The organism is Tardiphaga sp. GW821-FHT12E02 (assembly GCF_058807155.1).
Map to the genome: position 1 here is coordinate 1,651,175 of NZ_JBXAQK010000001.1, position 55,265 is coordinate 1,706,439.

Genomic DNA, 55,265 nt, shown 5'->3' on the forward strand with positions numbered 1-55,265 from the left:
CGGGTGAAGCCGGGCTTCAACCTCACCATCAATGAGAACGAAGTGGAGAGCGCCTTCGAGGTGCCGCTGTCCTTCCTGATGAACCCGACCAATCATCAGCTGCACAGCAAGGATTTCCGCGGCATCGAGCGGAGCTATTACGCGATGCCGTTCGCCGAGCGTTACATCTGGGGTGCCACAGCCGGCATCCTGCGCGTGCTGTATGAGCGGATCGTGCAGAAATGATCCGCCCCGTTCTCACCGAAGTCGGCATCTTCCTGATTCCGTTCGTCATCTATGCGCTGTTCCTGCTGGCGACATCGAAGGGCGTGACGGAATCGACATCATGGCCGGCGCGCGTGGTGCTCAAGCTGCTGATATCGGCCTTCCTGCTGGTGATCGTCTCCTTCATCCTGCTGTCCCATTTTTCCGGTGCCGCGCCGAGCGCGACCTATACGCCGGCGCATATGGAGAACGGCAGGCTCGTGCCGGGGCAGAATAAATGAACTCCCGGCGGGTCATCGACGCGCCGTGGCTGACCTCGGGGCCGGCGGGGCGTGTGCTGGCACTGCTCAATGGCGATGGCGAAGAAGCCCGTGCCGTCGGCGGCGCCGTGCGCAATGCGTTGATGGGCCTCGACGTCGGCGAGATCGATATCGCCACCACAGCTGTGCCCGATGAAGTCGTCCGTCGTGCCAGGGTCGCCGGCATCAAGAGTGTGCCGACGGGCATCGAGCACGGCACGGTGACGCTGGTGGTCGAAGGCACGCCTGTCGAAGTCACCACCTTGCGCGAGGATGTCGAAACGTTTGGCCGCAAGGCCAAAGTCATGTTCGGTCGCGACTGGCAGCGCGATGCCGAGCGGCGCGATTTCACGATGAACGGCCTGTCGGCCTCCATCGATGGCGTGGTGCATGATCATGTCGGCGGCATCGCCGATGTCGATGCGAAGCGCGTGCGTTTCATCGGCGATCCCGACCGGCGTATCGCCGAGGACTATCTGCGCATCCTGCGCTTCTTCCGCATTCATGCCGCCTATGGTGCCGGCGCACCGGACCGTGAGGGATATCTCGCATCGATCCGCGGTCGCGACGGCATGGCCGGTCTCTCCGCCGAACGTATCCGGATGGAGTTGCTGAAACTGCTGGTCGCGCCCGGCGCCGGAGCCGCGGCCGAAGCGATGATCGATGCCGGCCTGATGCTGCGCATTTGCGGCGGCGTCACTTATCTCGGGCCGTTCAGGAAGATGATCGGCATCGAGCAGGAGCTGGCGCTCGCCCCCGATGCCATGCTGCGCCTCGGCGCGCTCGCCGTTGCCGTGACGGAAGATGCAAAACGGCTGATGCAGCGCCTGCGCCTCACCAATGAGGAGAACAAGGCGCTGGATTCCATGGGCCATCGCTGGTGGCGGCTCAAGGGCATGAATGAGGCGCGCGCGAAACAACGTTTGTATCGCCTGGGCGCAGCGCGCTATCGCAATCGCATGCTGCTGGCCTGGGCGCGCGATGGCGGAAGCGGCGATGGCGCCGAATGGAAGCAGCTCATCGCATTGCCCGAGCGCTGGACACCGCCGGTGTTTCCGCTCAAGGCCGCGGATTTCATCGCCCGCGGCATCGCCAAGGGGCCGGGCCTCGGCCATGTGCTGGCGCTGGCAGAAGATGCGTGGATGGCCAATGACTTCCCGATGGAAGTCGATGTCATCACGGTGATCGCAGATCAAACGATCGCGCGGTTCAAGCACGATCATCGCTTGTGAAAGTGTAGGGCGGATGAGGCGAAGCCGTCATCCGCCGGCCGATGATGTGTGGCGAAGAACGGCGGATGACGCTTCGCTCATCCGCCCTACGATCGCGGCGAATCAGGCCGCTTTCTCTTCTTCGTCGTCTTCCTCGTCCTCATCATGCGGGATGACGAGCGCGATTTCGAGCACGGCGCGGGGCAGCGTCTCGCGGAACAGATCGCCTTCCTCGCCCAGCCACACGCATTCGATATCGTTGCCGTCGACATCGGCAACGGTGAGCGGCATGCCGCCCGACTTCAGCATCACGACGTCGCCTGCTTTGAATTCCATGACCTGCTCCTGAAATGAGTTGAACGCGCAAAGCCTAGGCGCGCGCCATGACAGTTCGAACGCGGGCGGATGACGGCTTGTTATTTTCGCTGGAGAAGTGTCGCGAGTTCCGCCGATAGGCCGGTGCTCTCCAGCGCCGGCGGTGGCTTAGTGCCATCGCGCCGTCGCTTGGCAGCGGCGATCACGGCATGCGTGCCGGTGGCGACCGAACAGAGCACGGGCACCGGCACGTCAGGCTGGATACGCTCGGCGAGCCCGGCCAGCGCCGCGCCGCCGAGGATCGCGACCTCGGCACCATCCTCCGTCGCACAAGCGGTGCAAGCTTTTGCCAGCGAAGCGAGCGCCGCATCCGGATCGGTTGCGATCTCGCCGCCGGTGGGGGCGATGGTGCGGACGCCGGTGAGCCTGTCGCCGAGGCCGATGCTGGCGACGAATTCCGTCAGCATCGGCCCCCACAATGCGCCGCCGGTGACGATGGCAAAGCGGCCTAGTTTGGCTGCCTCGCTACAGGATGCCTCGGCCATGCCGATCACGGGGACATCGGCCACTTCGCGCAGCGCCGTCAGGCCGGGATCGCCGAAACAGGCGAGATAGACGGCATCGCATCCGGCGCCATGCATCGCATAGGCATCGAGCGCTGCATGCGCCGCGATTGCCGCGGACGCGCGGGTCGAAATGTAACGGGCGCCAAATCGCCCAGTGACGGGGATGAAGGTCGCAGCGTCACCCGCGATTCCGCCGACATGCTGTGCGACCAGCGCGGTGACGCTGTCGGTGGTGTTGGGATTGATCAGCAGAATACGCATGATCGTATCCAATCATCCTGCGCGTCAGAATGCCAGCGCGCGCTATTGACCCCGCAACCGTGCAAGTTCGGGCAGCACGCGGTAGCGCGCGATCTCGTAAGGAAATTCACCGCGATTGGCGAGAACGACAATCCCCATCCGCTGCCGCGGCATCAGGCCGACATAGGCCGTCGCATTGTTCAGCCCGCCGGGCTTATCCACCACCTCGATGCCGCCCCGGTGCACATTCTCCCAGGCAGTGGCCTGGCCGAAATCGCCGCTCACGCGAAACACCTCGCGCTGGGTCATCTTCAGTGCCTCGCGCAATTGCCGATCAACGACATGGTCGTCGAGGCTGGCAGCAAGGAAGATACCGAGATCCTTCGGCGAGGAGAACATCTGCCCGGTGCCGGGGAAGTCGTAATAACCCTGCTGGGTGCCGGGACGACCGATGGTCGAGCCGTCGTCGTCATAGCCCTGGACTACGCGCGCCAGAACCGCCGGCGCCAGCAAGGCCTGATGGTCAGGCCCACGCTCGGGCAAAAATGTCTCCGTCATGCCGAGCGGCTTCAACACGCGCGCGGAGATCAGCTCGCCGATCGGACGGCCGTAGCGGCGTTCCAGCACCAGTTGCAGCAATACATAGCCGGCATGCGTATAGACGCGCTGCTTGCCAGGCTCTTCGCCGGCCTTCGGCGTCCAGCTGTTCAAGGTCTCGAAGAAGCGCGGCAGCGAATAGGTGTCCGTTGGCCAGGGTGGATGGTCGGTCGGCAGCAACAGCCCGGATGTATGGGTAGCAAGCTGGCCGATCGTGATGCGCCTCGCATAGTCGCCGGTCAGTTCGGGAATATATCTGCTCGCGGGATCGTCGAGGTTGAGCTCGCCACGGATCGCGCCGAGCGATATCAGCGTCGCCTCGAACAGTTTGCGCACTGACGCGAGATTGAACAGCGTGTCCGATGTGATCCGCCGCTGTGAGGCCTGGTCGGCAAAGCCATAGGTGAAGATCTGCGTGCCCCCGGCCGCATGGACGGCGACCGCGAGGCCACCGTGATCATGGACCTTAGATGCCAGCTCGGTGGTGACGATCCGTTCGATCTGTTTGTTGACCGCGCCATCAGCGGCGGCCGGTGATGGTCCGGTGGCGAATGCCAGATATGCCAGCATGCCGAGCAGGCGGAAAGGCCGGGACAATAATGCGTTCATTGTCACTCCATGATGCCCCCATGGTCACGACAACGCCGAACACTCGAATCCACATCTGCGACAAAGATGTGTCGAAAGGTCACGTTGGTGTGAGCCGTGCGACGCCGGTGCAAGGTTACACTTGGGGAAATGGCGGATCGGTCATGCTTCGGTTCCTTGCGTTAAGGCGCACGAGCCGATGCTGTGCTAAATGAGCGACTCGACATGCAATCCGCATCCTTGCCCCGGGCACCTCATGACCACACCAGCTGCAAAACCTCGTGCAACGCGCGCGCGAGTCAGCAACGTCGATCTGAAAAAACTCGATCCGTTCGATGATGCGCTGGCCCTGATGTATTTCGGATGGCGCGGCATGACGCGCGCGGCAGACGACTATCTCGCGACCATCGGCCTGTCGCGGGTGCATCACCGCATTCTCTTTACGGTGCTGCGGAGCGAGAATGTCACCATGTCGGATCTGCTGGCGATCCTGCAGATTTCGAAACAGGCGCTGCATCGGCCGATGAAGCAGCTGCAGGATATGGGCTACATGGCCGTCAAGCGCGATCCGGCGCGGCATCGTTTCAAGCTGCTCGAGCTCACGCCGGCCGGTCGCGCGATCGAGCGCACCGCCTCCGGCCTCGAACGCAAGATCATGGCGCGTGCCTTCAAGAAGGCGGGGGCTGGCAGCCAGGAGACCTGGTCCGCCGTGATGGCCGAAGCCGCGAGCGATTGAAGAATCTGTCAGGTCAATGATGTTGACTTGAATGGCTTGCTCTGCCATTTCCGTCTGACAAGGATGGTGAGGGATGGCGGAGACGAACATGACCAGTGCAACGGGTGACGCGGGCAGCGGCCTCAGGCTTGTGCAGCAGGCTTTCGCCGCCGGCGGTTTTGCGCGCGGCATCGGCCGCACGCTCGGCATCGCGGGCGAATCGGCCGAGCAGGGCAAAGTGGTGCTGGTCGCCTCGCCGAACGAGGATCACTACAATCCGCTCGGCACCGTCCATGGCGGATATGCCGCGACCATGCTGGACGGCGCGATCGCATTGGCCGTGCAGACGGCGCTGCCGGCCGGCACGCCCTATGCGACGGTGGATCTCAAGGTGACCTATATCCGCGCCATGACAGCGGCGTCAGGGCCGATCCGCGCGGAAGGACAGATCATTCACATCGGGCGCCGCATGGCTGCGACGGAAGCCACGCTCACCGACAAGGACGGCAAGCTCTGCGCGCATGCGACGGCGACATGCATCATCACGCCGAAGGAATAACAGCTTGGCTGCAGGGCGGATGAGCGTAGCGTCATCCGCTGGCCGAGCGTATGTGACGAAGAACGGCGGATGACGGCTTCGCCTCATCCGCCGTACGATTCCTCTGCTACGTCTTCGGCCCGAAATACACACAGCTCTCATTGCAGCTGTCGCGGAACACGCCGACACGGACCAGAGGTGCCTTGTCGGCAAGGCGGTCCCAGATGTAGCGCGACAGATTTTCCAGCGTCGGAATGCCGATCGCCTCGATCTTGTTCAGGAACTTGTGGTCCAGCGTCTTGCGGAGATCATCGAGGCCGCGGTCGAGCAGGCCGAAATCCACCACCATGCCGGTGACGGGATCGGGCTCGCCGCGGATCGTCACTTCCGCGCGGAAGGAATGGCCGTGGATTTCCAGGCTCGCTTCGCCGAGCGTCGTATAGTTCAGCGCATGCGCTGCCTCGAAGCGAAACGATTTCGTCAGTTCCCACATTATCGAATACCCAGTGTCTTATGCGTCTGCACGCTCAGCCGCCACTGCGGATGGCGCAAACAATAGTCCACCGCCTGCGCGGTATTGCTGATCGCATCCGGCCCGTCCATCGGCTGCAGCGAGAATCGCTCGAAGGCGAGTTGCTCGAACCTGTCCGGCATGGCGGTGGCCTGCGGATAGACCAGCTTCAATTCGTGGCCGGCGCGAATGACGAGATCGGCGCCGGCTTTCGGCGAGACGCAGATCCAGTCGATGCCCGCTGGCGGCGCCACGGTGCCGTTGGTTTCGACGCCGATCTCGAAGCCACGCTCATGCAAGGCGGCGACCAGCGCGTCGTTGACCTGCAGCAAAGGCTCGCCGCCGGTCAGCACCACATAGCGGTTGTCGTTCGGCCCCACCCATTGCGCCGCGATCGTATCGGCCAGTGCGGCGGCGGTGGCGTAACGGCCGCCCAGCGTGCCGTCCATGCCGACAAAATCGGTGTCGCAGAACTGGCAGGTGGCAGTGGCGCGGTCCTGTTCGCGCCCGGTCCAGAGATTGCAGCCGGTGAAGCGGCAGAACACGGAGGCGCGGCCCGCATGGGCGCCTTCGCCCTGCAGCGTCAGGAAAATCTCTTTGACCGCGTAACTCAATGATTTCGCTCTGCAAACGTCCCACAAGCCAAAGCGGCCGGGGATCGGTCTCGGTTCCATATGGGGTGAGCGCCGGCTCTTAGCACGCGCAGCGGTGGATGTCCCGGTCGATCACCAAGTTGTCAATTGCAGCACTGATGTGCGACCGACATTGCTCGATGAGATCACGTCAAAATGTCGCATCCGGATACCTATGCAGGCTTCGCTCGTCACGCCAGACACTGCTGCCACCACCCGCGCCTGCGGAACCTGCACCATGTGCTGCAAGGTCTACCGCATCGACGAGGTGCCGAAAGTGGCCGGCAAGTGGTGCCAGCACTGCGCCATCGGCTCCGGCTGCAAGATCTACGACACCCGCCCGCAGCAATGCCGCGCCTTCGATTGCGTCTGGGTGCAGGATCATGAGATGGCCGAGGCCTGGAAGCCCGAGCATTCCAAGATCGTGTTCTCGGTCTATCCGACCACCGGCTTCATCTATGGCCAGGTCGATCCCGGCGCGCCCTCGGCCTGGCAGAAGCAGCCGATGCTGAACGGCCTGATCGCCTGGTCGGCCAGGCTGCTGGAGGAGCGGCGGCATCTCCTGATCTTCGTCGGTAGCAATGCCACGCTGATCATGCCGACAGGCCCGGTCCCGATCGGGCCGATGTCGCCGGCGGATGGTTTCATCATCCGTGAGACCTTTACGGCCAAGGGGAAAGATTACATCGCGACGCGGGTGGCGAGCGGGAAATCGTAGGATGGGTTGAGCGCAGGCGCGAAGCGCCGGAGCGAAAACCCATCGGCGGAGTTTGCCGCGACGACGGAACGATGGGTTTTCGCTGCGCTCAACCCATCCTACGTCTGCGCTTGACCGCTCGACCTCCATCCCCACAATGCCCTCCAACCACAAGGAGGAACATCCGTGACAAATCCATTCGACCTTACCGGCAAGGTGGCCGTCATCACCGGCTCCAGCCGCGGCATCGGTCGCGCCTCGGCGGAATTGCTGGCCCAGCTCGGCGCCAAGGTCGTCGTTTCCAGCCGCAAGGCCGATGCCTGCGAAGAGGTCGCCGAAGGCATCCGCAAGAATGGCGGCGATGCCCATGTCATCGCTTGCAATATCGCGCGCAAAAACGAGGTCGAGGCGCTGATCGACGGCACCGTCAAGCATTACGGCCCCATCGACATCCTGGTCTGCAATGCCGCGGTGAATCCCTATTACGGTCCGCTGCTCGATATCAGTGACGAAGCCTTCGACAAGATCATGGGCTCGAATGTGAAGAGCAATATCTGGCTCTGCGCCAAGGCGATCCCGGCCATGGCCGAACGCGGCAAGGGTTCGGTGGTGATCATCTCGTCGATCGGCGGCCTGCGCGGCTCCACGGTGATCGGCGCCTACGGCATTTCCAAAGCCGCGGATTTTGCGCTGTGTCGCAGCCTGGCCGGCGAATGGGGGCCGAAAGGCGTGCGCGTCAATTGCATCGCGCCGGGCCTGGTGAAGACCGATTTTGCCAAGGCATTGTGGGAAGACGAGGTCAATCTGAAGAAGCGCACCGCCAACACGCCGCTGCGCCGCATCGGCGAGCCGCATGAGATCGCAGGTGCCGTGGCCTATCTCAGCTCGGACGTCTCCACCTTCACCACCGGCCAGACCATCGTCATCGACGGCGGCGTGACCACGGCATCGGTGTAATCTCCGTCGTCATTGCGAGGAGCGAAGCGACGAAGCAATCCAGTTCTTTTTCGCTTGGTTTTCTGGATTGCTTCGCTGCGCTCGCAATGACGAAGGAGGAAATCTCCCGAAACCAAATTCCCGCGGTACCTCCTCACCACCCGCCGCAATCCTTTCCCGATTTTTAAGATTTCAGGTGCACGGATGTCGCAGGCGGAGAGGTCCCGTGCGGCAGACGGATATCGCGATCATTGGTGGGGGCCTGGCGGGCTCGACCGCGGCAGCGATGCTCGGCCGCGCCGGCGTGTCCGCGATTCTGATCGAGCCGCATCGCCTGCATCCGCCCGAACTGCGCTGCGAGAAGATCGGCGGCCAGCCGCAGATCGATCGTCTGTCGAAGACCGGCCTGCTTGATGCCGTGTTCAACGCCGCAACTCACGATCATGAAATCTGGCTCGCCCGCTTCGGCCGCGTCATCGACAAGCGGCCGAGCCAGCAGCACGGCTTCCTCTATGAGACGCTGGTCAACACCGTGCGCGGCGAGATCTCGTCTTCGGTGGAGACGATTTATGCAAAAGCCGTTTCGATCCGCACCTCCGATGATCGGCAGACCATCGGCCTGTCCACCGGCGAAGATATTTCCGCGCGTCTCGTGGTGCTGGCCAATGGCGCCAGCGTCGGCCTGCGCGATCAGTTGAAGATCGGCCGCCCGGTCATCTCGGCGTGCCACTCGATCTCGGTCGGCTTCGACATCGCGCCAAAAGATCGAGACACATTCGAATTCCCCGCGCTGACTTATTTCGCCGAAGCCACCCGCCATCGCACCGCCTATCTCACGCTGTTTCCCATTGGCGCGACCATGCGCGGCAATCTGTTCGTCTATCGCGAGGCGAATGATCCCTGGGTGCGCGCGATGCGCCGCACGCCGGAAGCGGCGCTGGATGAGTGCCTGCCGAAACTGCGTGCGCTGATCGGCGACTACACGATTTCGGGCGACGTCAAAATTCGTCCGATCGATCTCTATGAGAGCGACAATGTGGTGCAGCCCGGCATCGTTCTCGTCGGCGATGCCTTCGCCTCGCCATGCCCCGGCAGCGGCTGCGGCACCGACAAGGTGTTCACCGATGTCGTGCAGCTCTGCAATGTACATATTCCGAACTGGCTGGCGTCTCCGGGCATGGGTGCCGACAAGATCGCGCAATATTACAGCGACCCGCTGAAGCTTGACTGCGATGCCTGGGCGAAGAAAAAGGCGTTTACGTTGCGCGCGGTGACGCTGGAGAATTCGCTGTATTGGCGCATGCAGCGCTGGATCCGCTTCTTCGGCCGTCTCGGCGAAGGCATCGTCCGCCGCGCCCGCGAGACATTGCCGGGCGAACTGGCATTGGTGGGCTGTGCGCTGGTGGTGATGTCAGTGCCGGCGATGTGAATTCCGTTGTCGTCACCCGGCTTGACCGGGTGATCCAGTAAACACCGAGCGGTCCGAGTATACTGGATCGCCCGGTCAAGCCGGGCGACGACAGTTGGAAGCTCATAGCACCGGCTTGACCTTCTCCCCCCGATCCGGTTGCCTGCACGCATAAGCAACCACCCGGGAAGAAACCTCCATGTCATTCGTGATGGCCATCGATCAGGGCACCACATCGTCGCGCGCGATGATTTTTGCCGCGGACCTCTCGATCGCGGCCATCGCGCAGCAGGAATTCCCGCAGCATTTCCCGGCCTCCGGCTGGGTCGAGCACGAGCCCGAGGATATCTGGTCGTCGACGCTCTCGGTCTGCCGCGAGGCCATGGCAAAAGCCAAGGTCAGCGCCAGGGACATCGCCGCCATCGGCATCACCAATCAGCGCGAGACAGTGGTGGTCTGGGACCGCGTTACCGGCCATGCCGTGCATCGCGCCATCGTCTGGCAGGATCGCCGCACCGCGGAGATCTGCGCACAGATGAAGGCGGACGGACGGGAGCCCTTCATCACCGAGCGCACCGGCCTGATCATCGATCCGTATTTCTCCGGCACCAAAGTCGCATGGATTCTCGATCACGTCCCCGGCGCGCGCGCCCGCGCCGAACGCGGTGAGCTGATGTTCGGCACGGTGGATTGCTATCTGCTGTGGCGCCTCACCGGCGGCAAGGTTCACGCCACCGACGCCACCAACGCGTCGCGTACGCTGCTGTTCAACATCCATACCGGCGAATGGGATGACGAGCTCCTAAAGCTGCTCCGCGTGCCGCGTGCGATGCTGCCGAAGGTGCAGGACTCGTCATCCGATTTCGGCAGCACCGATCTGTTCGGTGGCAATATCATGATTGGCGGCATTGCCGGCGATCAGCAGGCGGCGACGATCGGGCAGGCCTGTTTTGCGCCGGGCATGATCAAGTCCACTTATGGCACCGGCTGTTTCGCGCTGCTCAACACCGGCACCACGCCGGTGGTGTCGAAGCACAAGCTGCTCACCACCGTGGCCTATCAGCTGGGGGGCGTCCGCACTTATGCGCTGGAAGGCTCGATCTTCGTCGCCGGCTCCGCGGTACAGTGGCTGCGCGATGGCCTCGGCATCATCAAGAGCGCCTCCGAAAGCGGCCCGCTCGCCGACAGGAATGACTCGTCGCAATCGGTCTATCTGGTGCCGGCCTTTGTCGGCCTGGGGGCACCCTACTGGAATCCCGATGTGCGCGGCGCGCTGTTCGGCCTCACGCGCAACACCGGCCCGGCAGAGCTCGCGCATGCTGCGCTCGAAAGCGTCTGCTATCAAACCCGCGATCTCTATGCGGCCATGCGCGCCGACTGGCCCGATGTCAGCACGGCCAATGTCGTGCTGCGCGTCGATGGCGGCATGACGGCCTCGGACTGGACCATGCAACGGCTCGCCGACTTGCTCGATGCGCCCGTGGATCGTCCGATGATCCAGGAGACGACCGCGCTGGGTGCTGCCTATCTCGCCGGGCTCAAGGCGGGCGTGTTCCCCGAGCCGGCCAAATTCGCCGACAACTGGCGCCTGGAGCGTCGCTTCAAGCCGGCCATGAGCGAAGCGACAAGGACGCGAAAGCTAAAGGGGTGGGCGCAAGCGGTGAGAGGCGTGTTGGCCAGCGATCCCGGGCAGGGGTGACTTGGTTTCCCTCCCCCAAGCGGCGCAGCCGCGCAGCGGGGAGGGTGGCGCGTAGCGCCGGGTGGGGTCTCTCCCCGCGTGACGTCAGAGTTTGTGGAAGCACCCCACCCGTCTCGAAGCTCGCTGGACGCTCGCTTCGATCCACCCTCCCCGCTGCGCCGCTTCGCGGCTTGGGGGAGGGAAAGAAAGCGAGCTATCTCTCTGTCGTTCCTTTTTTGTTCTTGACAAAATTCCTCACCCCTTCATACTCCCGCTCGTCTTTTTCGTGAGGGGGCGCTTCATAAGGCGTCTTGGAGCGGAAGGAGATGCGGCGCCTGCGGGTGAAGGTGGACGTAACCTTCGCACTCGGGTGGTCGGGGGTAACCGTCCGACCCCACTACGGGGGTCTGCCGCTATAGCGCGGCTGGACGTGGTGCGGGCGAAGGCAGGGAAACCTGTCGGATGGCTTCAATGGAAGCGCCCAGTACCCGGAAGAACGGTCCTTCGGCCAATAGAACGTCGCGGTGGCGCGCCGTAAGGCGTTGCGCGGCTTGGGCTTGCTGGCGACCCAGCTTGCACGGGCAGCGATCAGTCCACCCTTCGCGCCTTACGGCGTGCCGCCTCCCCTCATGTTGCGAGGGGAGAAATGCTCACACCTCGGACGCCCCCAGGGCGCCGCGAGATCGCGTATTCGTGCGTCACCACAAGGGGACAGATGCCTCAGGCTCCCGCGCTTCTATTTCGTTCGCTCAGGCCCGCGGCTATCAAGGCCACATGACCGTGTCCTCGATTCGCGCACCCGTTCGCATCATCGGCATCGATCCCGGCCTGCGCCGCACCGGCTGGGGCGTCATCGAATCCGAAGGCAACCGGCTGGTCTATATCGCCTGCGGATCGGTCGAGCCGCCGGAGAGCGCGCCATTGGCCATCCGCCTGCTCGGCATCCATGAAGGCCTCACCAAGGTGCTGCACGAATTTCAGCCGACGGAAGCCGCCGTCGAGCAGACCTTCGTCAACAAGGACGGTGCGGCGACGCTGAAGCTCGGCCAGGCGCGCGGTATTGCCATGATGTCGCCGGCGATGTTCGGCATCGATGTCGCCGAATATATGCCGAACCTCGTCAAGAAAACGGTGGTCGGCGCCGGCCATGCCGACAAGAACCAGATCCAGGTGATGCTGAAAATCCTGCTGCCCAAGGCCGAATTCAAACGCGCGGACGCGGCCGATGCGCTGGCCATCGCCATCACGCATGCGCATCACCGCACCAGCGCGATGCTGCGCAAGGCGGTGGGCGCATGATCGGCAAGCTCAAGGGCCTCATCGATTCCTATGGCGAGGACTATGTGATCCTCGACGTGCAGGGCGTCGGCTATCAGGTGCATTGCTCCGCGCGCACGCTGCAGGCTTTGCCGCAGGCCGGCGAAGCCGCTGTGCTCTCGATCGAGACCTATGTCCGTGAAGATCAAATAAAACTGTTCGGCTTCCGCTCCGACATGGAGCGTGAATGGTTTCGCCTGCTGCAGACCGTGCAGGGCGTTGGCGCCCGTGTGGCACTTGCCGTGCTCTCGACACTGCCGCCGGCCGAACTCGCCAATGCCATCGCGCTGCGCGACAAGGCTGCGATCGCGCGCACGCCAGGCGTCGGCCCGAAAGTGGCCGAGCGCATCGTCTCGGAATTGAAGGACAAGGCACCAGCCTTCGCCTCCGTCGATCGTGTCGTCGCCCAGCTCGCAGGCGCCGTCGCCGATGACAACGCGCCACGCGCGGTCAGCGATGCGATTTCCGCGCTCGTCAATCTCGGTTATGGCCAGCCACAGGCGGCAGCTGCTGTTGCAAGCGCGTCGCGCAGTGCAGGTGAGGGCGCCGAAACGGCGATGCTCATTCGCCTCGGGTTGAAGGAGCTGGCGAAGTGACCACGCCTCCTGATCGCCTTATCAGTTCCGAGCGCCGCTCCGATGATGTCGGCGACACCGCGCTGCGTCCGCAGGCGCTGTCCGATTTTGTCGGTCAGGCGCAGGCGCGCGCCAATCTGCAGATCTTTATCGACGCCGCCCGCAAGCGCGGCGAGGCGCTGGATCATACATTGTTCGTCGGTCCGCCCGGCCTCGGCAAGACCACGCTGGCCCAGATCGTCGCGCGCGAACTCGGCGTCGGTTTTCGCGCGACGTCAGGACCGGTGATCGCGAAGGCCGGCGATCTTGCCGCGCTCCTCACCAATCTCGAAGAACGCGACGTGCTGTTCATCGACGAGATCCATCGCCTCAGCCCGAATGTCGAGGAGGTGCTCTATCCCGCGATGGAGGACTTTCAGCTCGACCTCATCATCGGTGAAGGCCCGGCGGCACGCTCGGTGAAGATCGAGCTGGCGAAATTCACGCTGGTCGGCGCCACCACGCGCGCGGGCCTGCTCACCAATCCGCTGCGCGATCGTTTCGGCATTCCGCTGCGGCTGAACTTCTACACCATCGACGAACTCGAAAAGATCGTCACCCGCGGCGCCCGTGTCTTGCAGATCGGCATGACGCCCGAAGGCGCCAACGAAATCGCCCGCCGCGCCCGCGGCACGCCGCGTATCGCTGGCCGCTTGCTCCGCCGCGTCCGCGATTTCGCTTCCGCTGCCGATGCGGCCGCCATCGATCGCAAGATCGCCGATCATGCGCTCAGCGCGCTCGAAGTCGACAGCGCCGGCCTCGACGCGATGGACCGCCGCTATCTCACCACCATCGCCATGAACTATGGCGGCGGCCCGGTCGGCGTCGAAACCATGGCGGCAGCCTTGTCCGAGCCGCGCGATGCCATTGAGGACATCATCGAGCCCTATCTGATCCAGTGCGGCTATCTCCAGCGCACCCCGCGCGGCAGATTGCTGACATCGCATGCGTTCAAGCATCTGGGACTGGCGGAGCCGAAACGGGACATGGGACAGGCGGGGCTGTTTGGCGGCGAGGACGAGTAAGTGATGTGGAAGCCACCTGCAATCTATGTTAGTCTCTGCTCGTCCAAGGGATGATGCAGATGAAAACGACAGTCGCGATCGATGACGAGTTGTTTGCGAAGGCCCGTGAATTCACTGGCTTGGAGGAAGAGGCTGCCGTTATCCAGGAAGCGCTGCGGTCCTATGTCCGGATAGAAGCTGGGCGGCGTCTCGCCAAGCTCGGTGGCACGATGCCCGACGCATGGGCCGCACCCCGCCGCCGTCCGCCTTATTGATGTCACATGCTCATTCTGGCGGATACATCGATTTGGGTCGATCATATCCGTAAGGAAGATCCCTGGTTCGGTGAATTGCTCGGGGACGGTAGCGTTGCTATTCATCCTTTTATAATTGGTGAGTTGGCGCTTGGGCATGTGTCCGATTTTGACAATCTCATGAGTGATCTGCGAGACCTGCCGCAGGCACCCGTCGCAAGTTCTGAAGAGGTCCTGCAATTGATAAAACACGGTAATCTGTCGGGCTCGGGCATAGGCTATGTTGATGCTCATCTGCTCGCGTCGGTCGCGAAGATGTCCGAAACCAGGCTTCTGACGCGCGACAGGCGTTTGCACGATGCTGCGATGCGGCTCTCAATTGCAGTTGAACGGTAAGCGATGTTGCCTCCCGTGACTCATCTCGACGGCGCCATCGCCGATGGCGTTCACCGCATGCAGGTGCGGGTCTATTACGAAGACACCGATTTCTCCGGCATTGTCTATCACGCCAATTATCTGCGCTTCATGGAGCGCGGGCGGACCAATTATCTGCGACTGCTCGGCGCCGACCAGCATGCGTTGTTCGCCGAAGCCGAGAGCGAAGCGCCGGGCTTTGCCTTCGTCGTCCGCGCAATGCAGCTCGATTTTCTCAAGCCATCCAAGATGGACGACCTGCTCGACGTGCTGACGCGTCCGCTCGATGTGAAGGGCGCCTCTATCACGCTGCATCAGGAAGTGCGCCGTGGCGAAGACCTGCTGCTCGAAGCCAAGGTGAAGGTCGCTTTCGTTTCCGGCGGTCGCGCGCGGCCGATCCCGAAGGCGCTGCGCATCGCCATGAAGGCTGATCAGGTTTAGTGATCGGCCGATAGACGAAACGCCATCGACTCTTCGTCATTCCGGACTACACTTCAGTAAAAAATCGAACCTGAGGTGCCCGATGTCTCGCCCGCCATTCCCGCCCTTCACCCGCGAAACCGCCGCCCAGAAGGCCCGCATGGCCGAGGATGGCTGGAATTCGCGTGACCCGGTGAAGGTCTCGCTGGCCTATACCGAGGACTCGGTCTGGCGCAACCGCGGCGAGTTCTTCCAGGGGCGCCCCGCGATCGTCGAATTCCTCACCCGCAAATGGGCGAAAGAACACGAATATCGCCTGATCAAGGATCTCTGGGCCTTCAGCGACAACCGTATCGCCGTGCGTTTCCAGTACGAATGGCACGACGACGCCGGCGCCTGGCATCGCTCTTACGGCAACGAGCAGTGGGAATTCGACGAAGCCGGCCTGATGCGCCGCCGCGAGGCGAGTATCAATGACACCGTGATTACCGAGAAGGATCGCCGCTTCCTGTGGCCGGCGCCGGGCCCGCGTCCCGCGGATGTCCCCGGCCTCGGCACCGATCCGTTCTGATCAAATCTCGCTGTCGATCACGAATTCGACACGTTCGGCCACGAAGCGCGAATGCGTGAAATGCAGCGGCGTGCCGTCGGCATCCACATCGAGGGAATCGACAACAAGGATCGGCCGCCCCAGCGCGACGCCGAGCCGCGTCGCATCGGTGGCGTCGATGATGCCTGCCGTGACGCGGGTCGAGGCGCGGCGATAGTCCTTGATATCGTAATGCGCCAGCGCCTTGGTCATCGATCGCACGCGCTCATAGACCTTGCCGAAATCGGGAAACCGCTCGGCCGAGAGCCAGTTGGTGCCGACGCAGATCGGCGTCTTGTCGGCGAGACGCAGCGCCTCGAGGCGGATCAGCGGTGCGCCGGTCTTGAGGCCAAGCTGCCGCGCCAGTTCGCGCGTCGCCACATCGTCCCAGGCGCCTATCAACTGGCCAGCCGGTTCGCGGCCGCCGGCGCGCGCGTTCTCCGAGAAGCGGGTGCGCGAGCGCAGGGGATAAGCGAGCTTCGGCGCCTCCACATACGTGCCGCTGCCACGCTCGGCGCGCACCATGCCGCGCTCGGCCAAGGTCGCCAGCGCGCGACGCACCGTGTGGCGATTGACGCGGTAGGTATCGGCCAGCTCGGTTTCGCCGGGCAGTTTTTCGCCGGCGGTAAAGCGTCCGTCGGCAATCCCGCGCTCGATCCCGTCGGCCACATGTCGCCATAGAGCCACGCCGGTCGGCTTGTCTTGAATGGTCACAAATCAGTCCCTGAATGTCCGTCGCAACAGGGATACCCAAAAATCATGTCACTGTCACGAAACGGTCATTGCCTCCTCCTATAAAGTTGTCTAGTAAATCATACAACTTGTCGAGCGGCGGTGACATGATGCAGGCCCCTTCAAACGATCTACAGGCGCGGCGCCAGGAAGCGATGGGCGTGCTCGGGCACTGCCCGACGGCCGACATCGCCCGGCATTTCGACGATATCGCCGTGCCCGATCACGAACAGTTGCGCGCGCCGGAAAATGGCCTCGTGATGCTGCGCGGCCGGATCGGTGGCGATGGCGCGCCGTTCAATCTGGGCGAGGCGACGGTGTCGCGTGCCGCGGTGCGGCTCAGCTCTGGCGAGGTCGGCTTCGGCTACACGCTCGGTCGCGACGGCGCCAAGGCGCAGCTGATCGCGCTGTGCGATGCGCTGATCCAGACATCGCAATTTTCCGAAACGATCGAAGCGAAAGTCCTGACGCCGCTGCGTGCGCGCGTTGCGGCGGAGCGCAAGCGCAAGGCTGCGGAAACGGCGGCCACCAAAGTCGATTTCTACACGCTCGTGCGCGGGGAGGGATGATCATGACGACGATTGCAGAAATGCCGGCCGGCTTTGCCGACAAGGTGATCGCGGCGCAATCCACGTTCCGTACCGTGATGGACGCGATGGCGCGTCCGGGCAGCGTGCAGCTCATTCGTGCCGTGTCCGGCGTGCCGGCGCCGATGATGCGCGGCGCTGCAGCCATCGCCCTGACGCTGTTCGATCAGGATACGCCGGTGTGGCTCGATGAGAAGCTCGCGGCATCGGAAGATGTCGCCAAATGGATCAAGTTTCACACCAGCGCGCCGGTGATCTCAGACGCGGCGGCGTCCAGTTTCGCTGTGATCGCTGATCCCATCAAGCTTCCTGAATTCGATCGCTTTGCGCTCGGCACGCCCGAATATCCCGATCGCTCCACAACGATCGTGCTGCAGATCGCAAGCCTCAGCGAGGGTCCGGCCTATGAGTTGAGCGGTCCTGGCATCGATGGCGTGACGATCCTGCGTGCAGCCATCGGCGTGCCGGATATCATCGATCGGTTGGCCGAGAATGCGCGGCGGTTTCCGCGCGGCATCGATCTGTTGCTGGTGTCCGGCGAATCCATCGTGGCATTGCCGCGTACCACGCGCCTTGTCGCGCGGGAGGGCTGAGCATGTATGTCGCCGTCAAGGGTGGCGAACGCGCCATCGAGAATGCCCATCGATTGCTGGCGCATGAGCGTCGCGGCGATCGCGCTGTGCCGGAAGTGTCATTGGACCAGATCTCCAACCAGCTCGGGCTCGCCGTCGATCGCGTGATGACCGAAGGGTCGCTCTATGATCGCGAGCTTGCGTCGCTCGCTATCAAGCAGGCGCGCGGCGATATGATCGAGGCGATCTTCCTGCTGCGCGCCTTCCGCGCCACGCTGCCGCGCTTCGGTTCGAGCGAGCCGATCGATACCGCGAAGATGCAGGTTCGTCGTCGCGTGTCCTCGACCTTCAAGGACATGCCAGGCGGTCAGGTGCTTGGGCCGACTTTTGATTACACGCATCGCTTGCTCGATCCATCCTTGATGGGTGAGGGATCGCCGGAGCAGCCGAATGTCGTCGCCGACGCCGAACCAGGTATCATGCCGCGCGTCATCGATATTCTCGGTCGCGACGGTCTGATCGAGCGCTCGCCAGCGGAAAATCCTGAACAGCCCGTCGGCGATCTCACGCGCGATGCGCTGAACTTCCCGGCGGACCGCGATCTGCGTCTGCAGAATCTCGCGCGCGGCGACGAAGGCTATCTGCTCGCACTAGGCTATTCGACCCAGCGCGGCTATGGCCGCAGCCATCCCTTCGCCGGCGAAATCCGTCTGGGCGAGGTCGAAGTCGAATTCGCCGCCGAGGATGTCGGTTTTGCCGTGCCGTTGGGCTCGATCACCCTGACGGAGTGTCAGATGGTCAACCAGTTCAAGGGGAGTGAGACCGAAGCGCCTTGCTTCACGCGTGGCTATGGCCTGGCGTTCGGGCAATCCGAGCGAAAGGTGATGTCGATGGCGCTGGTCGATCGGGCGCTGCGTGCGCGCGAGCTCGGTGAGGACATCAAGGCGCCGGCGCAGGACGAGGAATTCGTGCTGTCGCATTCCGACAATGTGCAGTCGACCGGTTTCGTCGAACATCTCAAGCTGCCGCATTACGTGGACTTCCAGTCCGAGCTCGGCCTGCTGCGAAAGCTGCGCAAGGAGTTCGCTGACGCCAATGACGTGCCGACGCCCATGCAGGAGGCCGCGGAATGAACGCGCCGACATACAATTTCGCCTATCTCGACGAGCAGACCAAGCGGATGATCCGCCGCGCCATTCTGAAAGCGATTGCGATCCCTGGGTATCAAGTGCCATTTGCGTCACGCGAAATGCCGATGCCTTATGGCTGGGGCACCGGCGGCGTGCAGGTGACGGCATCGATCCTCGGGCCCAATGACCAGCTCAAGGTGATCGACCAGGGCTCAGACGACACAACGAATGCGATCTCGATCCGCAAATTCTTCGAGAAGACAGCAGGCGTCGCTGTGACGACGAACACGCTGGACGCAACCGTGATCCAGACCCGTCATCGCATTCCCGAAGCCAAGCTCGGCGAACATCAGGTGCTGGTCTATCAGGTGCCAATCCCGGAGCCGCTGCGCTTCCTGGAGCCGCGCGAAACCGAGACGCGGCGCATGCATGCGCTGGCCGAATACGGCCTGATTCATGTGAAGCTCTACGAGGACATCGCGCGCTTCGGCCATATCGCCACGTCCTATGCCTATCCGGTGAAGGTCAACGCGCGCTATGTGATGGATCCATCGCCGACGCCGAAATTCGACAATCCGAAGATGGATAATTGCCCGGCGCTGCAGCTGTTTGGTGCCGGCCGCGAGAAGCGCATCTATGCGATCCCGCCTTACACCAAGGTGGTGTCGCTGGATTTCGAGGACCATCCGTTCGAGCCCTATAAGCACAAGGCCTGCTGTGCGCTGTGCAACGCGGAAGATTCGTATCTCGACGAGATCGTCACCGATGACAAGGGCAGCCGCATGTTCGTCTGCTCGGATACTGATTATTGCGAGACACGGCAGGCGCAGGGCCATCGTGGCAGCGAGAACGCCTCGCCTTTCGCGGAGAGCCGTCATGCTTGATCGCACCACGACACTGCAGGACGACATGCCGATCCTGATCGCCGAGGGACTCGGCAAGACCTATGGCAAGCTGCAAGCCTGCCGCGATGTCTCGTTCAAGCTCTATCCGGGCGAAGTGCTTGCCATTGTCGGCGAAAGCGGCTCGGGCAAATCGACATTGCTGCAGCTGCTGTCGGCGCAGCTCGCGCCGAACACGGGCCGCGTGTCCTATCGCATGCGCGACGGCATCACGCGCGATCTCGCCACCATGGGCGAGGCCGAGCGACGTCTGCTATTCCGCACCGATTGGGGCTTTGTGCATCAGGATCCCGCGATGGGTCTGCGCATGGCAGTGTCCGCCGGCGCCAATGTCGGCGAGCGGCTGATGGCCGTCGGCCACAATCACTATGGCAAGATCCGCGCAACCGCGACGACCTGGCTGGAGCGTGTCGAGATTTCGGCCGAGCGTATCGACGATGCGCCGCGCACTTACTCCGGCGGCATGCGCCAGCGCCTGCAGATCGCCCGCAATCTCGTCACCGAACCGCGCCTCGTCTTCATGGACGAACCGACCGGCGGTCTCGATGTCTCCGTACAGGCGCGCCTCCTCGACATGATGCGCTCATTGGTCGGCGAACTCGGTCTGTCGGCCATCGTGGTGACCCATGACCTCGCTGTGGCGCGCCTGCTGTCGCATCGGGTGATGGTGATGCAGGGCGGCCGTGTCATCGAGACGGGTCTCACCGACCAGGTGCTCGACGATCCCCGCGAGCCCTATACGCAATTGCTCGTTTCTTCGATCCTGCCGGCGTGAGGACACCATGACTGCGATGATCGAACTTCGGAATGCCGAAAAGACCTTTGTGATGCATCTGCAAGGCGGCATTCATCTGCCGGTGATGCATGGCGTCACCTTCGACGTGAATGCCGGCGAGTGCGTCGTGCTGTCCGGCCCGTCGGGGGCGGGCAAGTCGTCGATCCTGAAAATGATCTTTGGCAATTATCGCTGCGATGGCGGCACCATCATTGTGCGTCATCTCGGCACATCGGTGGATGTCGCCAGCGCCGAGCCACGCCAGATCCTCAGCGTTCGCCGCGACACGATCGGTTATGTCAGCCAGTTCCTGCGCGCAGTTCCGCGCGTGGCGGCGATCGACGTCGTGGCCGAGCCGCTGCTCAACGCCGGCGTCGGCCGCGAGGAAGCGCGCGTGCGCGCCGGAGCGCTGCTGAAGCGGCTGAATATCGGTGAACGCCTGTGGCGGTTGCCGCCCTCGACCTTCTCCGGCGGCGAGCAGCAACGCGTCAATATCGCGCGCGGCTTCATCTCGGATCTGCCGATCCTGCTGCTGGACGAGCCGACCGCCTCGCTGGATGCGGCCAATCGCGCCGTGGTGGTGGATCTCGTCGCCGAGAAAAAACGTGCGGGTGTGGCCATGGTGGCCATTGTCCATGACGACGAAGTGCGGCATCTGATCGCCGACCGGTTGATCGACGTCACGTCCTTTGCCGCCGCTGCCTGAGAGGGAGACCATGAGCGCTTCATCGACTGAAACCGTCATCGGCAACGCCAAGATCATTCTGGCCGACCGCGTCATCGACAAAGGCTGGATCGCCTTCGCGAATGGCCGCGTTGCCGAATTTGGCGAGGGCGATGCGCCACGCGGTGCGGAGGACGCGCGCGGCGATCTGGTGATGCCGGGTCTGGTCGAACTGCACACCGACCATCTCGAGGCGCATTTCATGCCGCGCCCGAAGGTGTTCTGGGATCCGATCTCGGCCGTGGTGTCCTATGATGGCCAGCTCGCCACATCGGGCATCACCACGGTGCTCGACTCCGTGCGCGTCGGCTGCGAGGACGCCAGCCAGGGCATCGACAGCTATGCCGAACTGCTGGTCGATTCCATCGCCAATGCCGGCAAGGCCGATCTCTTGCGCGTCGAGCACTTCCTGCATCTGCGTTGCGAAATTCCGATGCCATCGGTCGTGGACGAAGCCAAGGCACTCCTCGGCAAGACCGAAGTGCGGCTGATGTCCTTGATGGATCACACGCCCGGCCAGCGCCAGTTCCGCGACGAGGAGAAGCTGCGCACCTATTATCGCGGCAAGGGCGGCAAGAATGACGCCGAGCTCGATATCCTGTTCGCCAATCGCCTCGCCTGCCAGCAGCAATATGCCGCCGGCAATATGCGCGCGATCGTGGCATTGGCCCATGCCAACAACATCCCGCTAGCGAGCCACGACGACACCACCCATGACAACGTGACCGAAGCCGTCGGCGACAAGGTCTCGGTGGCCGAATTCCCCACCACGCTGGAAGCGGCTGAAGGCCTGCACAAGGCCGGCATCGGCATCCTGATGGGCGCGCCGAATGTGGTCCGCAACGGCTCGCATTCCGGCAATATCGCCGCCATCGATCTCGCCCGCGAAGGCATGCTCGACATCCTGTCGTCGGACTATGTGCCGTCGAGCCTCCTGATGGGCGCGCTGCAGCTGGCGACAAAAGTGCCGACGATCGATCTTGCCAGCGCCGTCCGCACGGTGACCAAGCGTCCGGCGGAAGCCGTCGGCCTGATGGATCGCGGTGAGATCGCCGTCGGCAAGCGCGCCGATGTGATCCGCGTCCATGTCGCCCATGATGTGCCGGTGGTGCGCAGCGTGTGGCGGGAAGGGCAGCGCGTGGCATGACCGACCTTGCAGCGATGTCCGAGACTGACGCCAGGATCGGGCCCGGCCGGCTCGTGCTGGTCGTCGGTCCATCGGGGGCCGGCAAGGATACGCTGCTAGGTCTGGCGCAGGCCGGATTGGCTGACGACGACGATGTCGTCTTTGTCCGCCGCGTGGTGACGCGCGAGGCGTCCGCCCACGAAAATAATGTCCAAGTCACGCCTGAGGCATTCCGCGCCGCCAGGGAAGATGGCGCCTTTGCCATCGACTGGGACGCGCATGGATTGAGCTATGCGCTGCCGCGGTCGATCGACGACGAGATCCGCGCCGGTCGCAACGTGGTTGCCAATATCTCGCGCACGGTCATTCCGGCCCTGCGAGCAGCCTATGCGGATGTGGTCGTGGTCTCGATTACAGCGCCGCCTGAGGTTCTCGCAGCACGCCTGGCCGCGCGTGGCCGCGCCAGTGATGGACCGCTCAGTGATCGGCTCAAGCGCAGCGTCGAGACATCGGGTGCGGACGTGACGATCAGCAATGTCGGTGCGGCGGATGCGCATGCGGCCGAATTGATAGAGACGATCAAGGGCCGTAGGGCGGATGAGCCAAAGGCGTAATCCGCCGGCCGAGCGTATGGGACAAAGAACGGCGGATGACGGTTGGCTCATCCGCCCTGCGAAGGGGAAAACGGCCATGGCGGTGATCGACAGCATCGAGCAACTGGAAGCCATCTATGGCCGTTTCGATGCCATTGGCGAAGCCTCCACGGCCAAGGTCGGCGATCGCGTCACGGCGCAGTATCGCCGGCTGATCGAGGTGTCGCCTTTCGCGGCACTGGCGACATCCGGCCCGGAAGGGCTCGATTGCTCGCCGCGGGGCGATCTGCCGGGCTTCGTCCGCATCCATGACGACAAGACCCTGATGATGCCGGATCGCCGCGGCAATAATCGCGTCGATAGCCTCCGCAATATCGTGCGCGATCCGCGTGTGGCGCTGCTGTTCCTGATTCCTGGCTCCGGCACGACATTGCGCATCAACGGCACGGCGCATCTGTCCGACGATCCCGCGTTGCTGGAGTCCTTTGCCGTCACCGAGAAGGCGCCGCGGACGGTGATCGTGATGGCGGTCGGAGAAATCTATTTCCAATGCGCCCGCGCCATCGTCCGCTCCGATCTGTGGAATCCGGACAAGCGCGTCGATCCGAAAACCCTGCCGACGCCCGGCGAGATCCTGGCGGAAATGAGCGAGAGCCGCGTCGGCGGCGTCGAATATGACCGCGCCTGGCCCGAGCGGGCGCGTCAGACCATGTGGTAACCGCGGCTTATGAGGGTATTCGCGATGACCGGACGTTCGCGAATCCCTCAGCCCCTTTATTCATAGGAAATGGGCTTGCGCGATCCCCGAATCCCTGCCGTATAAGTCGAATCGGGGCCTGTGCGCCAAAAAACATCATTTTTTAAGGGAAAAACGGCGGCCGAGCCGATTGGAAGCCTGTTTTTTTCGGCGATTCCGCTAGTGTCTGTTCACCGAATCACTCCTGCAAACGCAAAGGTGCAACATGGCAGAACAACTGACGAAGTCGCAGCTCATCGAGAAGATCGCTGAGACCACCGAACTCACCAAGAAGGACGTCAAGGGCGTTCTCGAGAACCTCGCCGTCATCGGCTACAAAGAGCTGAAGAAGAACGGCGTGTTCCTCGTTCCGGGCTTCGCCAAGTTCGTCGTCGTCAAGAAGCCGGCCACCAAGGCTCGCAAGGGCACCAACCCGTTCACCGGTGAAGCCATGACCTTCAAGGCCAAGCCGGCCCGCAAGATCGTTCGCGCGCGCCCGGTCAAGGCTGCGAAGGACGCGGTCTAAGAATTTTTGGGACGGCCGTTCGGTCGTCCCGCTCTGATTTGCGCTCGGCGCGGCATTGCTCAGGCAATGTCGCGCCGATTGCGTTTGAGGCTAAGGGCCGCGCTAGGCTCGAAAGATCGTGATGCCGAGCACCAGCAGCAGGATGCAGATCACGAGGAAGATATAGAACAGGATCTTGGCGACGTCGGCCGTTGCGGCGGAGATGCCGGTGAAGCCGAACACGCCGGCGACGATCGAGACCAGAAAGAAAATCAGCGCCCATTTCAGCAGGGTCATGGCATGGCTCCGGATTGAATCAAATCGGGAACGCCAGCCTCCGGCGGTTGGTTCCATCGCCCATGGTCGGCGGCGATCGGTATGATCGAACGCGATGCGAGCAATGCGGTTCGATACTCGCGTATAAGTGTACCAATTAGGGTCATAAACGCGGAACGGTTGTATTTTAAACGAGGCCTTAACCAAGACATCCCTAATGAAGAATGAGCGACCGTTGCTGCAGCTTCCGCATGCGGGCCGCTACATAAGGGCTTGGAATGCGTATGGTGGCCGTTCAGGATTGGACCTGTGAAGTGGGTGTCGCGAACCAGCCGCGCGCTCGATCGACGCCCAGCGACATCGTGTGACACGCCATGTTCATCCGACGCCCCGCAAACGCATCACCATCCACTGACCTCGCAGCGAATGAAAATCCGCTGCAGAAAGTCTGGCGCCATCGCCAGATTTTTGGCGCGGTATTTTGTGGCATCATGATCATCACGGTGATCGCGCTCCTGGTCGTGCCGGTGCGCTATTCCGCGTCGGGCTCTGTCATCGTTGCCGAGCAGGAGCCCAGCAACGCCAATGCCTCCGCGGCATGGGCTGCCAAGATCGGCGATCCCGCGGATGTCGAAAGCCAACTGCTGATCGTGAAGTCGCCGCGCCTGATGCGCATGGCGCTGGATGCGCCCGGCGTTCGTGAGGCAGCGATCCAGGATTGCTTTGCGCGCAGCAGCATCGGCTCCAGCTGCGAGAAGGCGAAAGAAGACACCGGCGTGCTGGTCGATTACATCGCCGGCAACTATTCCATTGGCGGCACAGGCCGCTCGCGCGTCATCAGCATTTCCTACAGCTCGCCCATCGCCGACGTCGCGCAGAAGATGGCCAATGCGCTCACCAATGCGTTTCTTGACGATCAGCGCGTGACCGGCGCCAACAGCAAGGAAATCGCAGCATCCTATCTGTGGAAGGAAGCCAAGCAACTCGATGCCGAATTGCGCGATGCCGATGCCAAGATCCAAGCCTTCCGCCGCAACAAGGGCCTCGCCCGCGGCCAGCAGGCGCCGATCTGGTCGGAGCGCCTGACCAGCATCAGCCAGCAGCTTGCCAATGCCGAGAATGCCCGTGCCGAAGCGGCAGCGCGCCTGCAGGAAATCAAGAGCAACCAGGCCCGTGCCATCGACTCGCCGGCGGTGCAGTCGAACCGGACTGTCTCCGATCTCAAGCAGCAGATGATGGTGGTCACGGCACAACTCGCGAGCCAGTCGAATTCGCTCGGCCCGCGTCATCCGTCGATCCGGGCGCTCGAGCAGGAGCAGGGCGCGATTCGTGACCGCCTCAATGCGGAAGTCGCAAGCATCGTTGCGAGTGCGCAGAAGACGCTCGACTCCAGCGATACGCTGGTGAAGTCGCTGACCAAGCAGATGGACGCCGCCAAGGCCGAAGTCGGTTCGGCCACGTCGGATGAAGCCACCATCGAAAGCCTGGCGCGCAATACCGAGATCAAGCGCACGCAATATGCGGACCTCTATCGCCGCGCCAGCGAGCTCGAAACCGAGCGCCGCGTGTTGATCGGCAGCACGCGCCTCGTCAGCCTGGCCGAGCTGCCGGCCAAACCGTTCTTCCCGAAGAAGATTCCGTTCATTGCCGCAGGTGCGACGCTCGCATTGCTGCTAGCGAGCTTCGCGGCCTTCTTCGGCGACAATATGCGCCTCGATGCCTTGTCGCGACCGGCACGTCCAGCACCGAGCAAGCCGCAGGACAAGCCGGTTGCTGCTGCTGCACCTGTTTCCGCTCCCCCTGTTGCTACGGCCGCTGTGCCTGTTGCTGCGCCGCCTGTCGTGCCGCCAATGCCAATCACTGAGCCGATAGCGCAGCCCGCGCCTGTTCTCGCCGGCTCGTCGTCCGAACTTTCCGTGGTCACCGGCGCGCCGATTCTCGCGCGGCTGCCGGCGGTGAAGCGCGAAGCGTCGGAATCGACGATCGGTGCGATCCTGTCCGCGCAATCGGGCGCGGCGCTGGCGCGCAGCCTGCCGATCGCGCGTGATGATCGTCACTATCAGGATGCGTTGCGCGATCTCTCTGCCAATCTGCTCGCGCCCGGCAATAGCAAGCCGCGCAAGACCATCCTCGTGGCATCGCCATCCACTGCCGAAGGCAAGACGTTCCTGACGCTCTCGCTCGCGCAGCATCTCGCAGCTGCCGGCCGCAATGTGCTGGTGATCGAATGCGATCTTGGCGCACCGAAGCTCGAGACGGCGCTGGGCCTGCGCAGCAGCCTCGGCCTGCAGGGCATCCTGCGTGGCGAGATCACGCCGCGCGAGAGCGTGGTCAGCACCGGCGTGCCGAACCTCGATGCAATTCCGGCGGGCCCGGTTCCGGCTTCGGCGGAGCTGCTGCGCAAGCCGCTCGCTGACGTGCTGCAATGGGCGCAGATCTATGACGTGGTCCTCGTCGATGCGCCGTCGCCAGGCATCCAGACCGATATCGGTTTGCTGGCCAAGCAGGTCGATGGCGTGCTGCTCTGCATGCGCTCCGGCCGTTCGTCGATCGGCCAGGCGGTCGCGACCTCCAGCGCCATTCGTGTTGCCGGTGGCGAGCTGATGGGGATTGCCATCACCATGGTTCCGGATGCCGGTGCGACACGCACAGCCTCCGCTTCGAGTGATGCCTATGCCGGAGCGACGTGATGTCTGCGTCGCCGCGCGTTCTGTTTGTCTGTCATACAGGTTCGATCTCCGGCGCCGAGCTGGTGCTGCTTGATCTGGTCAAGCCATGGCCCGGACAATCGGCTTTGCTGTTCGAGGATGGACCGCTGCATGGTGCGCTCGCAGCTTGCGGATTGAATGTCGCGATCTCGCGTTGGGGCAGCGGCCTCAATGATGTCCGGCGCGACAGTTCGTTCATCAAGGTGCTTCCCGTCATCGGCGCGATGTATGGCATCACCGCGGAACTCGCACGCTTCGCGCGCAGGCATGACGTGGTCTATGCCAATTCACAGAAAGCGTTCGTGCTCGCGGCGATTGCCGCAAAGCTCGTGCGCCGGCCGTTGATCTGGCATCTCCACGACATCATCTCGTCCGCGCATTTCGGCAAGATGCAGCGGCGCGTGCAGGTTCTGCTGGCCAATCATTGCACGACCAGGGTTGTCGTCCCGTCAAAAGCTGCGGCCGATGCATTCATCGCCGAGGGTGGCCGTCGGGATCTCGTTGCCATCGTGCCGAACGGGCTCGACATCGCGCCCGAGACGCAATCGCCTGCCCAGATCCGCCACGAATTGGGCCTGCCGCAAGGCCCGCTTGTTGGTGTCTTCAGCCGCCTCGCCGAATGGAAAGGGCAGCACGTTGTGCTGCAGGCACTAGCGAAGACACCGGGTGTCAGCTGCATCATCGCCGGCTCGGCGCTGTTCGGCGAGGAAGCCTATGAGCAGCGGTTGCAACAGATGGTGAGAGACCTGGGTCTCACGGATCGCGTCCATTTTCTCGGTCAGCGCAGCGACGTGCCGCGCTTGATGCGCGCTGTCGATGCGGTGATCCATCCATCCATCGATCCCGAGCCGTTCGGCCGCACACTGGTCGAAGCAATGCTTGCCGACGTGCCGGTGATTGCCACCGATGCGGGTGCAGCAGCGGATATTCTCGAAGGCGGCAAGGCTGGCACGCTTGTGCCGCCGGGCGACGCCGATGCGCTGGCGCAGGCAATGGCTACGATCATGGCCCGATCCCCTGAACTGCGTGCGCAGATCGACTATGCCGCGACGCGTGCGCGTACACATTATGGGGTTACGCAGATGCTCGATGCGACTGCGCGCCTGATCCATCAGGCGGCCGGAGACAGAGCGTGACGGGGCGCCGCGTGAGCGCGTGGTGCGCGTTGTGAATGCGCCGCGGCAATCCTCGGGGCGTTTCGTCGCCAATCTGATCACCGGTGCACTGGCCAGCAAACTGCTCGGCTTCGCCCGCGAAATCGTAATGGCGACTGTGCTCGGCGCCACGCTGGTGGCCGACGGGTTTCGCGGCGCGATCACGGCCGTCATGCTGCCGATTTCCTTTCTGCAGAACGAGACCGTGCCGGCCGTGATGATCCCGATGCATCGTGATGCCCTGAAGGGCGACGATGCACCGCGCAAGCTCGCCGCGCTCGCTGTTGCGGCCACCAGCATCGCAATGATTCTGATGTTGGGGCTGCAAGCCCTCGGCGAAGTCGCAGTGCGTGCGATCGTTGGCGGGTTTTCGGCGGACGGGCGCAGCCTGACGCTCGATTTCATGCGCATCATGGCGCTCGGCATGCCGGGATCGGTGCTGGTCAATGTATTGGCGTCGGGCGAAATTGCCTTGGGGCGTACGCGGCTGACGAATATTCGCGCCAGTACACTCAACATCGCCGTGTTGCTCGGGGTTGCCTTGATCGCCGTGACCGGAAATTTCCGCACGCTGGCCTGGTCGTTCACGCTGGCTTTCGATGGCCTTGCGATCTGGGGGCTGTTCTCACTCGGCCGCGATGGCGTGATCAGCTTTCGCGGATTGTCGCTTGGTGATGTGACAGCATCGGCGCGCGAGTTCTTCGTTCGTCTGCGTCCACTGCTCGCCATTCCGATGGCCGAACAGGCCAATATCTGGGTCGAACGGATTCTGGCATCCCGCGTCGGCACGGGCGCTGTGGCATCGCTCGATTATGCCCGCACCCTGACCGAAAGCGCGTTGCTGCTGATCAGCCAGCCTGTCGGCCTTGCGGTGCTGGCCAATGAGAAGCCGAAGGAACTCGGTGAGCAGATCGAGGGTATCGCGCGGCCGATCCTCGCACTGTCGGTTCCAGCATCGGCGTTCCTGTTCATGTTTGCGCCCGATATCGTGCGGCTCATCTTCTTCCGCGGCGCTTTCAATGAGCACGCTCTGATCCTGACGAGTCAGGCTCTGCAGGGCATTTCCTGCGGTCTTTGGGCGGCGACCCTCGGCTGGATCCTGATCCGCATCATCAACGGAGCCGGTCGGAACTTCGTCGCCGCGGTCATCATTGTCACCGCCTATCTGGTTAATGTCGGAGTTAACCTTCTCACCTCTTATCTGCCGCATGTGCTGGACTCCGGGACGTTGCTACTTGGACTAGGTGAGGCCGCTCGTGGTATCATCCTGCTTGCAGGCGTCATGATGGTTCTGAAGTCGCGCAAGAGACTCCTGTTCTGGCTGTTCCTCGCGAGCATTCCGGCAATCCTGATGCTGCTGGCAGGCTGGCAGATCCACGAATGGCTCTCGGGAACCTGGCAGCGGCTGTTCGCCGGAGGTGCTGCTTTTGTCGCCTGTATCGCGCTGTCCTTCGCGATGCTGCTGCCGGGTATCTATGTTGCGGCATTCGCGCGCTTGCGAAGCCGGTTCTGATTTGAGCATGTCGCGTTTCTGTGCCGGGGTGGCTGGGGAATTTCGATGAAGCGATTACTGTCCGGCGCCGCCAGACGGATGGCTCGGTCCGAAGCGCTGGTCCGTCCGATCAGCATGCTGGCGGATCTGTTCGCGAGCCAGCGCGGCTGCCTGATGACATTTCATCGTGGTGCGCCCGCCGCGCTGTGGGAGCGCCTTCCCAATCGCGATTTCTATCTCGATACGACCTTTCTCGATCAGTTCCTGAGCTATCTTAAAAAGAACGCCTGGGATGTCGTGACCATGGAAGAGGCGACGCGCCGCGCCAGGAATGGACACGGGCGCTTCGTGAATTTCTCCATCGATGACTGCTATCGTGACAGCTACGAGGAAATCGTCCCACTGTTCCGGCGCCACAATGTACCGGTGACGTTGTTTGTTACCACCGGCATCCCAGACGGAACGCTGTCTCTCTGGGCCGCAGGCCTTGAAGACGCACTGCTCAACAATGATAAGATCACCCTTGAAGATGGTGTCATCGCGGTGCCGGACTTCGCTGCCAAACGGGCGGCGTTCTATCGGATCGCCGATAGCTGGGACGGGCCGCAGGCGGCAGACCATTACACGACGTTCTGCCGGCTGAATGGGATCGATATGGAAGCGATGCACTGGAAGCAAGCGATCAACTGGGAGATGCTCGCGGAGTTGCGCGACGATCCGCTGGTCGAGATCGGCGGGCATACGGTCAATCACTCCCGCATATCGTCACTGTCCCCCGAACGCGCGGCGTTGGAATTGCGGGGCTGCCGTGATCGGCTGATCGAGCAGCTCGGCATTCCGGCCCGCCACTTTGCATTCCCTTACGGCCGTGCGGGTGACTGCGGTCCGCGTGATTTCGCGATCGCGCGCGATGCCGGCTATGCGAGCGCATCGACGACACGCAAAGGGCTGGTGTTGCACAAGCAGGATCCGTATTCGCTGCCACGCTGCACCATCAATGGTGCAGACCGCAGTGTGGCCACCATGGAACTGCATCTCTCCGGCATGACCGGAATCGCTGCGCGGATGACCGGACGTGTCTAGCCGCGCGCGCCTGAAGATTCTGTCGATCGCGCATCCTGCCGTCAGCCGGGATGCGGGACGGTTGCGCTACTATCCTCTCGGCCGTCGCGACGACCTCGATGTGCATCTCGTCGTTCCGGCGGTCTGGCATCAATTCGGTCGCGATATCGTTGCCGACCCCTCCGATGATCCTGGCATCACCGTGCATGTGATGCCAATCCGGCTGCCGAAGGCTGGACCGATGAGCTGGTATCTGCATTTCTATCCCGGCCTGCGAAAGCTCATTCGCGAGCTCGATCCGGATGTCATTCATCTGTGGGAAGAGCCGTGGAGCGTCGTTGCCATGCAGGCGCGCCTGTTGAAGGGACGCGCGGCCATGGTGATGGAAGTCGATCAGAACATCTTGAAGCGATTGCCGCCGCCGTTCGAATTCATTCGCAAGCAGGTGCTCGTCAACACCGATCATGTGCTGTCGCGCAGCCCGGATGCGACGGCGGTGGTGCGCGCACGCAGCTATGAGGGGCCGGTCTCGTCGATCGGCTATGGTGTCGATCTCGCCAATTTCCGGCCGGACGTCGCGCCATTGTTGCCGCCGGTCGAGCGGCCGGCATTCCGGATCGGCTATGTCGGACGCCTGGTTGTGGAAAAGGGGCTGGATGACGCGCTGGACGCCATGGCGCGCGCGAAGGCACCGGTCACGCTCGCACTGATGGGCGAAGGGCCACAGGAAGATGCGCTGCGCAAGCGCGTGGCCGAACTCGGCCTGACTGATCGCGTCAGCTTTCGCGGATGGGGCAAGCCGGCAGAGGTCGCAGGCTTTTTGCGCAGCCTCGATGCCTTGATCCTGCTGACGCGTACGACTGGAGCAGTGAAGGAACAATTCGGACGCGTCATCACCGAGGCGCAGGCCTGCGGTGTGCCGGTGATCGGATCGACCGGCGGTGCGATACCCGATGTGACCGGTGAAGGCGGCTGGATCGTGCCGGAAGGCGATCCGCCCGCACTTGCGGCGTTGATTGATCGCATCGCGGTCGATCCTGCCGAGCTACAGAAGCGCGGTGCGGCGGCGCTGACGAATGTCGTAGATCGCTTCACTTATGAAGCAGTCGCCAAGGATCTCGCAAATGCCTGTTTCGCTGCCGATGCGCGGCGACGCGGACGCTGATCCGTCTCAGGCGCCTGCCGGCACGACGTCCTGCGGCCAAACACCTTTTGACGCCTGCACCTGTTCGAGCAGTTCGATATAGCGCGAGCCGACATAGTCCCAGCCGTAGTTGAGAGCCGTCTCATGGGCGCCGTTGCGCAATGCCGCATGCAGGTCGGGATCGGCAAAAGCAGCCGCGATCTTGTTGGCGATGTCCTCGCCATTCATCGCGATCTGATAACCGTTCACGCCATCGACCAGATAATCCTCGATGCCGCCGACAGGCGTCGCGAAAACCGGAGTCGAGCAGGCCAAGGCTTCCATGCAGACCAGCGAGAACGTCTCATAGGCGGTCGGCAGCACGAAAGCATCGGCCGCGGAATAGAGCGCGGGCATGTCGCTGCGCGATCCGGCAAAGACCAAGCGGTTCGCGGATGTGGTTGCCAGTTTACGATAGGGAGCCGGATTGTCGGAGCCCACGGCCAGCATCCAGACATTCGGCCCGAGGCGTTCAAGCGCGTCGATGGCGTGCGCGAGGCCCTTGCGACGGAATTCGTGGCCGGCAAACACCAGCAATTTGGCATCCAGCGGAATGTTAAATTCGCGGCGGATTGCGATGCCAGCCTCGATGTCGCGCTTGAAGCGCGTGAGGTCGATGCCGTTCGGGATCACGCGGATACGCGACGCCGGCACCCTGTAGATCGTCTGCAACTCCGTCGCGACGCGCGGCGAGACGGCGACATACATGCGGTAACGCAGCCCGCCGATCATCCAGCGATCGCGCAAGCTCACCCACAGATGCATCGGATTGAGCAACCATTTCCAGTCGCCGGCACTGCGCTTTTCGGCGAGGCTTTGCGCATTGACCGCATGCACCACGAGGACGTCGCCGCCCAGGCTGTCGCCATGGCTGACGACAACGGCCTTGTCGTGATGCTGGGCCGCGCGCGTGGCCAGCATCGTGAAGATCGGCACCACGAGAAACCGGCCGGCATAGCGCAGTACGCCACGCGTCTTGACGCGTGATAGCCAGGCACCGACACGCTCGATATGCGTGCCCGTCGTGGCGCGTTCGCCGACGGCACTGGCGAGAACTGTATTTGCGATCTTGGCGCGGCTGAATGCACTGGCGAGTTCGCTCGCAACACTCTCGACGCCGCCGACCGAGCTCAATTCCTGGACGATTTGCACGATCTCGATGGTCATGGCGCAGCGCTCGTAGAGAGGTGAATGGATCAGTCTTGAAATGTGCAGGTGGATCGCAATCCCGATCCATCCTGTTACTGGCAGGCTTTCACCTGCGACACAATGTCCGATTCCAAAACTGTCCGTGATCACAAAGCCGGGAAACATCGCGACACATCATGCAGGTACGGCTGTGCGGATATGCTGGCGATATGTATCGAATTGAACGACGTGGTCTTAAAAGGACACACGCGAGACTCGCGTTGGCCAGTCGCGACAAGGCGTTACGGTATCAGAGCGTGACGGCCGTATAGGCCTTGCTGATGATGTCCGCCGTCCGTCGAACCTTCTCGCGCAGCTTGATCTGCCCGGCCTTGGGCGTCCGAAATGCCGGTGCGACGAACGAGACGGTCGCGACAACGCCGCTGCCGTCACGGATGCCGGCAGCGACGGCATAGACATGCGGTGTGATCTCCGCATGCGATTCCGACCAGCCTTCGTCGCGGATTGTCGCCAGCTCGCGCATCAGCGTCCTGCGATGCATGCCGAAGCCGGGATCGCGCGCAACGACGTCATCGAGCAATTGCTCGATCTCGGCTGCAGGTTGATGCGCCAGCAGGAGCTTGGGGCCCGCACCACGATGCATGGGAAGTGCAGTACCTACTTCGAATGTGAGGCGAATGCGCGAGAGCGACTCGGACCGCTCGATACAGATGGCGCGATCGCCTGAGCGGCGCAGAAGAATGACGGTTTCACCGGCGTCCTGCGCCAGCCTTTTCATATGCGGACGCGCGATCGATGCCAGATCCGTTCCCGCCCGCGCGGCCTGTGCGAGGCCGATGACGCGTGGCGCCAGCACGAACGAACCGCGGCCGTCTTCATCGATAAGCTCGGCTTCGCGAAGAATGCCGATATAGCGATAGGTGGACGAGAGCGGCACGCCGATCTGCTCGGACAGGCTTTCGGCAGAATGCCGCGGGCGGTCTGTCGAGAAGGCGAGCAGTGCGCGCAGGATCTTGCGTGAACTGCCATCTGCAGGCTGCGGGCGGTTCGCCTCGTCGCGCGGGGCGCGTCTCTTGATGGCCAATGCGCTCTCCATTCGCTACAGGTTGCCGATGGAAAAGGCAGCTCACGTTCATCATTTGCGCACTAACAAACCTTGCCGTGCCGTGTAGTTCTTATAACATAAGAGAGTGTTCTCATCAATTGAGAAGTAGCAAGCAGCGCCATGAAGCTTCCTTCGTTGGACTATACTTGCCCTGCTACACTGAGCGAAGCGATCGCAACGCTCGCTGCCCATGATGGCGCGGCGAAAGTGATCGCCGGCGGCCAAAGCCTGATGCCGATGCTGGCCTTTCGATTGGCCGCGCCGAAGCTGCTGGTCGATATCGGCAGATTGCCTGATCTCAACCGGATCGATATTTCCGACGACGGTATCGATCTTGGTGCGCTGGTGACCTGGCGCATGATCGAGCGTGATACGCGCCTCGCGCGGGCTCATCCGCTATTGGCTGCTGCCATCGCGCATGTCGCACATTATCAGATCCGCAATCGGGGTACGGTTGGTGGCAGCCTCGCGCACGCCGATCCCGCAGCGGAAATGCCGGGAATCGCAGTGACATGCGATGCGGAGCTGACGATTGTCGGGACGAACGGAACGCGCATCGTGCCGGCGTCGGCTTTCTTTCTCGGCAATCTGGAAACGGTGCTGGACCCGGATGAGCTGATCGTCAGCCTTCGCCTGCCGCCATGGCGGCGCGAGCGACGCTGGGGCTTTGCCGAGTTCGCCCGGCGCCGCGGCGATTTCGCCATGGCTGGCGTCGCCGCCTATTATGATGTCGATCCGCAAGGCAACATCTCCGATGCCCATGTCGGCGTCATCGGTGTCGCCGATCGTGCCGTCCGGCTGACCGATGTCGAGAAGGCGCTGAACGGCCAGCGATCCGGCGTCGAATTGATCCGACAGGTCGCAGAACTCGCGCGCGGCGCAGTCGATCCACCCGATGATATCCACGCGGAAGGCGCCTATCGCCGCGAACTCGTTGGCGTCCTGCTCGAGCGCGTGCTCGCAAGCGCGGCTGACATCGCCATGCCGGAGGCCGCATGACAGCGGTGCCGGTTCATCTTCGCGTCAATGGATCATCTGCGACGATCACGGTCGAGCCGCGCATGACGCTGGCCGATGCGCTTCGTGAGGAACTCCGTCTCACCGGCACCCATCTCGGTTGCGAGCATGGGGTCTGCGGTGCCTGCACGGTGATCGTGGATGGTTCGGCCGTGCGCGCTTGCCTGATGCTGGGCATGCAGGCGGAAGGGCGCGAGGTGATAACCGTGGAAGGGCTCGGCGATGTCGCGCATCTCGGCCCATTGCAGCGCGCATTCCGAAAGCACCATGCCCTGCAATGCGGCTTCTGCACCGCCGGCATTCTTACGACAGCGCATGCGCTGCTCATGGAAGAGCCGAATGCGAATGAAGACCGGATTCGCGAAGTGATCTCCGGCAATCTGTGTCGTTGCACCGGCTATCTGCCGATCATCGCCGCCATCATCGAGGCGCGGGAAGCCTATCGCGAGATGCAACGCGAGGCAGCCCAATGACGGAGCCTGTTAAACCCCTGATCGGCAGTGCGGTCGAGCGCATGGAAGACGCGCGCTTTCTTGCGGGCGCCGGCACTTTCGCGGACGATCTCCACCGCGACGGCATGCTGCATGCCGTGATCCTGCGCAGCCCGATCGCCCATGCACGCATCGTCGCGATCGACGCATCGGCGGCTCTGGGAATGAAGGGCGTCCATGCCGTGATCACGGCTGCCGATATCGGCGCAGATATCCCGCTGATCCCGCTCCGTCTGGCGCCATTGCCCGCGTTCGAGCCGTTTCGACAGCCGGTCATCGCCATGGATAAAGTGCGCTATGTCGGCGAACCCATCGCGGTGATCGTCGCCGAAAGCCGTGCTCTGGCGGAAGATGCGCTTGAGGTGATCGACGTGCAGTTTGCAGCATTGTCGGCCGTGACCGGATATGCGTCCGGCACAGAAGCCCTGTTCGCCGGTTCGGACGACAATATTGCCGCACGCTATGATGCAGGATTCGGAGACGTTGAGGCAGCTTTCGCTGCCGCCGATTATGTCCGCACCGAGCGCTTCAGCGTGCAGCGGCATACGGCCCTGCCGATGGAAACGCGGGGGCTGCTGGCGGAATGGGATCAGGTTTCGCATCGTCTGGTCGTTACAGGCGCGACCAAGGTCACCTTTTACAACCGGCGCACATTGGCCGGCATGCTCGGCATGCGCGTCGAGGACATCGACCTGATCGAGATCGATGTCGGCGGCGGGTTCGGGGTGCGTGGCGAGTTCTATCCCGAAGACTTCCTGATCGCTTTCGTCGCGCGCAAGCTTGGATGCCCGGTCAAATGGATCGAGGATCGCCGCGAGCATCTGATGGCGATCAATCATTCGCGCGATGTCGCCTGCGAACTGTCGATCGCCTGCGACAAGAACGGCATGTTTCTCGGCCTGCGCGGCAAGGTGTTCAGCGACATGGGCGCCTATATCCGCACCAATGGTGGTGTGGTGCCGGCCAAGGCCGCGCAGTTTCTGCCCGGGCCCTATCGCATTCCGCATGTCGGCGTTGCCGTCGAAGCCTTTCTCACCAACAAGACGCCGGTCGGGACGTATCGCGGCCCCGGGCGCTTCGAAGCCAATTTCTTCCGCGAACGGTTGATCGACATGATCGCCGCCGATCTGGGCATGGATCCCGCCGACATCCGTCGCAAGAATCTTATCACCGAAGAAGAGCTGCCATATCCCATCGACGGGCTCGTGCCCTATGAGGGACCGACGGCCTACGACACCGGCGACTATCTCGCGGCCTTCCAGCGCGCGCTGGACGAGATCGGCTGGCAGGAGAAAAAGAGCCTGCAAGGTAGATTGATCGATGGCGTTCGTCACGGCATCGGGCTCGGCTGCTTCGTCGAAAGCGGTGGCGCCGGCCCCAAGGAAAATGCGCTGTTGACATTGCATGGCGACGGCGCATTGACCGTGGCCGTCGGCTCATCGGTCCTCGGGCAGGGGTTGGAGACCGTGCTTGGCCAGATCGCCGCCGATACATTGTCGATCCCGTTCGCGCGCATCCGCGTGCTGCATGGCTCGACGACACTGCTGCATGAAGGTTTTGGCACCTATCATTCGCGCGCGGTGGTGATGGGCGGCTCGGCCGTGCTCGATGCCGGCAAGAAACTGCGCGAGAAGATAATAGAACTTGCGGCGGAGCGTTTGGGGCGACCGAACAGCGAGTTGATCATCCGCGATGGCGAGGTGATCGCTGCCAATGGCGCGACTGTCTCGCTGGCATCGCTCGCGCGGGACGGCGATATCTCGGCCGACGGGACATTCTCCAACACCGTGCGCACCTATAGCTACGGCACGCATGCGGCGCATGTGACGGTTGATCCTCGAACCGGGGCGGTGCAGATCCTCGATTATGTGGCCGTGGAAGATGTCGGTCATGCCATCAATCCGGCGATCGTTCATGGACAGGCGATCGGCGCCATCGTGCAGGGGCTCGGCGGCGTGTTTCTCGACCATCTGATCTATGATGATGACGGGCAGTTGCTCAATGCGTCCCTGGCCGATTATCTGGTGCCGACGGCGAGCGACTATCCGGCTTTGCGGGCGATCACGCTCGAACTGCGCCCGTCGCCGAGCAACCCGCTCGGCGCCAAGGGCGCCGGTGAAGGCGGCATCGTGGCCGTGGCCGCGGCGACGGCGAATGCCGTTGCGGCAGCCCTCGCGCCGCTGAATGTGGAGATCCATCATCTGCCGCTGACGCCGCCGCGTCTGTGGCGTCTCGTCAAGAACGCGCGTGACCGCGCTGCCGCTGCATAGGAACAACCGGTGCCCATCGATATCCATGCCCATTATGTTCCGCCGCAGCTGTTGTCCGCCATCGAGGGGCGCGGCGCCATGTGCGGCGTCAGGCTGTTGCCTGCCGGCAATGGTCGCCCGCCGGCACTGGGGTTTGATTATGGCTTCAGGGTCCGGCCGTTCTTCCCGCAACTCGTCGAGCCGGTCGCCCAGCGTCGTGCCAGCCTCGATCGTCAGGGGCTTGACCGGCAAATGGTCGCAACCTGGCCTGATATCTATGGCTACGGTCTCGAATCCGGCGCCTGCGCCCAATGGCACCGCATGCTCAACGACACGCTGGCGGAATGGAGCCACGACAATAGCGATCGCTTCTCATTCGTCGCCTCGGTCCCGCTTGTCGATGCCGAGGACGCGGCTGTCGAACTGGAGCGCGCCACCGGCCTCGGTGCCGTGGCGGTGATGGCCCCTGCCAATATCGAAGGCGTCAATATCGGCGAGAAAGCTCTCGACCCGTTCTGGGCCAAGGCGGAAGCGCTCGGTCTTCCCGTGATCCTGCATCCGGTTCTGGTTGATCCGGCGCCGCGTGCGGCAAAATTCGCGCTGACGCAGATCGCGCAATACACATTCGATACCACGCTCGGCATCGGCTCGATCCTGCTGTCCGGCGTGCTCGATCGATTTCCGTCGCTTGCGCTGGTGCTAAGCCATGGCGGCGGAGCCTTCCCATATCTGCTCGGCCGCTTCGATGTGATGCATGAGCGGATGGACAAGGCAGCGCAGGGCGATGTCGCACAGCTGGCGCCGTCCGCCTATGCGGCCCGCATCGGCTATGACACGATCGTGCATGCGCCGAAGGCGTTGCGATTTCTGGCCGATACGGTTGGTATCGAGCGCGTGGCGCTCGGCACCGACGAGTCCTTTCCACCTGCGGATCGCGATCCGGTCGCGAGTGTAAAAGCCGCGGGTTTTTCGCCGGCCGATGTCGAACTGATTACTGAAATCAATCCAAGGCGCCTGTTTCCACGTCTTCCCTGAAACCGCGGCGTGTCGCCGTTCATTGCATGTCAGAGGATCGATCAATGCTGAAACATTTGCTCGTCGTCGCTGTCGTCGCACTCGGATCGCTTGGCAGTTCGCACGCCCAGACGATGAAGACCGTCAAGGTCGGCACCACCAATCTGTCGTCGGATATCGGCCTATTTCTCGCGGAGAAGCGGGGCTACTTCAAGGATGAGGGGCTCAAGGTCGAGCTGATCCCGTTCGATGCCGGGGCCAAGATGGTGGCGCCGCTGGGGGCTGGTGATCTCGATGCCGGCGCGGGCGCTGCATCCGCCGGGCTCTACAACGCCGTCAATCGCGGTTTGAAACTGAAAATGGTCGCCGACAAGGGCACCAACATTGCCGGCTATAGCTACAAGGCACTGATGGTGCGCAAGGACCTGATCGATTCCGGTGCGTTCAAGTCGCTGGCCGATCTGAAGGGAAAGAAGGTTGCCATCATTGCCAATGGCGCGGCTGATGAATCGGTGATCAATCAGGCGCTGAAGAAGGCCGGCTTGAAAGACGATGATATCGAGAAGGTGTTCCTGCCATTTCCGCAGCATCTGACCGCTTTCGCCAACAAGGCGATCGATGCCTCGATCTCCGCCGAGCCCGGCATCACCGCCATGGTGCGCAACGGCGCCGCCGTCCGTTTCGTCGGCCTCGACGATTTCTATCCGGTGCAGCAGACCGCGATGTTGCTCATCAACGGCAAATTTGCCGAGGATCGCAGGACGGTGACGGCTTTTCTCAAGGCCTATCTGCGCGGCGTCCGTGATTACGCGGCGACCTTGAAGGACGGCAAGATTGCCGGACCGGGTGCCGAGGCGATGATCAAGGACATCGCCGAAATGACAGGGATCAAGGACGTGTCCCTGCTGCATCAGATGGTGCCAGTCTTCATCGATCCCGACGGGCAGATCAATCGCGCGAGTGTCGAGACCGATCTCGCCTACTTCAAATCCCGTGGTCTGGTCGCCGGTGATATTTCGACCGAGGGCGTCATCGATCTCTCCTTCGTCAATGAATTGAAGCCGGTGCTGGGGCCATTCAAGGCGTCGAACTGAATGGCCTGAAGGGATTCCTGGCGATGCAAGCGATCACTCCGATGCCGTCATTGGATCAGTCCGCAGCACCCAAGATCAGTCTGCGGGACGTGTCCAAGCGCCATGGCGCGCAACTGGCATTGGACAAGATCACTCTGGATATTCCGTCCAGCACGTTCTTCGTCGTGGTCGGCCCGAGCGGTTGTGGCAAGACGACATTGCTGCGCATGCTGGCCGGTCTCGACGCGCCATCCGACGGTGAAATACGCATCGGCGATCCGCAGCCCGGGCACCCACAGAATGCGATGGTGTTCCAGGGCGACTCGCTGTTTCCCTGGATGACGGTGTGGGACAATGCTGCTTACGGCTTGAAGATGCGCCATGTCCCGTCCACGCGGATTGCCGAGGTGGTCGGGCATTTCCTGAACAAGACCGGGATGTATGGCGCGCGAAGCCTCTATCCGCATCAGCTTTCCGGCGGCATGCGGCAGCGCGTCTCGATCGCGCGCGCCTTTGCAAACGATCCCGACATTCTGCTGATGGACGAGCCGTTCTCGGCGCTCGATGAGCAGAACAAGGTGCTGCTGCATGAGGAGCTGCTGCGGATCTGGGAGGAGACCCGCAAGACCGTGGTGTTCATCACCCACAGCGTCGATGAAGCCGTGACGCTTGGCGATCGCATCATGGTGATGACGGCGGGGCCGGGGCGCATCAAGACGATTGTGCCCGTCGATTTGCCGCGTCCGCGCAATGTGGTCGAGCTTCGTCACACGCCCGCCTATGGCGAACTGGTCTACGACATCTGGGCGCAATTACGCGAGGAAGTCGATCGCGCGCGCAGCCGCGAGCCCGGAGGCCGTGCATGAGCGTCGCGGGATCGAAGCCATTCATGAACGATCGCGTCATCAGCATCCTGTCACCATTGATCCTGCTCGGGCTGTGGGAAATTTGCGCGCGCACGGGGATCGTCGATGTCCGGTTCTTCCCCGCACCGTCGAACGTCATCCGGCATCTGGTCGAGATGATCGTATCGGGCGATCTGTGGCGACATCTGGCGGCCAGCGTCTATCGTCTCGTCGTCGGCTTTTTTGTCGGCTGCATACCGGCGATCGTGATCGGTCTCGCCATCGGTCTCTATCGGCCGGTGCGCGCGGCATTCGATCCGTTGATCTCGGCCACCTATCCCATTCCGAAAAGCTCGCTGCTGCCGCTGATCCTGCTCATCTTCGGGCTCGGCGAAAGTTCGAAGATCGCCATGGTTGCGATTGGTGTCTTTTATCCGGTGGTGATCAATACGGCGGCCGGCGTGCGCCAGATCGCGCCGATCTTTCTCGATGTCGGGCACAATTTTGGCGCCAGTCGTTTCAACATGTTCCGCACTGTGGCGTTGCCCGGCGCGCTGCCGCTGATCATGACCGGCGTGAAGCTCGGCGCCGGCATGGGCCTGGTGCTGATCGCCATCGCCGAGATGGTGGGCGCCAAGAGCGGCCTCGGCTACATGATCTGGAATGCCTGGGAGCTGTTCGACGTCCAGACCATGTATGTCGGCCTGTTCGTCATCGCGATCATCGGCTTCCTGCTCAATGCGGGCTTCGACATGCTGGAGCGTGTGATCGTGCCGTGGCGCAAGGGCTGAGGCGGGCTAACAGCTCGCCGTCTGCCTGAGCGTATCGGCAACATGCAGGATCTGCTGACGGATATTGGTCGCCGCTGTCACTTCCCAGAACGCGCCGCGCGTCGCATGACCGATGGCATAGAGTCCGGGCTGAACAGTCCCCGAACCATCCTTGATCTGGCAGGTCGTATCGACATCCAGCCCGAGGCCGTTATTGCCAGTCCGGGCGATGCCAGTCGCAAGCAGGGATCTGACCAGCGGATTGTCGATGCGATCGTAACGTTCTTCGGGGCCGGTACAGTTCAGGATCCAGTCGGCCGTCATCTCCAACGATTGTCCGCCGCGACGACGAAGCTTCAGGTCATAGCCCGTCGGTGTTGCCTGTGCCTTGACGATCCGGCCAGCCAGCACGGTGAGACGTTGTTCGCTCTGCAACTGGTTCAGCAATGTTGCGACATCCGGCGCAAGCCGATGTCGGTGTACCAGCCAGATCGCGCGCAGATGGCGTGAGAAGCGCTCACGTTCATCCTGCGACGCATCTGTCCACAAGCGGGCGATCTGCAACCGGAACGTATCGACCGATGTCTGCCACGGAATGCCGGCCGCCATCTTGCGTCGCGCATCCGCGAGCAAACGTGCAAAGATGCCGCGCGTGGTTGGTTCGGGCCACGTTTCGAGAGGGGCAGGATCGGTCTGGCTCGGCGCATCGATGAGCGGCAGCAATCCGCGCCGCGAGATCATGGCGATGGGCTGCTGCAAGCCGCGACGATGCAGGTCGATCACCACATCGACGGCTGTCGCACCGGTGCCGATCACCAGCACGCGATCATTCATGCCGATCGGATCGAGCGCTCCTGGTGCCCAGACATCGGTGATCGAGCGCGATGACGGCGCAATACCAGGAAATGGCGACGGTGGCGGATTGCCGAGACAAAGAAAGACCAGATCGAATGTCTGGCGATCGCCGGCTGCATTCGTCAATTCATATGCAGATTGTTGGCGGCTGATATGCGTGATGACATCGGTCCGCATGGCGGCTCGGCCGCGCGCGACAACATCAGAGAGTTGCGCGGCGATGTAGTCGCCGTAAACCGAGCGCGACACGAACGAGTCTGAATAGTCGCGCCAGTCCGCCTGTTGGGTCGCGGTGAGCCAATCGACAAAGCCCTCCGCGTCCTCTGCACCGACGCCGCCCATTTTATAGGCGGGAACATTGATGCGGTGCCACGGCGACTTGGCGGAATAGGCAAGGCCGCGGCCAAATGCAGCGTCTCGATCGAAAATCGCGATGGATTCGATCCGCGGGATGGTTGCAAGTGCGATTGCTGCGAGTGAACCCGCAACGCCTCCACCGACAATGGCGACACGCCATCGCCCAGCATTCGGTATCAATGCGTTGTTGTGTTGTAAAAGAATGATCGGCTCTTTAGTGGCGTCAAGGGAGCCGATTTATTCCACGTGGCGCTATCCCTGCACAAGCCCCCCACACGACAGCTATCCGGATCGCGTGAGGGATGATGTGCTCAACTTCAATGCAGGGATTGCTCGGCAGCCCGCAAGACGTCAATCGGGCTCCAGGGTTTGGCCATAAAGAGGGTGCCGTCGGGGAGCCTGCGAACACGCGGTGCCCCGGACGTGACCACGACTTGCAGATTCGGATAACGCTGCTTGGCGAGATAAGCGAGTTCGATGCCGTCCATCATGCCCGCGAGTTCGACGTCGGTGAAGACCATCGAGACATTGTCGCCTGATTCTTCGAGAACGAGCACGGCAGCCTCCGCGCTCTCGCATTCGATGACGTCCATCTCGCTTTCTTCGAGCAGCAGGCTGACGAGCGTGCGTTGCGCCTCGTCGTTCTCGACCACCAATGCAGTTGACCGGTGTGCATATCCCATGGGGAACCTCCGTGGTTGTTGCGACAGGAGGGCAATGCGCCAATTCATCTGGAGTTCATCAATAAGGCAGGGTTCCCGCAAGCAATATTGCTGGCATGTTTGCAGCGGGATGGCCGATATGCGCGTGGTTCAATCCGCGATCCGGATCTCTGATGCCGTGATCGCCTGCATCGATTGCGGCAGCAGATAGGGTGTTCCGTTGTCAGACTGAGCAACGGCAACATCGATATGGAACACGCGCCGCAATACGTCACTCGTGATCGTTTCGCTCGGCGTGCCTTCTGCGGCAATAGCACCATCGCACATGACGATGATGCGATCGGCGAAGCGGATGGCGAGATTGAGATCGTGCAACACGGCAATAACTGCCGTGCCGTTACGCGCGCGTTGTTTGGATGTCTCCACCAATGCGATCTGGTGACGGAGGTCGAGGCTCGATGTCGGCTCATCCAGCATCAGCACGCCGGGGCCGCGCGCGGCCTCACCGCACGCGAGCTGCACGAGGATACGGGCAAAATGCGCGCGCTGCTGTTCGCCGCCGGACAGTGTCGGCAATTCGCGATGCCGGAATGCATCGAGACCGACTTCGGCGATCGCGTCGTCGATCAGTTTTTGCGTCGCTGCAAGCGGACGATTGCCGCGCCCCATGCGAACGACTTCCTCGACCGTGAAGGGGAAGCTGACCGTGATGTGCTGCGACAGCATCGCGCGTTGCAGAGCGAGATCTGAAGGCGACCACGCGTCGATGTTGCGTCCGTTCAGCGCGACCGTGCCGCGCGACGGGCGCAGGTCGGCGGACAGCAACCGCAGCAAGGTTGATTTGCCAGCACCATTCGGGCCGACGATCGCGACCATTTCGCCGCTGCGGAGCGACAGATCGACATGCCGGAGCAATGTCGCTTGCCCGAGCGACAGCGAAACGCCGGATGCTGTGAGCAGCGCCGTCACAGCCCCACCAATCCGCGCTGGCGCAGCAGGATGAGCAGGAAGATTGGAGCACCAACTGCCGCGGTGAGAATGCCGATCGGCATTTCAGCGGGGGCCACGATGGTGCGGGCGAGCGTATCGGCGCCGACCAGCAGGCTGGCGCCGAGCACGATCGATGAGGGGAGTAGGAGGCGATGGCCGGGGCCAATCATCAGCCGCAACAGATGCGGCACGACGATGCCGACGAAGCCGACCACGCCGCAGACGGAGACCGCGACCCCGGTCATGGCGGAGATGATGACGATGCAGGTGCGCTTGAGGCGTTCGACATCGATACCTGAGTGAAATGCTTCAGATTCGCCGAGGATCAGCACATCGAGGCCACGATGGATGAAGACCATCCCGATCAGCCCGATGGCGAATACCGGCACGATGGTTGCCGCCTTGCTCCAGGTGGCGCCGCTGAGCGAGCCGAGCAGCCAGAAGGTGATGTCGCGCAACTGGCGGTCGTCGGCGATGAAGACGAGCAGGCCGATGCCCGCATTGGCGATGGCCGCAATCGCGAGGCCGGCGAGCAGGAAGATCGCGATCGATGTGCGGCCGCTGCGCGTGGCGATCCGATAGAGGATGATGGTGGTGAGCAGCGAGCCAAGAAAGGCTGCAAGCGGCAGCAGGACCGGCTGCATGAACTGCAGATGGACGGCATAGCGGCTATCGCTGATCACGATGGCGCTGGCTGCGGCAAAGGCGCCGCCGCTGGAGACGCCGACCAGCGCCGGATCTGCAAGCGGATTACGAAACAGCCCCTGCATGATGGCGCCGGCCGCGCCAAGGATGCCGCCGATCATGGCCGTCACGGCAATACGCGGCAGGCGGATCGACCACAGGATCAATTGATCGCGGGCATGAAACGCATCGCCGGCACCGGGCGCTGTGAGCCCAAGTGCGGCCGGCAGGCGCGCAACGGGAATGCCGGCTGCGCCGATCGTGGTGGCAACAACGGTGGTGAGCAACAGGAAGGCAACGAGACCGCTGACGATGAGCAGGGCAGACGGCCGTCGCACATGTCCCTTGGCCCGGACAAAGGCGCTCGGCTTGATCTCGGCGAGGCTCATGTCACTGGCGGCAATTGGCGGTCGGCGCGGCCGGCTGGAATGCGGCGGCGTCTTTCGACAGCGCCGGATCGATCTTGAGCGCCAGATCGCGCGCTGCGGCGGCAGTACGCGGGCCGAAGCCGAGAAGATAGAGACCATCCATGGCGGCAAAGCTCTTGCTCTTCGCCGCCGGAGTCAATGCAAAACCGGGACTGGCGAAGATCGCATCCGCCTGAACCGCGTCCCGGCTGCGCTCCATGGAGAGGATATGATCGGGCCGGGCGGCAGCGATCGCCTCGTCGCTCATCACCTTGTAGCCATCGAAACCGTCAGCGACATTGACGGCGCCTGCCAGCTTGATGATCTCGTGAGCGGCCGTCTTCTGTCCGGCCACCATGGCGCGGCCATCGACAAAGGACATCACGAACATCACACGCGGCGGTGTCGTCACCTTGGCGCGCAGATTGCGCAGCGAAGCAAGATCGGCCTCGACGGATCTGGCGAGGCATTCGCCACGTGCCTCCAGCCCGGTGACCTTCGCCACCATCCGGATTTTCTCGATTATGCCGGCTTCGGAATGGGCATCAGGCACGAGGATCAGCGGAATTTTGGCGGCATCGATGACGTCGATGGTTTCTTTCGGTCCGGAGCCGGCAATCGCCAGCACCAGCTGCGGGTTAAGGCCGAGCACGCCTTCCGCCGAAAGTTGCCGCATATAGCCGACATTGGGTTTGTCAGCCGTCGCCTGTGGCGGATAGAGGCTGGTGGTGTCGATGGCGACGATCCGGTCCTGGGCGCCAAGTGCGTAGAGGATCTCGGTGACGGCCCCGCCGATCGAGACGATGCGGGTCGGGTGTCCGATGGTGACATCGCGGCCGCGGGCGTCGCGAATGACGACATCTTCAGCCGCCGCTGCAGCCGATAGAGCCAGGCAGCCGCTCAGCGCTGCGCATTGCAGCATGCGCGTGAGGAGGCCACGGCGCGGGCGCAGTGAGGCGGTCATTTGGTTAGGATCAACTTGTTCTGGAATGTCAGGCGCAGCCGATAGGTGTCCTCGCCATGCGTGATCAGCAATTCGCGCTGGTCGGCAAAGAGCTCTTTGCTGTCCATGCGGTCGCCATTCACGAAGATGCTGCGCTGCGCTTCAGCTTTGATGCCAGCGGCATTGCGGCCGTCGTGAGAACCCGTGTCCATCGTGTCAATCTGCCCGGTCGATGAAAGTCGTCAGGCAGTTATAGGTTTCGACGCCCGGCATCGCCAAGCGTTGCAGTCTATAATCAATGTAAACAGCCGGGCGATCGGTTGACCGTTTCGTAACAGACCCTTAATCGAAAGTGGCGGTTTGGTGGCGGGGGCCACCGACTCATATGCGTTCGCGAGCCAGCAAGCCTGCCTTTTGTGCAGCGTCAGCCAGCCAAGATCATCGTCTTTTTTACTTGGGGAAGTTTTCATGGCTCTCGCGGGCAGGACGAAGTGCGCCTTATTGCTGGGCGTGTCGGTCGTGGTTTTGGGGACGTTCAGCGCGCAGGTCGCATTTGCGCAGACGGCCGAGACCGTGCAGCCGGCGAAGCCAAAGCCGAAGAAGAAGCGAGTGGCCGCGCCGCAGGCCGTTTTCCCGGAGCCCGTGCGCAATGCCAATGCCCAGGTCGGGCGCCAGACCACGCAATCCCTCGATGAAATCACGGTGACGGCATCGAAGACGCAGGAGCGCGCGATCGACGCGCTGGCTCCGGTCAGCGTTGTCACGCTGCAGCAGATCCAGGGGCGTCAGGCCTCGACCGTCGGCGATCTCATTTACAACATGCCCGGTGTCTGGCTGCAGGATCGCGGCGATGAGCCGTCGACCTCGATCAATATCCGCGGTCTGCAGGATTTTGGCCGCGTCGCGGTCGTCGTTGATGGTGCCCGTCAGAATTATCAACGCACCGGCCACTTCGCCAACGGCTCGTTCTATCTCAACCCAGAATTGATTGGCGGCATCGACATCACACGCGGCCCGACTGCAAATATCTACGGATCCGGCGCCATCGGTGGTGTCGCGTCGTTCCGTACAAAGGATATTCAGGACGTCTTGCGTCCTGGCGAGGTCTGGGGCGTTGACGTCAACACGGTGTTCGGCAGCAATACTGCGCGCTCGATGAATTCGGCTTTCGGTGGTGTGCGCATCAACCCGAATGTCGACTTCTTCGCCGGCGGCACCTATTCGACCCAGGAAAACTATCGCGACGGCAGCGGCGTCGAGGTCTCGAACACCTGGAATAGGCTGTCGAGCGGTCTCGCCAAACTGACCATTCGTCCCGCTGACGGGCACGAGGTCAAGCTCGGTACCGTCATCCAGCAAGACATCTACAATGTCGGCCAGCCGGCACGTCGCGCCGGTCTGCCTAATTCGGCAGGCGGTGCCATTGGCACCGGTACGTCTGTCTTCGCTACCAATGTGAAGAACTATATGACCACCCTGGGGTGGACCTATTCGCAGCCGGACGACAAGCTGTTCGACTGGGATGCCAAGGTCTACTGGAACCGCACTGAAAACAACCAGGTGAAGGTCTCGCATAACGGCACGACTGCGCTTGGAAATTGCGTCGGTGTCGGCCTCGGAAATAACATCACGGGCTGTGTCGGCGACCAGCGTGGATACGAAATCGATACGTTCGGCTTCGACGTGCACAATACGTCTCGCTTCGAGTTCGGCGACTGGCGACATGCATTGACCTATGGCGCGGACGGCTTCCGCGACGAGGTCAAGACTTCCGACTCGCACGGCAATTCCAATATTACGACCCCAGGTGGCGAACGGACCGTCACCGGTGGCTTCGTGCAGTGGAAGGCCAATTACACCTCGCTGCTGGAGGTCGTGGGTGCGCTTCGCTACGATAACTACACGCTCTCGTCGGTGTTGGGCAGCACGAGCGGCGATCGTCTCTCGCCAAAGATCACGGTGGGCCTGCTCCCAACAGGCGTCATCACGCCTTATGTAAGCTATGCTGAAGGGTACCGCGCGCCGTCCATCACGGAATCGCTAATCTCCGGCGCGCATGTGGCAACCAGCACCGGCGCCGGTGACTTCAATCGCTGCGCCGACGGCACCCGCGGTTACTTCTGCTTCATTCCGAATACGGCGCTGCGTCCCGAAGTCGGCAAGAACAAGGAGTTCGGTCTTAATATCAAAAAGGATAGCCTGTTTGTCGCCGGCGACACGTTCCGCGGCAAGGTCAATGTCTTCCGCAACGACATCGAGGATTACATCAATCCGACGCTGTTTACGGGGGCACCCTTCAACAGCTTCCCGCCGGTCCCTGGTTTGTTCCCGACCACCTACTATCAATATCAGAATATCCCCAATGCCCGCATCCAGGGCGTGGAAGTCGAGACCATGTACGACGCCAGCGCGTACTTCGTCGGCGTGTCGGCCAGCTTCCAGGAAGGCAAGAACACGCAGACGAATGTCGGTCTTCTGACTATTCCGTCGCAGAAGGTGACGACGACGGCTGGCGTGCGCCTGTTCGAGAACACCGTGACGCTCTCCATGATGTGGACATCGGTGAAGGCGAATACCGACCTTCCGGCGGGCAGCATCGCGGCAACATCGTATGACCTCGTCAATCTGTATGTTGCCGCCAAGCCGACGCCGAATTTGACGGTGACGGGATCGATCGAGAACCTGCTCAATTCCTACTATCGTCCCTATGCCGTTCCTGGTCCCGATCTCGGCTCCGGCCTCGCGCAGAACGACGTGCTGTGGGCCAGCGCCGGTGCAGGCATCGTGTTCAAGGGCGGTCTGAAGTACCACTTCGGTGGCTGAAGATCAGGGATGATCACGGCTGCTGCGGCCTGATCAAAACCTCCGAAGCCGCGTCGATGTCCCGACGCGGCTTCTTCCATGTTTGATCAGCATCACAAAACGGCTAGTAGTCTTGGGTTAGACAAGCCGATCATCAGGAGAAAACCCATGTTCATCGCCATGAACCGCTTTCAGGTCAAAACCGGCTCGGAGTCTGCCTTCGAGAACATCTGGGCATCGCGTGAATCCTATCTCAGCGAATTGCCGGGTTTTGTCGAATTCCATCTGCTGAAGGGGCCGGTGGCCGAGGATCACACGCTGTATTCCTCGCACACGGTCTGGGCGGCCAAGGCGGATTTCGAGAACTGGACCAAGTCCGAGCAGTTCCGCAAGGCGCATGCGCGCGCCGACAACAAGTCGGAAGGTGCGAGCCTGTATCTTGGCCATCCGAAGTTCGAGGGCTTCGAGGTGATCCAGACCGAGAAGAACAGCAAAGCAGCCTGATCGCGCTGCGCCTCACGATCGATCACGGAGTTCCTCATGTCGAATGCCGATGTCGCCGCTCTCAAGGCTCATATGGCGGAGAATCCCGGCGCCGTGATCGAAACCGTCGCGCGCGAGCGTGGCGTCACGCCGCGTGTGGTCATCGAGGCGTTGCCGCCGGAGATGGTGAAGATTGGCGGCGGTGCGGATGCGTTCGTCAGCGCGATGCAGGACATCGCCGAATGGGGCGAGGTGACGCTGATCGTCCATACCGACGACGGCATCTTCGAAACCACGGCGCCGCTGTCGCCCGGCAGCCTCGGCCACGGTTACTATAATCTCACCGAGCCGAAGGGCCTGCACGGCCATCTGCGCCATGAACGCTGCGGCGGCGTCGCCTTTGTCGAGCGGCCGTTCATGGGCAAGTCCTCGGCTTTCGTCGCCTTCCTGAATGTGGACGGGGGCGTGATGTTCAAGGTCTTTGTCGGGCGTGATGAGACACGGGCGCTGAAGGCTGACCAACTCGCGCGGTTTCATGCATTGGCGGCGAAGATCGCAGCCTGAATCAATCGTCGAGCTCCTTCATCCGCGCCATCAGCATCTCGGCCACGAGCCGGGTCGAAGGCGAGGCGATCCGTGCCGCGAGCTGGACGAGGGTGACCTGGGTCGCCTCCAGCCGCTTGTCGCGCAGCGGGACTGCGATCAGGTGGCCCGCATTGATCGATCCCATGGCGGAAACCATTGGCAGAAAGGTCGCCAGATCGGTTCGTGCCGTGATGGTCTGGGTAAAGGCCAGCGAATTGGTCTCGCTGCACATGTCCAATTGAATGCCCGCCTGTGCGCAGGATTTGTCGAGCTCCTGACGAATGCCGAATGACGTGTCGGGCAGGATCACGCGCAGGCCTGCGAGATCCTTCATGCGCAATGACGGCTGACCTGCCAGCGGATGCCTGGGCGAGACGATCAGGCAGACCGGCTGCCGCATGCGGCCGAGTTCGTTGAGGTCGCGCCGGTTGGCGCGACCAAAGATCAGGCCGAGATCGACGTCGTTCTGCCCGACCAGCTCCACCACATCGCGAGAGCCGACAGCTGTGACGGACAGCGCGATGCCGGGATAGCGTTGCGATAGATCGGTGAAGACACCCGGCAGGAAGTCCGACAGCATGCCCTCAACCGTTGCAATCTTCACCTGGCCGCGACGCAGCGATGCGAATTCCTCGACCTGGCTGCGCAGGCCCTCCAGCTGGCTGCGGTTCTCTATTGCATAGCGATAGAGCACATGGCCGGCATCGGTCAGGTTCATGCCGCGTGCGCCGCGCTCGAACAGTTTGACGGCCAGTTCTTCCTCGAGCCCCTGCACCTGTCGGCTGATGGCGGACGGAGCAATCCGCAGCGCTGCGGCGGCCTGTTTGATCGAGCCGCATTCGGTAACCACGCGAAAATAGCGGATGGCAGTGGATTCGATCATCAGGCGGCCCTCTCGCGGCGTGCCCGCTGCGGCGGCAGGGACTGGCTAGGGTTCTGATTTTCAGATCGGCTGCGTCGAAATTCAATGCTTTTATTCGATATCTAAATTTGACAGTCTTTCCGTCAGGTCAAAGTCACCGTCCCTGATGGAGAACGTGAATGTTTCGCCTCCGGTCTGCCTTCCCGACACGCATTTCAGCCTCTCTCGCGCTGGCGGTGGCCGGCTTCGCCGCGGCGACCACGGTCGCCTCGGCCCAGGATGTCATCCGCTTCGGCGCGCCGCTGCCGATCACCGGACCGCTCGCGCCGGAAGCGGTGAAGCAGCAGCAGGGCTACGATCTCTGGGCCGAGCAGGCCAACAAGGCGGGCGGCATCAATGTCGGCGGCAAGAAATACAAGGTCGAGATCGTCTATTCCGACTACCAGTCGAACACGCCGCGCTCGGTGCAGACCACCGAACAGATGATCACCCAGGAGAAGGTGAACTTCATGTTCGGCCCGTTCGGTTCGGGCGCTGCAAAAGCTGCGAGCACGATCGCCGAGAAATACAAGATGCCGATGCTGGCCGCGACGGCGTCGTCGGTGCAGGTCTATGACCAGAACTACAAATATCTGTTCGGCACCTTCACCCCGAATGACACGCTGACCACGCCGCTGACCAAGCTGGTCAAGGCGAAAGCTGCTGACGTCAAGAAGGTTGCGATCCTCGCACGCAACGATCTGTTCCCGCTCGCCATCGCGCAGGAGATGGAGAAGTCGGCCAAGGAGAACGGGCTCGAAGTCGTCTATTTCGAGAAATACGCCATCAACACGCTCGATCACTCGGCGACGCTCTCGCAGATCAAGTCGCTGGCGCCGCAGTGGATCTTTGTCACCGGCTATACCAATGATCTTCTGCTCGTTCGCAAGCAGATGGCCGACCAGCAGATCAAGGCTGGCGTCGTGACCATGATCGCCGGCCCGGCCTATCAGGAGTTCATCGATTCCGCAGGCCCGACTGCCGAGAATATCTCGAGCGCTTCCTGGTGGCATCCGGCCGAAAAATATGACGGCAAGGATATCTTCGGCTCCACCGCGAATTTCGTGAAACTGTTCAAGGACAAGTACAAGGCCGAGCCGGACTATGCCCATGCATCGGCAGCGGTCTGTGGCGCGCTGTTCCAGATGGCCATCGAAAAGGCCGGCTCGCTGGATCGCGACAAGGTGCGTGATGAACTTGCCAAGATGGATGTCGTGACCTTCTGGGGTCCGGTCAAGTTCGGTGCCAACGGCCAGATCAACTCGCTCGAACCGCCGGTCTTCCAGATCCAGGGTGGCAAGCCGATCGTGCTGTTTCCTGAAGCGATCAAGCAGGGCGACTTCAAGCTCGGCGTGAATTGATGTCGTCATTGCGAGCGCAGCGAAGCAATCCAGTTCTTTCTTCACTTGGCTCTGGATTGCTTCGTCGCTTCGCGCCTCGCAATGACGACGGATGTTTCTGAGACGTTTCGGAGAGACATACTGACATGCTGGCCATCCAGGTTCTCATCAACGCACTCGTGCTCGGGTGCCTCTATGCCTGTATCGCCATCGGCTTCTCGCTGGTCTGGGGCGTTCTCAACGTCATCAACCTGATCCACGGCTCATTCATCGTGCTCGGCGCTTATCTGGCCTGGGGCGCGTATAATTCGCTCGGGCTGTCGCCGTGGTATTCGCTGCTCATCGCAGCGCCAGCCTTCTTCATCTTCGGCTATGTGCTGCAGCGGTTGCTGCTCAATCGCGTCATCACCGCACCGGTCCTGGTGACGCTGACGCTGACCTTCGGGCTCGATCTGATCCTGAACAATGCGATGATCTATTACTTCAAGGCGGATTACCGGAAGCTCATCCTTAGCCCGCCGACCGGCTCGATCTCGATCCTCGATGTCGTGGTGCCAATTGATCGCCTGATCGCGACCGGCGCTGCGCTGTTCCTGACATTCCTTTTGTATCTGTTGCTGCGACGTTCAAAGGTCGGCCGCGCTATCGTGGCCGTCCGCCTCGATCGCGATGCCGCCGTGCTGATGGGCGTCGATGTCAAATCCATCTATGCCGTCGCCTTCGGTCTCGGCGCGGCGCTTGCCGGCTGCGCTGGTGTGCTGATGGCGCTGATTTTCCCGATCTCGCCGCTCACCTCATCGGCCTATCTCGGCAAGGCTTTCGTGGTCTGCGTTCTCGGTGGTCTTGGCAGCGTCTCCGGTGCGTTGGCCGGCGGCATTCTGCTGGCCCTGGTCGAAGGCATCGGTTCGGTCTATCTCGGTCCTGCCCATGCGGTGACCCTGTCTTTCGTTCTGTTGATCGTGTTCCTCATCGTCAGGCCGCAGGGCCTGCTTGGCCGGAAGGGCTTTGAATGACCCGGTCTCACATCGCCCTGTTCGGTTTTCTCGCCTGCGTCGCGGCGCTGCCGCTGTTCGGAGAGGCCTATGCGCTCAGGCTCGGCACCATCGCCTGCATGTATGCGGTGTTCGCGCTGTCCTGGAACATCGTCGGCGGCTTCGCCGGTTATCCGTCATTCGCAACGGCCGCCTTCTTTGGGCTTGGCGCCTACACGACCGGGATCCTCATGAACAAGGGCGCGCCCTTGCTCGTATCGGTCGGCGTGTCGCTGGTGTTCTGCCTGCTGCTGGCAGCTGCGTTCGGCGCCGTGCTGCTGCGCTTGCGCGGGCACTACTTTGCGATCGCCTCACTGTCGCTCGTCGAAGTGTTCCGCGAACTCGTCAACAATGCGACCGATCTCACCGGCGGCGGCATGGGGCTCAACATCCCGCTGATGTCGGGGTCGAGCGTGATGTCGGATGCGACATTCTTCTTCTACGCCATGTGGGGCCTGCTGCTGATCACGGCGATCACCGTCACCATCGTGGCGACCTCGAAGCTCGGCTTCGGGCTTAACTGCATCCGCCAGAACGAGACCGCGGCCACGATGGTCGGTCTCAATGCGACGCTCTACAAGGCGATTGCCTTCGGTCTCTCGGCTTGTTTCGTCGGCGCCGCCGGCGGGCTTTATGCCGCCTGGGTGCATTACATCGATCCGTCCGATGTGTTCGACATCCTCTATTCGGTAAAGCCGATCGTGATGGCGCTGATGGGCGGGCTTGGCTCGCCGCTCGGTGTGGTGTTCGGCGCCTTCCTTTATCTCGGCCTCGAAGAGGTGGTCTGGCGCAACTATATCCAGATCCATTCCGGCGTGCTCGGCGTGCTGATCATCCTGCTGCTGCTGTTCCTGCCGCATGGTCTGGTGTCGTTGCGGATCGAAAAAATCCGGCAGGCGCTGTTCGGACGAAAGGCCAGCCATGTCTGAGCCCGCGCACGAAATCCTGCATCTTAGCAATGTCTCCCGCCATTTCAGTGGCCTGAAGGCGCTCAGCGACGTCTCGCTGTCGGTCAACAAGGGCGAGGTCGTCGGCCTGATCGGCCCGAATGGCGCCGGCAAGACCACGCTGGTCAACACGATCTGCGGTGTGACGCCTGCGTCGTCCGGTGTCGTGACGTTCGACGGCAAGGACATCACACGCATCAAGACCTACCAGTCCGCGCGCATGGGCCTGTCGCGCACGTTCCAGATCGTGCAGCCCTTCGCCGAATATTCGGCGCTCGACAATGTCGCGGCGGCTGCCTTGTTCTCGCAGCCCGGCGAAAGCCTGAAGTCGGCGCGTGAAGCCGCGCGCACGCATCTCTCATTCGTCGGCCTCGATGCGCAGGCGGACCAGCCGGCGGCAACGCTAACGCTCGCCATGCGCAAGCGGCTGGAACTCGCCAAGGCGCTGGCGATGAAGCCAAAGCTGCTGTTCCTCGACGAGGTCAATGCTGGCCTCAACAGCGCCGAAGTCGAGCGCGCCACCAAGCTCATCCATCAGCTCGCGGCCGACGGCATCACCAT

61 protein-coding genes (2 of these 61 running past the window's edge) are annotated in these 55,265 nt (G+C 62.4%); 45 read left to right on the forward strand and 16 right to left on the reverse strand.

Annotation, left to right across the window (positions count from 1 at the left end; translation table 11 throughout):
- The 3 genes in view from AC1RQ5_RS07750 to AC1RQ5_RS07760 are tightly spaced (each overlapping or abutting the next) and all read left to right on the forward strand, a layout consistent with a single transcriptional unit that may run on beyond the window.
- A protein-coding gene (locus AC1RQ5_RS07750) for a CoA pyrophosphatase (protein WP_398481991.1) crosses the window boundary here: on the forward strand, positions 1-225 show its final stretch. The gene continues 411 nt to the left of window position 1, outside the view; only the last 225 of its 636 coding nucleotides appear in the window; the start codon falls outside the window, past its left edge; the stop codon is at positions 223-225.
- Positions 222-485 carry a DUF6111 family protein gene (locus AC1RQ5_RS07755; RefSeq protein ID WP_493198042.1) on the forward strand — a complete coding sequence of 88 codons (264 nt, stop codon included), beginning with the start codon at positions 222-224 and terminating at the stop codon, positions 483-485. Before AC1RQ5_RS07750 ends, AC1RQ5_RS07755 begins: the two co-directional genes overlap by 4 nt.
- Positions 482-1,735 carry a CCA tRNA nucleotidyltransferase gene (locus tag AC1RQ5_RS07760; protein WP_493198044.1) on the forward strand — a complete coding sequence of 418 codons (1,254 nt, stop codon included), beginning with the start codon at positions 482-484 and terminating at the stop codon, positions 1,733-1,735. The genes AC1RQ5_RS07755 and AC1RQ5_RS07760 overlap by 4 nt, the downstream gene beginning before the upstream one ends.
- Before the next feature lie 102 nt (positions 1,736-1,837).
- Here the strand turns inward: AC1RQ5_RS07760 and AC1RQ5_RS07765 are convergent, their stop codons facing one another.
- From AC1RQ5_RS07765 to AC1RQ5_RS07775, 3 genes are all read right to left on the reverse strand, one after another.
- Positions 1,838-2,050 carry a YodC family protein gene (locus tag AC1RQ5_RS07765; RefSeq protein ID WP_398481965.1) on the reverse strand — a complete coding sequence of 71 codons (213 nt, stop codon included), beginning with the start codon at positions 2,048-2,050 and terminating at the stop codon, positions 1,838-1,840.
- Between the two features lie 80 nt (positions 2,051-2,130).
- A complete protein-coding gene (locus AC1RQ5_RS07770; RefSeq protein WP_493198046.1) occupies positions 2,131-2,856 on the reverse strand; it encodes an aspartate/glutamate racemase family protein in 726 nt (241 codons plus the stop codon).
- 42 nt (positions 2,857-2,898) lie between these two features.
- Positions 2,899-4,041 (reverse strand): serine hydrolase, encoded by a 1,143-nt coding sequence (locus AC1RQ5_RS07775; protein ID WP_493198048.1) that lies wholly within the window; start codon positions 4,039-4,041, stop codon positions 2,899-2,901.
- Between the two features lie 235 nt (positions 4,042-4,276).
- Between AC1RQ5_RS07775 and AC1RQ5_RS07780 the strand changes: the two genes are divergently transcribed.
- Both AC1RQ5_RS07780 and AC1RQ5_RS07785 read left to right on the forward strand, forming a co-directional pair.
- On the forward strand, positions 4,277-4,756 hold the full coding sequence (locus AC1RQ5_RS07780; protein WP_398481971.1) for a MarR family winged helix-turn-helix transcriptional regulator: 480 nt from the start codon (positions 4,277-4,279) through the stop codon (positions 4,754-4,756).
- An 88-nt stretch (positions 4,757-4,844) separates the two neighbouring features.
- Complete coding sequence (locus AC1RQ5_RS07785) at positions 4,845-5,294, forward strand: PaaI family thioesterase (RefSeq protein ID WP_493198051.1); 450 nt, start codon at positions 4,845-4,847, stop codon at positions 5,292-5,294.
- A 106-nt stretch (positions 5,295-5,400) separates the two neighbouring features.
- Here AC1RQ5_RS07785 and AC1RQ5_RS07790 read toward each other — a convergent pair whose 3' ends face one another.
- Entirely contained in the window at positions 5,401-5,766 is a 366-nt protein-coding gene (locus AC1RQ5_RS07790) for a 6-pyruvoyl trahydropterin synthase family protein (RefSeq protein WP_398481976.1), read from the reverse strand.
- On the reverse strand, positions 5,766-6,398 hold the full coding sequence (queE, locus tag AC1RQ5_RS07795) for a 7-carboxy-7-deazaguanine synthase (RefSeq protein ID WP_493198053.1): 633 nt from the start codon (positions 6,396-6,398) through the stop codon (positions 5,766-5,768). The genes AC1RQ5_RS07790 and queE overlap by 1 nt, the downstream gene beginning before the upstream one ends.
- A gap of 193 nt (positions 6,399-6,591) precedes the next feature.
- Here queE and AC1RQ5_RS07800 point away from each other — a divergent pair, with 193 nt between their 5' ends.
- The 11 genes from AC1RQ5_RS07800 (at position 6,592) to AC1RQ5_RS07850 (ending at position 15,729) form a co-directional block, all read left to right on the forward strand.
- On the forward strand, positions 6,592-7,134 hold the full coding sequence (locus AC1RQ5_RS07800; RefSeq protein ID WP_398481980.1) for a YkgJ family cysteine cluster protein: 543 nt from the start codon (positions 6,592-6,594) through the stop codon (positions 7,132-7,134).
- A gap of 165 nt (positions 7,135-7,299) precedes the next feature.
- Complete coding sequence (locus AC1RQ5_RS07805) at positions 7,300-8,070, forward strand: SDR family NAD(P)-dependent oxidoreductase (RefSeq protein WP_493198055.1); 771 nt, start codon at positions 7,300-7,302, stop codon at positions 8,068-8,070.
- 205 nt (positions 8,071-8,275) lie between these two features.
- On the forward strand, positions 8,276-9,478 hold the full coding sequence (locus AC1RQ5_RS07810) for an FAD-dependent monooxygenase (protein ID WP_493198057.1): 1,203 nt from the start codon (positions 8,276-8,278) through the stop codon (positions 9,476-9,478).
- Between the two features lie 178 nt (positions 9,479-9,656).
- Entirely contained in the window at positions 9,657-11,156 is a 1,500-nt protein-coding gene (gene glpK / locus AC1RQ5_RS07815; protein WP_493198059.1) for a glycerol kinase GlpK, read from the forward strand.
- A 753-nt stretch (positions 11,157-11,909) separates the two neighbouring features.
- Positions 11,910-12,434, forward strand: coding sequence for a crossover junction endodeoxyribonuclease RuvC (ruvC, locus tag AC1RQ5_RS07820; RefSeq protein ID WP_493198061.1), 525 nt, complete (start codon positions 11,910-11,912; stop codon positions 12,432-12,434).
- Positions 12,431-13,048: a Holliday junction branch migration protein RuvA gene (gene ruvA / locus AC1RQ5_RS07825; RefSeq protein WP_493198062.1), complete on the forward strand. Its 618-nt coding sequence runs from the start codon at positions 12,431-12,433 to the stop codon at positions 13,046-13,048. The genes ruvC and ruvA overlap by 4 nt, the downstream gene beginning before the upstream one ends.
- Entirely contained in the window at positions 13,045-14,091 is a 1,047-nt protein-coding gene (ruvB, locus tag AC1RQ5_RS07830; protein WP_493198064.1) for a Holliday junction branch migration DNA helicase RuvB, read from the forward strand. Before ruvA ends, ruvB begins: the two co-directional genes overlap by 4 nt.
- A gap of 59 nt (positions 14,092-14,150) precedes the next feature.
- Entirely contained in the window at positions 14,151-14,345 is a 195-nt protein-coding gene (locus tag AC1RQ5_RS07835) for a type II toxin-antitoxin system VapB family antitoxin (RefSeq protein ID WP_493198066.1), read from the forward strand.
- Positions 14,346-14,351: 6 nt separating this feature from the next.
- A complete protein-coding gene (locus AC1RQ5_RS07840; protein ID WP_493198067.1) occupies positions 14,352-14,720 on the forward strand; it encodes a type II toxin-antitoxin system VapC family toxin in 369 nt (122 codons plus the stop codon).
- A gap of 3 nt (positions 14,721-14,723) precedes the next feature.
- Positions 14,724-15,179: a tol-pal system-associated acyl-CoA thioesterase gene (gene ybgC / locus AC1RQ5_RS07845; RefSeq protein WP_493198068.1), complete on the forward strand. Its 456-nt coding sequence runs from the start codon at positions 14,724-14,726 to the stop codon at positions 15,177-15,179.
- 82 nt (positions 15,180-15,261) lie between these two features.
- On the forward strand, positions 15,262-15,729 hold the full coding sequence (locus tag AC1RQ5_RS07850; protein ID WP_493198069.1) for a nuclear transport factor 2 family protein: 468 nt from the start codon (positions 15,262-15,264) through the stop codon (positions 15,727-15,729).
- Here the strand turns inward: AC1RQ5_RS07850 and phnF are convergent, their stop codons facing one another.
- Complete coding sequence (phnF, locus tag AC1RQ5_RS07855; protein ID WP_493198071.1) at positions 15,730-16,461, reverse strand: phosphonate metabolism transcriptional regulator PhnF; 732 nt, start codon at positions 16,459-16,461, stop codon at positions 15,730-15,732.
- A 125-nt stretch (positions 16,462-16,586) separates the two neighbouring features.
- On the opposite strand from phnF, the gene phnG reads away from it, so the two are divergent.
- The 10 genes from phnG (at position 16,587) to AC1RQ5_RS07905 (ending at position 24,150) form a co-directional block, all read left to right on the forward strand.
- Complete coding sequence (gene phnG, locus AC1RQ5_RS07860) at positions 16,587-17,048, forward strand: phosphonate C-P lyase system protein PhnG (RefSeq protein ID WP_398480151.1); 462 nt, start codon at positions 16,587-16,589, stop codon at positions 17,046-17,048.
- Positions 17,049-17,050: 2 nt separating this feature from the next.
- Positions 17,051-17,659 (forward strand): phosphonate C-P lyase system protein PhnH, encoded by a 609-nt coding sequence (gene phnH / locus AC1RQ5_RS07865; RefSeq protein ID WP_493198073.1) that lies wholly within the window; start codon positions 17,051-17,053, stop codon positions 17,657-17,659.
- A 2-nt stretch (positions 17,660-17,661) separates the two neighbouring features.
- Entirely contained in the window at positions 17,662-18,771 is a 1,110-nt protein-coding gene (locus tag AC1RQ5_RS07870; protein WP_493198075.1) for a carbon-phosphorus lyase complex subunit, read from the forward strand.
- A complete protein-coding gene (locus AC1RQ5_RS07875; RefSeq protein ID WP_398480157.1) occupies positions 18,768-19,652 on the forward strand; it encodes an alpha-D-ribose 1-methylphosphonate 5-phosphate C-P-lyase PhnJ in 885 nt (294 codons plus the stop codon). The genes AC1RQ5_RS07870 and AC1RQ5_RS07875 overlap by 4 nt, the downstream gene beginning before the upstream one ends.
- Entirely contained in the window at positions 19,645-20,445 is an 801-nt protein-coding gene (phnK, locus tag AC1RQ5_RS07880; RefSeq protein ID WP_493198077.1) for a phosphonate C-P lyase system protein PhnK, read from the forward strand. Before AC1RQ5_RS07875 ends, phnK begins: the two co-directional genes overlap by 8 nt.
- Positions 20,446-20,452: 7 nt before the next feature.
- Positions 20,453-21,151, forward strand: a complete 699-nt coding sequence (gene phnL / locus AC1RQ5_RS07885) for a phosphonate C-P lyase system protein PhnL (RefSeq protein ID WP_493198079.1) — start codon at positions 20,453-20,455, stop codon at positions 21,149-21,151.
- Between the two features lie 10 nt (positions 21,152-21,161).
- Positions 21,162-22,316: an alpha-D-ribose 1-methylphosphonate 5-triphosphate diphosphatase gene (locus AC1RQ5_RS07890; protein ID WP_493198081.1), complete on the forward strand. Its 1,155-nt coding sequence runs from the start codon at positions 21,162-21,164 to the stop codon at positions 22,314-22,316.
- On the forward strand, positions 22,313-22,909 hold the full coding sequence (gene phnN, locus AC1RQ5_RS07895) for a phosphonate metabolism protein/1,5-bisphosphokinase (PRPP-forming) PhnN (protein WP_493198083.1): 597 nt from the start codon (positions 22,313-22,315) through the stop codon (positions 22,907-22,909). The genes AC1RQ5_RS07890 and phnN overlap by 4 nt, the downstream gene beginning before the upstream one ends.
- Positions 22,910-22,985: 76 nt before the next feature.
- Positions 22,986-23,606: a pyridoxamine 5'-phosphate oxidase family protein gene (locus AC1RQ5_RS07900; RefSeq protein ID WP_398480168.1), complete on the forward strand. Its 621-nt coding sequence runs from the start codon at positions 22,986-22,988 to the stop codon at positions 23,604-23,606.
- Positions 23,607-23,850: 244 nt separating this feature from the next.
- A complete protein-coding gene (locus tag AC1RQ5_RS07905; RefSeq protein ID WP_398480170.1) occupies positions 23,851-24,150 on the forward strand; it encodes an HU family DNA-binding protein in 300 nt (99 codons plus the stop codon).
- Between the two features lie 102 nt (positions 24,151-24,252).
- On the opposite strand, the gene AC1RQ5_RS07910 is transcribed toward AC1RQ5_RS07905, so the two are convergent.
- Positions 24,253-24,426: a DUF1328 domain-containing protein gene (locus AC1RQ5_RS07910; RefSeq protein WP_398465249.1), complete on the reverse strand. Its 174-nt coding sequence runs from the start codon at positions 24,424-24,426 to the stop codon at positions 24,253-24,255.
- Between the two features lie 353 nt (positions 24,427-24,779).
- Between AC1RQ5_RS07910 and AC1RQ5_RS07915 the strand changes: the two genes are divergently transcribed.
- Genes AC1RQ5_RS07915 through AC1RQ5_RS07935 form a run of 5 tightly spaced genes read left to right on the forward strand, consistent with a single transcriptional unit; the run spans position 24,780 to position 31,986 of the window.
- Positions 24,780-27,095 carry a polysaccharide biosynthesis tyrosine autokinase gene (locus AC1RQ5_RS07915; RefSeq protein ID WP_493198084.1) on the forward strand — a complete coding sequence of 772 codons (2,316 nt, stop codon included), beginning with the start codon at positions 24,780-24,782 and terminating at the stop codon, positions 27,093-27,095.
- Positions 27,095-28,249 (forward strand): glycosyltransferase, encoded by a 1,155-nt coding sequence (locus tag AC1RQ5_RS07920; RefSeq protein ID WP_493198086.1) that lies wholly within the window; start codon positions 27,095-27,097, stop codon positions 28,247-28,249. Before AC1RQ5_RS07915 ends, AC1RQ5_RS07920 begins: the two co-directional genes overlap by 1 nt.
- A gap of 22 nt (positions 28,250-28,271) precedes the next feature.
- On the forward strand, positions 28,272-29,780 hold the full coding sequence (locus AC1RQ5_RS07925) for a lipid II flippase MurJ (protein ID WP_493198087.1): 1,509 nt from the start codon (positions 28,272-28,274) through the stop codon (positions 29,778-29,780).
- A gap of 45 nt (positions 29,781-29,825) precedes the next feature.
- Positions 29,826-30,842 carry a polysaccharide deacetylase family protein gene (locus AC1RQ5_RS07930; protein ID WP_493198089.1) on the forward strand — a complete coding sequence of 339 codons (1,017 nt, stop codon included), beginning with the start codon at positions 29,826-29,828 and terminating at the stop codon, positions 30,840-30,842.
- Entirely contained in the window at positions 30,835-31,986 is a 1,152-nt protein-coding gene (locus AC1RQ5_RS07935) for a glycosyltransferase (RefSeq protein ID WP_493198091.1), read from the forward strand. Before AC1RQ5_RS07930 ends, AC1RQ5_RS07935 begins: the two co-directional genes overlap by 8 nt.
- A 6-nt stretch (positions 31,987-31,992) precedes the next feature.
- Here AC1RQ5_RS07935 and AC1RQ5_RS07940 read toward each other — a convergent pair whose 3' ends face one another.
- Both AC1RQ5_RS07940 and AC1RQ5_RS07945 read right to left on the reverse strand, forming a co-directional pair.
- A complete protein-coding gene (locus tag AC1RQ5_RS07940) occupies positions 31,993-33,171 on the reverse strand; it encodes a glycosyltransferase family 4 protein (protein WP_398480183.1) in 1,179 nt (392 codons plus the stop codon).
- A 271-nt stretch (positions 33,172-33,442) separates the two neighbouring features.
- Positions 33,443-34,237, reverse strand: coding sequence for an IclR family transcriptional regulator (locus AC1RQ5_RS07945; protein WP_493198093.1), 795 nt, complete (start codon positions 34,235-34,237; stop codon positions 33,443-33,445).
- 141 nt (positions 34,238-34,378) lie between these two features.
- On the opposite strand from AC1RQ5_RS07945, the gene AC1RQ5_RS07950 reads away from it, so the two are divergent.
- The 7 genes from AC1RQ5_RS07950 to AC1RQ5_RS07980 are packed head-to-tail and all read left to right on the forward strand — an operon-like array spanning position 34,379 to position 41,738.
- A complete protein-coding gene (locus AC1RQ5_RS07950) occupies positions 34,379-35,257 on the forward strand; it encodes an FAD binding domain-containing protein (RefSeq protein WP_493198095.1) in 879 nt (292 codons plus the stop codon).
- The gene (locus AC1RQ5_RS07955) at positions 35,254-35,748 is read left to right on the forward strand and encodes a (2Fe-2S)-binding protein (protein WP_493198097.1); all 495 of its coding nucleotides are present in this window, start codon (positions 35,254-35,256) and stop codon (positions 35,746-35,748) included. Before AC1RQ5_RS07950 ends, AC1RQ5_RS07955 begins: the two co-directional genes overlap by 4 nt.
- A complete protein-coding gene (locus AC1RQ5_RS07960; protein ID WP_493198098.1) occupies positions 35,745-38,036 on the forward strand; it encodes a xanthine dehydrogenase family protein molybdopterin-binding subunit in 2,292 nt (763 codons plus the stop codon). Before AC1RQ5_RS07955 ends, AC1RQ5_RS07960 begins: the two co-directional genes overlap by 4 nt.
- 9 nt (positions 38,037-38,045) lie before the next feature.
- Positions 38,046-39,050 carry an amidohydrolase family protein gene (locus AC1RQ5_RS07965; RefSeq protein ID WP_493198099.1) on the forward strand — a complete coding sequence of 335 codons (1,005 nt, stop codon included), beginning with the start codon at positions 38,046-38,048 and terminating at the stop codon, positions 39,048-39,050.
- 44 nt (positions 39,051-39,094) lie between these two features.
- On the forward strand, positions 39,095-40,123 hold the full coding sequence (locus AC1RQ5_RS07970) for an ABC transporter substrate-binding protein (RefSeq protein ID WP_493198101.1): 1,029 nt from the start codon (positions 39,095-39,097) through the stop codon (positions 40,121-40,123).
- 23 nt (positions 40,124-40,146) lie between these two features.
- Positions 40,147-40,968: an ABC transporter ATP-binding protein gene (locus tag AC1RQ5_RS07975; RefSeq protein WP_493198103.1), complete on the forward strand. Its 822-nt coding sequence runs from the start codon at positions 40,147-40,149 to the stop codon at positions 40,966-40,968.
- The gene (locus AC1RQ5_RS07980; RefSeq protein WP_493198104.1) at positions 40,965-41,738 is read left to right on the forward strand and encodes an ABC transporter permease; all 774 of its coding nucleotides are present in this window, start codon (positions 40,965-40,967) and stop codon (positions 41,736-41,738) included. Before AC1RQ5_RS07975 ends, AC1RQ5_RS07980 begins: the two co-directional genes overlap by 4 nt.
- A gap of 6 nt (positions 41,739-41,744) precedes the next feature.
- On the opposite strand, the gene AC1RQ5_RS07985 is transcribed toward AC1RQ5_RS07980, so the two are convergent.
- The 6 genes from AC1RQ5_RS07985 to hemP all read right to left on the reverse strand — a co-directional run bounded on the left by AC1RQ5_RS07985 (position 41,745) and on the right by hemP (position 46,827).
- Positions 41,745-43,109 carry an FAD/NAD(P)-binding protein gene (locus AC1RQ5_RS07985; RefSeq protein WP_493198106.1) on the reverse strand — a complete coding sequence of 455 codons (1,365 nt, stop codon included), beginning with the start codon at positions 43,107-43,109 and terminating at the stop codon, positions 41,745-41,747.
- A gap of 137 nt (positions 43,110-43,246) precedes the next feature.
- Positions 43,247-43,612, reverse strand: a complete 366-nt coding sequence (locus AC1RQ5_RS07990) for a response regulator (RefSeq protein WP_398480235.1) — start codon at positions 43,610-43,612, stop codon at positions 43,247-43,249.
- A gap of 129 nt (positions 43,613-43,741) precedes the next feature.
- Positions 43,742-44,560, reverse strand: a complete 819-nt coding sequence (locus AC1RQ5_RS07995; protein ID WP_493198107.1) for a heme ABC transporter ATP-binding protein — start codon at positions 44,558-44,560, stop codon at positions 43,742-43,744.
- Positions 44,557-45,654, reverse strand: coding sequence for a FecCD family ABC transporter permease (locus tag AC1RQ5_RS08000; RefSeq protein ID WP_493198109.1), 1,098 nt, complete (start codon positions 45,652-45,654; stop codon positions 44,557-44,559). The genes AC1RQ5_RS07995 and AC1RQ5_RS08000 overlap by 4 nt, the downstream gene beginning before the upstream one ends.
- Before the next feature lies 1 nt (position 45,655).
- On the reverse strand, positions 45,656-46,636 hold the full coding sequence (locus AC1RQ5_RS08005; RefSeq protein ID WP_493198111.1) for a heme/hemin ABC transporter substrate-binding protein: 981 nt from the start codon (positions 46,634-46,636) through the stop codon (positions 45,656-45,658).
- The gene (gene hemP / locus AC1RQ5_RS08010) at positions 46,633-46,827 is read right to left on the reverse strand and encodes a hemin uptake protein HemP (RefSeq protein ID WP_398480209.1); all 195 of its coding nucleotides are present in this window, start codon (positions 46,825-46,827) and stop codon (positions 46,633-46,635) included. The genes AC1RQ5_RS08005 and hemP overlap by 4 nt, the downstream gene beginning before the upstream one ends.
- Before the next feature lie 256 nt (positions 46,828-47,083).
- Between hemP and AC1RQ5_RS08015 the strand changes: the two genes are divergently transcribed.
- The 3 genes from AC1RQ5_RS08015 (at position 47,084) to hutX (ending at position 50,464) form a co-directional block, all read left to right on the forward strand.
- Positions 47,084-49,438, forward strand: a complete 2,355-nt coding sequence (locus AC1RQ5_RS08015) for a TonB-dependent hemoglobin/transferrin/lactoferrin family receptor (protein WP_398480211.1) — start codon at positions 47,084-47,086, stop codon at positions 49,436-49,438.
- 147 nt (positions 49,439-49,585) lie between these two features.
- The gene (gene hmuQ / locus AC1RQ5_RS08020; protein WP_398480213.1) at positions 49,586-49,921 is read left to right on the forward strand and encodes a heme-degrading protein HmuQ; all 336 of its coding nucleotides are present in this window, start codon (positions 49,586-49,588) and stop codon (positions 49,919-49,921) included.
- 36 nt (positions 49,922-49,957) lie between these two features.
- Positions 49,958-50,464 carry a heme utilization cystosolic carrier protein HutX gene (gene hutX / locus AC1RQ5_RS08025; RefSeq protein WP_493198114.1) on the forward strand — a complete coding sequence of 169 codons (507 nt, stop codon included), beginning with the start codon at positions 49,958-49,960 and terminating at the stop codon, positions 50,462-50,464.
- 1 nt (position 50,465) lies between these two features.
- Here the strand turns inward: hutX and AC1RQ5_RS08030 are convergent, their stop codons facing one another.
- Entirely contained in the window at positions 50,466-51,368 is a 903-nt protein-coding gene (locus tag AC1RQ5_RS08030; protein WP_493198116.1) for a LysR family transcriptional regulator, read from the reverse strand.
- Positions 51,369-51,526: 158 nt separating this feature from the next.
- Here AC1RQ5_RS08030 and AC1RQ5_RS08035 point away from each other — a divergent pair, with 158 nt between their 5' ends.
- From AC1RQ5_RS08035 to AC1RQ5_RS08050, 4 genes are all read left to right on the forward strand, one after another.
- A complete protein-coding gene (locus tag AC1RQ5_RS08035; RefSeq protein ID WP_398480220.1) occupies positions 51,527-52,747 on the forward strand; it encodes an amino acid ABC transporter substrate-binding protein in 1,221 nt (406 codons plus the stop codon).
- A 125-nt stretch (positions 52,748-52,872) separates the two neighbouring features.
- On the forward strand, positions 52,873-53,739 hold the full coding sequence (locus AC1RQ5_RS08040; protein WP_398480222.1) for a branched-chain amino acid ABC transporter permease: 867 nt from the start codon (positions 52,873-52,875) through the stop codon (positions 53,737-53,739).
- Entirely contained in the window at positions 53,736-54,686 is a 951-nt protein-coding gene (locus AC1RQ5_RS08045) for a branched-chain amino acid ABC transporter permease (RefSeq protein WP_493198118.1), read from the forward strand. The genes AC1RQ5_RS08040 and AC1RQ5_RS08045 overlap by 4 nt, the downstream gene beginning before the upstream one ends.
- Positions 54,679-55,265, forward strand: the 5' portion of a protein-coding gene (locus AC1RQ5_RS08050; RefSeq protein WP_493198120.1) for an ABC transporter ATP-binding protein. Its footprint extends 175 nt past the window's final position; the window shows 587 of its 762 coding nt (coding positions 1-587); the start codon lies at positions 54,679-54,681; its stop codon lies off the right edge, out of view. The genes AC1RQ5_RS08045 and AC1RQ5_RS08050 overlap by 8 nt, the downstream gene beginning before the upstream one ends.

Coding starts and splice junctions, on each gene's coding strand:
- AC1RQ5_RS07890 (WP_493198081.1), top strand. CDS start 21,162: ATGAGCGCTTCATCGACTGAAACCGTCATCGGCAACGCCAAGATCATT.
- AC1RQ5_RS07760 (WP_493198044.1), top strand. CDS start 482: ATGAACTCCCGGCGGGTCATCGACGCGCCGTGGCTGACCTCGGGGCCG.
- AC1RQ5_RS07905 (WP_398480170.1), top strand. CDS start 23,851: ATGGCAGAACAACTGACGAAGTCGCAGCTCATCGAGAAGATCGCTGAG.
- AC1RQ5_RS07970 (WP_493198101.1), top strand. CDS start 39,095: ATGCTGAAACATTTGCTCGTCGTCGCTGTCGTCGCACTCGGATCGCTT.
- hmuQ (WP_398480213.1), top strand. CDS start 49,586: ATGTTCATCGCCATGAACCGCTTTCAGGTCAAAACCGGCTCGGAGTCT.
- AC1RQ5_RS07900 (WP_398480168.1), top strand. CDS start 22,986: ATGGCGGTGATCGACAGCATCGAGCAACTGGAAGCCATCTATGGCCGT.
- AC1RQ5_RS07980 (WP_493198104.1), top strand. CDS start 40,965: ATGAGCGTCGCGGGATCGAAGCCATTCATGAACGATCGCGTCATCAGC.
- AC1RQ5_RS07960 (WP_493198098.1), top strand. CDS start 35,745: ATGACGGAGCCTGTTAAACCCCTGATCGGCAGTGCGGTCGAGCGCATG.
- hemP (WP_398480209.1), bottom strand. CDS start 46,827: ATGGACACGGGTTCTCACGACGGCCGCAATGCCGCTGGCATCAAAGCT.
- AC1RQ5_RS07790 (WP_398481976.1), bottom strand. CDS start 5,766: ATGTGGGAACTGACGAAATCGTTTCGCTTCGAGGCAGCGCATGCGCTG.
- glpK (WP_493198059.1), top strand. CDS start 9,657: ATGTCATTCGTGATGGCCATCGATCAGGGCACCACATCGTCGCGCGCG.
- AC1RQ5_RS07800 (WP_398481980.1), top strand. CDS start 6,592: ATGCAGGCTTCGCTCGTCACGCCAGACACTGCTGCCACCACCCGCGCC.
- AC1RQ5_RS07835 (WP_493198066.1), top strand. CDS start 14,151: ATGAAAACGACAGTCGCGATCGATGACGAGTTGTTTGCGAAGGCCCGT.
- AC1RQ5_RS07755 (WP_493198042.1), top strand. CDS start 222: ATGATCCGCCCCGTTCTCACCGAAGTCGGCATCTTCCTGATTCCGTTC.
- AC1RQ5_RS08005 (WP_493198111.1), bottom strand. CDS start 46,636: ATGACCGCCTCACTGCGCCCGCGCCGTGGCCTCCTCACGCGCATGCTG.
- hutX (WP_493198114.1), top strand. CDS start 49,958: ATGTCGAATGCCGATGTCGCCGCTCTCAAGGCTCATATGGCGGAGAAT.
- phnH (WP_493198073.1), top strand. CDS start 17,051: ATGACGACGATTGCAGAAATGCCGGCCGGCTTTGCCGACAAGGTGATC.
- AC1RQ5_RS07930 (WP_493198089.1), top strand. CDS start 29,826: ATGAAGCGATTACTGTCCGGCGCCGCCAGACGGATGGCTCGGTCCGAA.
- AC1RQ5_RS07950 (WP_493198095.1), top strand. CDS start 34,379: ATGAAGCTTCCTTCGTTGGACTATACTTGCCCTGCTACACTGAGCGAA.
- AC1RQ5_RS07785 (WP_493198051.1), top strand. CDS start 4,845: ATGACCAGTGCAACGGGTGACGCGGGCAGCGGCCTCAGGCTTGTGCAG.
- AC1RQ5_RS07920 (WP_493198086.1), top strand. CDS start 27,095: ATGTCTGCGTCGCCGCGCGTTCTGTTTGTCTGTCATACAGGTTCGATC.
- AC1RQ5_RS07990 (WP_398480235.1), bottom strand. CDS start 43,612: ATGGGATATGCACACCGGTCAACTGCATTGGTGGTCGAGAACGACGAG.
- AC1RQ5_RS07940 (WP_398480183.1), bottom strand. CDS start 33,171: ATGACCATCGAGATCGTGCAAATCGTCCAGGAATTGAGCTCGGTCGGC.
- AC1RQ5_RS07875 (WP_398480157.1), top strand. CDS start 18,768: ATGAACGCGCCGACATACAATTTCGCCTATCTCGACGAGCAGACCAAG.
- AC1RQ5_RS08045 (WP_493198118.1), top strand. CDS start 53,736: ATGACCCGGTCTCACATCGCCCTGTTCGGTTTTCTCGCCTGCGTCGCG.
- AC1RQ5_RS08035 (WP_398480220.1), top strand. CDS start 51,527: ATGTTTCGCCTCCGGTCTGCCTTCCCGACACGCATTTCAGCCTCTCTC.
- AC1RQ5_RS08040 (WP_398480222.1), top strand. CDS start 52,873: ATGCTGGCCATCCAGGTTCTCATCAACGCACTCGTGCTCGGGTGCCTC.
- AC1RQ5_RS07910 (WP_398465249.1), bottom strand. CDS start 24,426: ATGACCCTGCTGAAATGGGCGCTGATTTTCTTTCTGGTCTCGATCGTC.
- AC1RQ5_RS07780 (WP_398481971.1), top strand. CDS start 4,277: ATGACCACACCAGCTGCAAAACCTCGTGCAACGCGCGCGCGAGTCAGC.
- AC1RQ5_RS07975 (WP_493198103.1), top strand. CDS start 40,147: ATGCAAGCGATCACTCCGATGCCGTCATTGGATCAGTCCGCAGCACCC.
- ruvC (WP_493198061.1), top strand. CDS start 11,910: ATGACCGTGTCCTCGATTCGCGCACCCGTTCGCATCATCGGCATCGAT.
- AC1RQ5_RS07840 (WP_493198067.1), top strand. CDS start 14,352: ATGCTCATTCTGGCGGATACATCGATTTGGGTCGATCATATCCGTAAG.
- phnG (WP_398480151.1), top strand. CDS start 16,587: ATGATGCAGGCCCCTTCAAACGATCTACAGGCGCGGCGCCAGGAAGCG.
- phnK (WP_493198077.1), top strand. CDS start 19,645: ATGCTTGATCGCACCACGACACTGCAGGACGACATGCCGATCCTGATC.
- phnL (WP_493198079.1), top strand. CDS start 20,453: ATGACTGCGATGATCGAACTTCGGAATGCCGAAAAGACCTTTGTGATG.
- AC1RQ5_RS07765 (WP_398481965.1), bottom strand. CDS start 2,050: ATGGAATTCAAAGCAGGCGACGTCGTGATGCTGAAGTCGGGCGGCATG.
- AC1RQ5_RS07850 (WP_493198069.1), top strand. CDS start 15,262: ATGTCTCGCCCGCCATTCCCGCCCTTCACCCGCGAAACCGCCGCCCAG.
- AC1RQ5_RS07955 (WP_493198097.1), top strand. CDS start 35,254: ATGACAGCGGTGCCGGTTCATCTTCGCGTCAATGGATCATCTGCGACG.
- AC1RQ5_RS07915 (WP_493198084.1), top strand. CDS start 24,780: ATGTTCATCCGACGCCCCGCAAACGCATCACCATCCACTGACCTCGCA.
- phnN (WP_493198083.1), top strand. CDS start 22,313: ATGACCGACCTTGCAGCGATGTCCGAGACTGACGCCAGGATCGGGCCC.
- AC1RQ5_RS08000 (WP_493198109.1), bottom strand. CDS start 45,654: ATGAGCCTCGCCGAGATCAAGCCGAGCGCCTTTGTCCGGGCCAAGGGA.
- AC1RQ5_RS08030 (WP_493198116.1), bottom strand. CDS start 51,368: ATGATCGAATCCACTGCCATCCGCTATTTTCGCGTGGTTACCGAATGC.
- AC1RQ5_RS07775 (WP_493198048.1), bottom strand. CDS start 4,041: ATGAACGCATTATTGTCCCGGCCTTTCCGCCTGCTCGGCATGCTGGCA.
- ruvA (WP_493198062.1), top strand. CDS start 12,431: ATGATCGGCAAGCTCAAGGGCCTCATCGATTCCTATGGCGAGGACTAT.
- AC1RQ5_RS08015 (WP_398480211.1), top strand. CDS start 47,084: ATGGCTCTCGCGGGCAGGACGAAGTGCGCCTTATTGCTGGGCGTGTCG.
- ybgC (WP_493198068.1), top strand. CDS start 14,724: ATGTTGCCTCCCGTGACTCATCTCGACGGCGCCATCGCCGATGGCGTT.
- AC1RQ5_RS07770 (WP_493198046.1), bottom strand. CDS start 2,856: ATGCGTATTCTGCTGATCAATCCCAACACCACCGACAGCGTCACCGCG.
- AC1RQ5_RS07870 (WP_493198075.1), top strand. CDS start 17,662: ATGTATGTCGCCGTCAAGGGTGGCGAACGCGCCATCGAGAATGCCCAT.